The organism is Streptomyces spinosisporus, assembly GCF_022698145.1.
GTDB lineage: Bacteria > Actinomycetota > Actinomycetes > Streptomycetales > Streptomycetaceae > Streptomyces > Streptomyces spinosisporus.
The window spans coordinates 168669-226339 of record NZ_JALDAX010000014.1; the positions used below are offsets into that span (position 1 = coordinate 168669).

General features: G+C 70.1%; 49 protein-coding genes and 2 pseudogenes (2 of these 51 cut by a window edge). 20 read left to right on the plus strand and 31 right to left on the minus strand.

What is annotated here, in order from left to right:
• The 4 genes and pseudogenes from MQN93_RS31240 to MQN93_RS31255 form a co-directional block, all read left to right on the plus strand.
• Positions 1-450 carry the 3' portion of a type III effector protein gene (locus MQN93_RS31240; protein ID WP_242712202.1) on the plus strand. Its footprint begins 195 nt before the window's first position, so 450 of the gene's 645 nt are visible here — the last part of the coding sequence; the start codon falls outside the window, past its left edge; the stop codon is at positions 448-450.
• Positions 451-672: 222 nt separating this feature from the next.
• A complete protein-coding gene (locus tag MQN93_RS31245) occupies positions 673-1356 on the plus strand; it encodes a HemK2/MTQ2 family protein methyltransferase (RefSeq protein WP_242712203.1) in 684 nt (227 codons plus the stop codon).
• Positions 1357-1490: 134 nt separating this feature from the next.
• Positions 1491-2364, plus strand: a pseudogene (locus tag MQN93_RS31250) (SDR family oxidoreductase).
• Positions 2365-2447: 83 nt separating this feature from the next.
• Positions 2448-2906 (plus strand): SRPBCC family protein, encoded by a 459-nt coding sequence (locus MQN93_RS31255; RefSeq protein WP_242712204.1) that lies wholly within the window; start codon positions 2448-2450, stop codon positions 2904-2906.
• A 21-nt stretch (positions 2907-2927) separates the two neighbouring features.
• Here the strand turns inward: MQN93_RS31255 and MQN93_RS31260 are convergent, their stop codons facing one another.
• The 7 genes from MQN93_RS31260 to MQN93_RS31290 all read right to left on the minus strand — a co-directional run bounded on the left by MQN93_RS31260 (position 2928) and on the right by MQN93_RS31290 (position 10750).
• On the minus strand, positions 2928-4412 hold the full coding sequence (locus MQN93_RS31260; RefSeq protein WP_242712205.1) for a hydrogenase large subunit: 1485 nt from the start codon (positions 4410-4412) through the stop codon (positions 2928-2930).
• Between the two features lie 4 nt (positions 4413-4416).
• Entirely contained in the window at positions 4417-6021 is a 1605-nt protein-coding gene (locus tag MQN93_RS31265; protein ID WP_242712206.1) for a proton-conducting transporter transmembrane domain-containing protein, read from the minus strand.
• Positions 6021-6713: a hypothetical protein gene (locus MQN93_RS31270; protein ID WP_242712207.1), complete on the minus strand. Its 693-nt coding sequence runs from the start codon at positions 6711-6713 to the stop codon at positions 6021-6023. The genes MQN93_RS31265 and MQN93_RS31270 overlap by 1 nt, the downstream gene beginning before the upstream one ends.
• A complete protein-coding gene (locus MQN93_RS31275; protein ID WP_242712208.1) occupies positions 6710-7669 on the minus strand; it encodes a respiratory chain complex I subunit 1 family protein in 960 nt (319 codons plus the stop codon). Before MQN93_RS31275 ends, MQN93_RS31270 begins: the two co-directional genes overlap by 4 nt.
• Positions 7670-7679: 10 nt before the next feature.
• Positions 7680-9713, minus strand: coding sequence for a proton-conducting transporter transmembrane domain-containing protein (locus tag MQN93_RS31280; RefSeq protein ID WP_242712209.1), 2034 nt, complete (start codon positions 9711-9713; stop codon positions 7680-7682).
• Complete coding sequence (locus tag MQN93_RS31285; RefSeq protein ID WP_016432784.1) at positions 9710-10192, minus strand: NADH-quinone oxidoreductase subunit B family protein; 483 nt, start codon at positions 10190-10192, stop codon at positions 9710-9712. The genes MQN93_RS31280 and MQN93_RS31285 overlap by 4 nt, the downstream gene beginning before the upstream one ends.
• A gap of 207 nt (positions 10193-10399) precedes the next feature.
• Entirely contained in the window at positions 10400-10750 is a 351-nt protein-coding gene (locus MQN93_RS31290) for an ArsR/SmtB family transcription factor (protein ID WP_016432785.1), read from the minus strand.
• 347 nt (positions 10751-11097) lie between these two features.
• Here MQN93_RS31290 and MQN93_RS31295 point away from each other — a divergent pair, with 347 nt between their 5' ends.
• Complete coding sequence (locus tag MQN93_RS31295) at positions 11098-11931, plus strand: PIG-L family deacetylase (protein WP_242712210.1); 834 nt, start codon at positions 11098-11100, stop codon at positions 11929-11931.
• A gap of 109 nt (positions 11932-12040) precedes the next feature.
• Here MQN93_RS31295 and MQN93_RS31300 read toward each other — a convergent pair whose 3' ends face one another.
• The 3 genes from MQN93_RS31300 to MQN93_RS31310 all read right to left on the minus strand — a co-directional run bounded on the left by MQN93_RS31300 (position 12041) and on the right by MQN93_RS31310 (position 14182).
• Positions 12041-12361, minus strand: coding sequence for a GatB/YqeY domain-containing protein (locus tag MQN93_RS31300; protein WP_242712272.1), 321 nt, complete (start codon positions 12359-12361; stop codon positions 12041-12043).
• Positions 12362-12511: 150 nt separating this feature from the next.
• Entirely contained in the window at positions 12512-13771 is a 1260-nt protein-coding gene (locus MQN93_RS31305; RefSeq protein WP_242712211.1) for an alpha/beta hydrolase, read from the minus strand.
• Between the two features lie 180 nt (positions 13772-13951).
• Complete coding sequence (locus MQN93_RS31310; protein WP_016432789.1) at positions 13952-14182, minus strand: tautomerase family protein; 231 nt, start codon at positions 14180-14182, stop codon at positions 13952-13954.
• A gap of 98 nt (positions 14183-14280) precedes the next feature.
• Between MQN93_RS31310 and MQN93_RS31315 the strand changes: the two genes are divergently transcribed.
• Positions 14281-15138 (plus strand): helix-turn-helix transcriptional regulator, encoded by an 858-nt coding sequence (locus tag MQN93_RS31315; RefSeq protein WP_242712212.1) that lies wholly within the window; start codon positions 14281-14283, stop codon positions 15136-15138.
• A gap of 73 nt (positions 15139-15211) precedes the next feature.
• On the opposite strand, the gene MQN93_RS31320 is transcribed toward MQN93_RS31315, so the two are convergent.
• The 4 genes from MQN93_RS31320 to MQN93_RS31335 all read right to left on the minus strand — a co-directional run bounded on the left by MQN93_RS31320 (position 15212) and on the right by MQN93_RS31335 (position 17467).
• Positions 15212-15979: a class I SAM-dependent methyltransferase gene (locus MQN93_RS31320; protein ID WP_242712213.1), complete on the minus strand. Its 768-nt coding sequence runs from the start codon at positions 15977-15979 to the stop codon at positions 15212-15214.
• A 62-nt stretch (positions 15980-16041) separates the two neighbouring features.
• On the minus strand, positions 16042-16425 hold the full coding sequence (locus tag MQN93_RS31325; RefSeq protein WP_242712214.1) for a toxin Doc: 384 nt from the start codon (positions 16423-16425) through the stop codon (positions 16042-16044).
• A 3-nt stretch (positions 16426-16428) separates the two neighbouring features.
• The gene (locus MQN93_RS31330; RefSeq protein ID WP_016432793.1) at positions 16429-16677 is read right to left on the minus strand and encodes a hypothetical protein; all 249 of its coding nucleotides are present in this window, start codon (positions 16675-16677) and stop codon (positions 16429-16431) included.
• A gap of 115 nt (positions 16678-16792) precedes the next feature.
• Positions 16793-17467, minus strand: a complete 675-nt coding sequence (locus MQN93_RS31335; protein WP_242712215.1) for a TetR/AcrR family transcriptional regulator — start codon at positions 17465-17467, stop codon at positions 16793-16795.
• Positions 17468-17543: 76 nt separating this feature from the next.
• Here MQN93_RS31335 and MQN93_RS31340 point away from each other — a divergent pair, with 76 nt between their 5' ends.
• Positions 17544-18668 carry an FAD-dependent oxidoreductase gene (locus tag MQN93_RS31340; protein ID WP_372504494.1) on the plus strand — a complete coding sequence of 375 codons (1125 nt, stop codon included), beginning with the start codon at positions 17544-17546 and terminating at the stop codon, positions 18666-18668.
• 72 nt (positions 18669-18740) lie between these two features.
• Here MQN93_RS31340 and MQN93_RS31345 read toward each other — a convergent pair whose 3' ends face one another.
• Positions 18741-19079: a hypothetical protein gene (locus MQN93_RS31345; protein WP_016432796.1), complete on the minus strand. Its 339-nt coding sequence runs from the start codon at positions 19077-19079 to the stop codon at positions 18741-18743.
• A 364-nt stretch (positions 19080-19443) separates the two neighbouring features.
• Between MQN93_RS31345 and MQN93_RS31350 the strand changes: the two genes are divergently transcribed.
• The 4 genes from MQN93_RS31350 to infA all read left to right on the plus strand — a co-directional run bounded on the left by MQN93_RS31350 (position 19444) and on the right by infA (position 21641).
• Positions 19444-20028: a dihydrofolate reductase family protein gene (locus MQN93_RS31350; RefSeq protein WP_242712217.1), complete on the plus strand. Its 585-nt coding sequence runs from the start codon at positions 19444-19446 to the stop codon at positions 20026-20028.
• Positions 20025-20438, plus strand: a complete 414-nt coding sequence (locus MQN93_RS31355) for a VOC family protein (protein ID WP_242712218.1) — start codon at positions 20025-20027, stop codon at positions 20436-20438. The genes MQN93_RS31350 and MQN93_RS31355 overlap by 4 nt, the downstream gene beginning before the upstream one ends.
• A gap of 184 nt (positions 20439-20622) precedes the next feature.
• The gene (locus MQN93_RS31360; protein WP_242712219.1) at positions 20623-21420 is read left to right on the plus strand and encodes a GNAT family N-acetyltransferase; all 798 of its coding nucleotides are present in this window, start codon (positions 20623-20625) and stop codon (positions 21418-21420) included.
• Complete coding sequence (infA, locus tag MQN93_RS31365) at positions 21417-21641, plus strand: translation initiation factor IF-1 (protein WP_016432800.1); 225 nt, start codon at positions 21417-21419, stop codon at positions 21639-21641. Before MQN93_RS31360 ends, infA begins: the two co-directional genes overlap by 4 nt.
• 87 nt (positions 21642-21728) lie before the next feature.
• Here the strand turns inward: infA and MQN93_RS31370 are convergent, their stop codons facing one another.
• Positions 21729-22490, minus strand: coding sequence for a PIG-L deacetylase family protein (locus tag MQN93_RS31370; protein WP_242712220.1), 762 nt, complete (start codon positions 22488-22490; stop codon positions 21729-21731).
• Between the two features lie 131 nt (positions 22491-22621).
• Here MQN93_RS31370 and MQN93_RS31375 point away from each other — a divergent pair, with 131 nt between their 5' ends.
• Positions 22622-23518, plus strand: a complete 897-nt coding sequence (locus tag MQN93_RS31375) for an aminoglycoside phosphotransferase family protein (RefSeq protein WP_242712221.1) — start codon at positions 22622-22624, stop codon at positions 23516-23518.
• Positions 23519-23594: 76 nt separating this feature from the next.
• Here the strand turns inward: MQN93_RS31375 and MQN93_RS31380 are convergent, their stop codons facing one another.
• Positions 23595-27767 carry a beta-galactosidase gene (locus MQN93_RS31380; protein WP_242712222.1) on the minus strand — a complete coding sequence of 1391 codons (4173 nt, stop codon included), beginning with the start codon at positions 27765-27767 and terminating at the stop codon, positions 23595-23597.
• Between the two features lie 166 nt (positions 27768-27933).
• Complete coding sequence (locus MQN93_RS31385; RefSeq protein WP_242712223.1) at positions 27934-28830, minus strand: LysR family transcriptional regulator; 897 nt, start codon at positions 28828-28830, stop codon at positions 27934-27936.
• 89 nt (positions 28831-28919) lie between these two features.
• On the opposite strand from MQN93_RS31385, the gene MQN93_RS31390 reads away from it, so the two are divergent.
• Positions 28920-30272: an aspartate aminotransferase family protein gene (locus MQN93_RS31390; protein WP_242712224.1), complete on the plus strand. Its 1353-nt coding sequence runs from the start codon at positions 28920-28922 to the stop codon at positions 30270-30272.
• 131 nt (positions 30273-30403) lie between these two features.
• Positions 30404-30778 (plus strand): hypothetical protein, encoded by a 375-nt coding sequence (locus MQN93_RS31395; RefSeq protein ID WP_016432806.1) that lies wholly within the window; start codon positions 30404-30406, stop codon positions 30776-30778.
• A 76-nt stretch (positions 30779-30854) separates the two neighbouring features.
• On the opposite strand, the gene MQN93_RS31400 is transcribed toward MQN93_RS31395, so the two are convergent.
• From MQN93_RS31400 to MQN93_RS31430, 7 genes are all read right to left on the minus strand, one after another.
• A complete protein-coding gene (locus MQN93_RS31400) occupies positions 30855-31451 on the minus strand; it encodes a hypothetical protein (RefSeq protein WP_242712225.1) in 597 nt (198 codons plus the stop codon).
• The gene (locus tag MQN93_RS31405) at positions 31448-32758 is read right to left on the minus strand and encodes a hypothetical protein (RefSeq protein ID WP_242712226.1); all 1311 of its coding nucleotides are present in this window, start codon (positions 32756-32758) and stop codon (positions 31448-31450) included. The genes MQN93_RS31400 and MQN93_RS31405 overlap by 4 nt, the downstream gene beginning before the upstream one ends.
• Positions 32755-33549, minus strand: coding sequence for an ABC transporter ATP-binding protein (locus MQN93_RS31410; protein WP_242712227.1), 795 nt, complete (start codon positions 33547-33549; stop codon positions 32755-32757). Before MQN93_RS31410 ends, MQN93_RS31405 begins: the two co-directional genes overlap by 4 nt.
• 35 nt (positions 33550-33584) lie before the next feature.
• Entirely contained in the window at positions 33585-34385 is an 801-nt protein-coding gene (locus MQN93_RS31415) for a cupin domain-containing protein (RefSeq protein ID WP_242712228.1), read from the minus strand.
• Entirely contained in the window at positions 34382-34921 is a 540-nt protein-coding gene (locus MQN93_RS31420) for an RNA polymerase sigma factor (RefSeq protein WP_242712229.1), read from the minus strand. Before MQN93_RS31420 ends, MQN93_RS31415 begins: the two co-directional genes overlap by 4 nt.
• Positions 34922-34999: 78 nt before the next feature.
• Entirely contained in the window at positions 35000-36103 is a 1104-nt protein-coding gene (locus MQN93_RS31425) for a Gfo/Idh/MocA family protein (protein ID WP_242712230.1), read from the minus strand.
• A gap of 62 nt (positions 36104-36165) precedes the next feature.
• Entirely contained in the window at positions 36166-37488 is a 1323-nt protein-coding gene (locus MQN93_RS31430; RefSeq protein WP_308404453.1) for a phosphatase PAP2 family protein, read from the minus strand.
• 587 nt (positions 37489-38075) lie between these two features.
• Here MQN93_RS31430 and MQN93_RS31435 point away from each other — a divergent pair.
• Positions 38076-39140: a glycoside hydrolase family 3 N-terminal domain-containing protein gene (locus tag MQN93_RS31435; protein WP_242712231.1), complete on the plus strand. Its 1065-nt coding sequence runs from the start codon at positions 38076-38078 to the stop codon at positions 39138-39140.
• Between the two features lie 6 nt (positions 39141-39146).
• On the opposite strand, the gene MQN93_RS31440 is transcribed toward MQN93_RS31435, so the two are convergent.
• The 5 genes from MQN93_RS31440 to MQN93_RS31460 all read right to left on the minus strand — a co-directional run bounded on the left by MQN93_RS31440 (position 39147) and on the right by MQN93_RS31460 (position 44443).
• Complete coding sequence (locus MQN93_RS31440; RefSeq protein ID WP_242712232.1) at positions 39147-39926, minus strand: glycosyltransferase; 780 nt, start codon at positions 39924-39926, stop codon at positions 39147-39149.
• 75 nt (positions 39927-40001) lie between these two features.
• On the minus strand, positions 40002-40601 hold the full coding sequence (locus MQN93_RS31445) for a hypothetical protein (RefSeq protein ID WP_242712233.1): 600 nt from the start codon (positions 40599-40601) through the stop codon (positions 40002-40004).
• A complete protein-coding gene (locus MQN93_RS31450) occupies positions 40588-42129 on the minus strand; it encodes a substrate-binding and vWA domain-containing protein (protein ID WP_242712234.1) in 1542 nt (513 codons plus the stop codon). The genes MQN93_RS31445 and MQN93_RS31450 overlap by 14 nt, the downstream gene beginning before the upstream one ends.
• Complete coding sequence (locus MQN93_RS31455) at positions 42126-43334, minus strand: toxic anion resistance protein (RefSeq protein ID WP_242712235.1); 1209 nt, start codon at positions 43332-43334, stop codon at positions 42126-42128. The genes MQN93_RS31450 and MQN93_RS31455 overlap by 4 nt, the downstream gene beginning before the upstream one ends.
• Positions 43335-43348: 14 nt before the next feature.
• Positions 43349-44443, minus strand: a complete 1095-nt coding sequence (locus MQN93_RS31460; RefSeq protein ID WP_016432819.1) for a hypothetical protein — start codon at positions 44441-44443, stop codon at positions 43349-43351.
• A gap of 195 nt (positions 44444-44638) precedes the next feature.
• Here MQN93_RS31460 and MQN93_RS31465 point away from each other — a divergent pair.
• Positions 44639-45000: pseudogene (locus MQN93_RS31465) on the plus strand (cytochrome P450); the annotation flags it as partial.
• Between the two features lie 127 nt (positions 45001-45127).
• Here the strand turns inward: MQN93_RS31465 and MQN93_RS31470 are convergent.
• Positions 45128-46780 (minus strand): beta-1,3-glucanase family protein, encoded by a 1653-nt coding sequence (locus tag MQN93_RS31470; protein WP_242712236.1) that lies wholly within the window; start codon positions 46778-46780, stop codon positions 45128-45130.
• 350 nt (positions 46781-47130) lie between these two features.
• Between MQN93_RS31470 and MQN93_RS31475 the strand changes: the two genes are divergently transcribed.
• The 4 genes from MQN93_RS31475 to MQN93_RS31490 form a co-directional block, all read left to right on the plus strand.
• Entirely contained in the window at positions 47131-49746 is a 2616-nt protein-coding gene (locus tag MQN93_RS31475) for a glycoside hydrolase family 127 protein (RefSeq protein WP_242712237.1), read from the plus strand.
• A gap of 162 nt (positions 49747-49908) precedes the next feature.
• A complete protein-coding gene (locus MQN93_RS31480) occupies positions 49909-53331 on the plus strand; it encodes a glycosyl hydrolase (protein ID WP_242712238.1) in 3423 nt (1140 codons plus the stop codon).
• A gap of 76 nt (positions 53332-53407) precedes the next feature.
• Positions 53408-56683: a family 78 glycoside hydrolase catalytic domain gene (locus tag MQN93_RS31485; RefSeq protein WP_242712239.1), complete on the plus strand. Its 3276-nt coding sequence runs from the start codon at positions 53408-53410 to the stop codon at positions 56681-56683.
• An 85-nt stretch (positions 56684-56768) separates the two neighbouring features.
• Positions 56769-57671: the 5' portion of an MGH1-like glycoside hydrolase domain-containing protein gene (locus MQN93_RS31490; protein ID WP_242712240.1), read on the plus strand. It continues 1635 nt past the right edge of the window; only the first 903 of its 2538 coding nucleotides appear in the window; it begins with the start codon at positions 56769-56771; its stop codon lies beyond the right edge, outside the window.

Consider the following 57671-nt stretch of genomic DNA (forward strand, 5'->3'; position numbering starts at 1 on the left):
CTGCGGCAGGTCCGCGAACAGCTCGCCGGATGGGAAACCGGCCTGATCGAAACCGCACGCGAGGCGGGAGCCAGCTGGGCCGACCTCGCCCACCCCCTCGGTGTCGCCAGCCGCCAGGCCGCCGAACGCCGCTATCTGCGTGGCCGTCCCGGTCCGGCGGGAACCACCGGCGAACAACGCGTCCAGGCCACCCGCGAACGCCGCGCCGCCGAACGCTCGACCGCCACCTGGGCCCGCCACAAGGCAGCCGATCTGCGCCGCATCGCCGGCCAGATCACCGCCCTCACCGACCTGCCCGCCACGGCCCGCCTACCGGTCGACCGCCTCCACGCGGCCCTCGCCCAGAACGACCCGGCCGAACTCGTCGGCCCCCTCCACGACACCCGCCCGTACCTGACCAGCACCCACCCCGACCTCGCCGCACAACTCGACACCCTGACACCGCCCTGAACCGCACCGGACGGACCGCCGCGCCTCCGCATCCGCCCCGAACCCGCAACGTGTGTGGACCACCGGTGCCTGGGCACTCAATGTGGCGACACAGACTGGCACACATCCGTCCTGTTCTTCACAAATCGCCGCACGGCATTGCTGCGGCACGTGACGCAGGCCAAGAGCGGCGGAGTGTGGAATCGGCGCCCATTGCGGGTGCCCGCCGAACGGAGACGTGCGATGACAGCGGAGACCCTGGCGCCCACCCCACCGGTTCTGCCCTTGATCGTGCCGGGCGTCTACGCTCCGCAATGGGACACCGGCCTGCTGGCGCGTGCTCTGCACCGGGAGGGTGTCGGGCCGAGCACCGACGTCCTGGACCTCGGCACCGGCAGCGGCGCCTTGGCTGTGCAGGCCGCGCGACTGGGCGCGCGGGTGACGGCCGTCGACATCTCCCGGCGGGCGGTGCTCACGGCACGGATGAACGCGCTTCTGGCCGGCCGGCGAGTCCGTGTCCGCCGCGGCGATCTCACCGATGCGGTACCGGGAAGCTCGTACGACCTGGTCATCAGCAACCCGCCCTACGTGCCCTCTCCCTCCGAGAGTCTGCCGCGACGCGGCCGCGCCCGGGCCTGGGACGCGGGCCCCGACGGGCGCGCCTTCGTGGACCGGATCTGCGCGGCGGCGCCCACGGTCCTGCGCCCGGGCGGTGTCCTGCTGATCGTGCACTCCGGCCTGTGCGGCGGCCGCACCACGGTGCAGCGCCTGGCCGCCGCCGGACTGCGCGCCTCGATCACCGATCGGGTGCGGGTTCCGTACGGCCCGGTGCTGCGCGCCCGGCTGCCGTGGCTGGTCCGGGAAGGCCTGGCGGACGGTGCCGACAGGCGTGAGGAGCTGGTGGTCATCCGTGCCGAACGGGCCTGAACGTCCGCGCCGACGGGTTTCCCCGAGCACCGGTTGGCCACCCGCTTCCTCAAAGCCTGGTGGCAGCAACACAGCGCCCTGAACGTCCCGTTGGACAAGGACGAAGAGGCCAAGGAGGAAGGAGCCGAGCTCTCATGGCCGAGGACCCCACCCGCAAGCATCCCCGCTCCGACTTCCCCGCCCAGGACCAGCAACACCCGGGCTGGACCGGCCCCATGGACCCTCCGCCGGATCACGGCGAGGACTCCTACGAGGGCAGTGGTCTGCTCAGCGACCGCAAGACGGTGGTGACCGGCGGCGACTCCGGCATCGGCCGGGCCGTCGCGCTCGCCTACGCCCGCGAGGGCGCCGACGTGCTGTTCAGCCATCTGCCGGACGAGAAGAAGGACGCGGAGGAGACCGTCGCCCTCGTGGAGGCCGCGGGGCGCAGAGCGGTCGCCGTGCCCTGCGACATCCGCACGGAGGACGCGTGCCGGCAGCTGGTCGAGCGCGCCGTCGACGAGTTCGGACGCATCGACGTCCTCGCCAACAACGCCGCCTACCAGATGTCCCAGCCGGACGGCATCCAGGCCATCTCCACCGAGCAGTTCGACCGGGTCGTACGGACGAACCTCTACGGCATGTTCTGGCTGTGCAAGATGGCTCTGCCGCACATTCCCGCGGGGCGGCCCCATCATCAACTCCACGTCCGTACAGGCCTACAAGCCCAGTCCGCACCTGCTGGACTACGCGATGACCAAGGGCGCCATCGTGACCTTCACCCAGGGGCTCGCGCAGATGGTGGCCGACGACGGCATACGCGTCAACGCCGTGGCGCCCGGGCCGGTTTGGACGCCGCTGATCCCGGCGACGCTGCCCGACACGGTCGAGTTCGGCAAGCAGTCCCCGCTGGGCCGGCCCGCCCAACCCGCCGAGATGGCGCCCGCCTACGTCTTCCTCGCCTCATCCAGGGCGAGCTTCATCACGGCGGAGATCCTCAACGCCACCGGCGGCACTCCCCTGCCATGACGAGGAACGGACGGCACCGGTGGTACCGGGTCCGATCCCGGGGTACCCGGCCCATCTGTCCATGATCCGAAGGAGGCATTTCCATGAGCACAGTCAAGGAAGCAGTCGAGGTCGCCGTTCCCGTCCGTACCGCCTACAACCAGTGGACGCAGTTCGCGGAGTTCCCGAACTTCATGGAGGGCGTCGAAGAGGTCACTCAGATCGACGACACCCACAACCACTGGACCACCAAGATCAGCGGTGTGCGCCGGGAGTTCGACACCGAGATCGTGGACCAGCTCGCCGACGAGAGGATCGCCTGGCGCACGATCGGCGGCGACACCAACCAGAGGGGCATGGTCCATTTCCAGAGCCTGGACGAGGTGCACACCCGCGTGGAGCTCGTCATGGACGTCGAGTCGAGCGGACCGGCGGAAAAGGCCGCCGACATGCTCGGCATGCTCGATCGCCGGGTCAAGGGCGACATGCGGCGCTTCAAGGAGTTCATCGAATCGCGCGGCGACGAATCCGGCTCGTGGCGCGGCCGTGTCACTCCTGGATGAGCATTCCTCCCCTCCGCGGCGTCACAGGTCGTTGCCCGCGTAGGAGAGGTTGAAGCTCTTGTTGGTCAGCGGGAAGTCCGGGACGATCGTGTCCGCCAACGCCACGGGCAGCGCGGGCCAGTTGAAGAACGACGGGTCGACCGGCTTGACGCGGGTGAGGGTGTCGTCGGCAGCGAGTTCGACGCGCGTGGCGATCGTGCCGCGCCAGCCCTCCACCAGGCCCACCCCGGTGCGCGGGCCCGCGCCGGGTGCCGGGGTGGGCGCCAGCAGGGCCTTGGGGGCCGGCAGCCCGTCGGCGAAGTGCGCGACCAGGGCGAGCGAGGCGTCGATCTCCTCGGCGCGGACGAGGAAGCGGGCCAGCACATCACCGCCGTTCTGGACGGGCACCTCGAATGCGGGGTGGTCGTACGGGGTGAAGGGGTGGGCGATGCGGGTGTCGTCGGCGATGCCGCTGGCGCGGGCGACGTAGCCGAGGCAGCCGATCTCCTGTGCGGCGGCGGTGCTCAGGATCGCGGTGCCGGTGAGGCGGTCCTGGACGGTGGAGTGGCCCAGGGCCAGGTCGGTGATCTCGCGGACGTCCTTGCCGATCGCTTCGAGAACGGCAGGGTCGGGCAGGGCGTGCAGGGCTGCGCCGCCGGGCGTGACGCCGCCGCGCAGGAGCCGGTGGCCGGTGATCTGCCTGTTGAGACGCAGGAGTTGCTCGCGAACCCGTTGGGCCTGGGCGTTGAGGATGGAGTGGCCGACGTCGTTGCAGAGCATGCCCAGATCGGCGACGTGGTTGTGGATGCGTTCCAGTTCCAGGAGCATCGCGCGGGCCCGCTGCGCCTCGGCCGGAACCTGCATGCCGGTGGCCTCCTCGACGGCCAGACAGTAGGCGAGGGAGTGTCCGACGGCGGTGTCGCCGCTGATGCGTTCGGCGAGCGGCAGACCGGCGGCGATGGTGCGGCCCTGGAAGAGTTGCTCGACGCCCTTGTGGACGAACCACAGGCGGGCCTTGAGCTTGAGGATGGTCTCGCCGACGACGGAGAAGCGGAAGTGGCCCGGTTCGATCAGACCGGCGTGCACCGGGCCGACGGGGATCTCGTAGACACCGTCGCCTTCGACCTCCAGGAAGGGGTACGGGCCTTCCTGCTCGCCGAAGGCGGGTGGTGGTCCGGCGTCGGGCAGCATCGGGTACCAGCCGCGCGGCCAGTGGAAGTGCCGTACGAGGCGGCGGGGCAGCGGGTGTTCGAGGGGGACGATGCCGAACAGGTCGCGCATCTCGCGCTCGAAGCGGCCGGCGGCAAAGGAGAGATGGGCCAGCGTCGGCACTTCCGGCCGGTCGGGGTCGAGGCGGATGTGGAGTTCCACGCGCGTGTCGGGCGGGCCGGAGGTGAACAGGTAGACCACCCGCGGTCCGGTCTCGTCGATGTGCGCGGCGACCAGGGCGAGCCGGTGGCCCTCGTCGAGGAGTTGCTGAGCCTTCTCGGGCAGGGTGTCGCTGGTGGTCTGGTAGATCTCGCGCATGGTCTCAGCGGCCTCCGATCGCCTGGGCGGCTGCATCAAGCACGTCGGTGAGCGGGCCCGTGCCGACGCCCAGCGCGGCGCAGGCGGCCAGCCCCAGCAACAGCGGCCACACCGTGAATGAACTACTGCTGTCGGCCGGTGCTCCGGTTCCCGCTCCGAGCAGCATCCGGGCCGTGCGGGCGGCCAGTGCGGCGAAGGCGACCAGAACGAGCAGCAGCGTCGCCGCCGTGGCCCAGGCCGGTCCCGCGCCGGCCGCGAACCCGGCGCGGGCGATGCCCAGTTCGGAGGCGAAGAGGCTGAACGGCGGGAACGCCAGCAGCGCCGCCACCGCGAGCCCGAACGCTCCGGCCGGCGCGGGCGCCCGGGCCAGCAGCCCCCGCACTCGTCCGATCTTCGTCGTGCCGGTGATCTGCTGGATGCGGCCGGAGGCGCAGAAGGCGACCGACTTGGCCAGGCCGTGCCCCGCGATGTGCAACAGGGCGGCGGTCAGGGCGAGGGGGCTGCCGATCGCTGTGGCCAGCGCGATCAGGCTCATGTGCTCCATGGAGGAGTAGGCCAGCATCCGCTTGTAGTCGCGCTGGGCGAGCAGCAGGCCGGCCGCGAGCGCCAGGGTGAGCAGGGCGATGCCGGCCAGCAGGGCGCGGGTGAACCCGGCGCCGAGCGCGGCGTCCGCGATGACCCGGTAGCGCAGGATGGCGGCGAAGGCGACGGACAGCAGCACTCCGGACATCAGCGCGGAGACCGGCGCCGGTGCCTGGCCATGGGCGTCGGGGAGCCAGGCGTGCAGCGGCACGAGACCGGCCTTGGCGCCGAAGCCGAGGACGACGAGCGTGATGCCGAGCCGGGTGACGGCCGGGTCGAGCCGGTCGGCGCGGGCCACGAGCGTGGGCCAGTCCAGTGCCCAGGCCTCGGCGATGCCCGCCTGCCGGGCGGCGTAGTAGATCAGTACGGTGCCGAGGAAGGCGAGCGCGATGCCGGCCGAGCAGATCACCACGTACTTCCATGCGGCCTCCACCGAGTTGCGGGTGCGGCGGTGGCCGACGAGGAACGCGGTGACGATGGTGGTGGCTTCGACGGCCACCCACAGCACGCCGAGGTTGGCGGTCACCACGGCCAGGCACATCGCGGCGAGGAACGCCTGCACCAGGACGTGGTAGCGCCACACCGTCTGCTCGGTGGCCCGTCGCGCCGACCGCTCCACCGCGAGATAGGCGGGTGCGAACCCGCAGGCGATCAAGGCTACGGCGCCGACCACCAGGAGCATCCAGGCGGTGAGCGCGTCCGCGCGCAGGAGCCCGGAGTACGAGGCCGTCGGACCGTGGTCGACGACATCGGCCGCCAGCAGGCTCCCGCACACAAGGATCACCACGGGCGAGAGAAGGCCCGCCCAGTCCAGGGGATGCCGCTGAGGGGCTCGCTCGCGTGCGGGTGCCTCGGCGACCAGGACGTTGCCCTGGGCGGACTGCTGACGCCGGGCCTCGATGACGTCCGCGGCGAGCGGTGCGGCGCTCGGCCGGGGGCGCCGTCGGGGCAGCGCGTACGCACCGGCCACCACCAGAGGGACGGCGGCGGGTGCGGTGAGGAGCACGGCGGAAGCGGTGGTGTTCATCAGTCGTGCAACTCCCGCAGGTCGTCGATGTCGGTGGTGCCGAACGCCTCCCGCACCCGGGTGGTGAGGATCTGCAGCACGAGCACCGCGAGCAACACGTCGAAGGAGACGCCGAGTTCCACGATCAGCGGCACACCGGAGGTGGCGAGCAGGGCGGTGGCGGTGATGCCGTTGTCCAGCAGCAGGAAGCCGACGACCTGGGCCAGCGCCCGCCTGCGGGTGACCAGGACGAAGAAGCCGATCAGGACGACCGCGAGACCGACGGGCAGCGCACGGGTGGCCGGCGTCGCGTGGAGTTCGGTCAGGGGCCGGGCCGCCGCGTAGGCCAGGAGCGTCAGCAGTGCGGCGGTCAGCAGTGAGGCGGCGACGTTGACCAGCGGCTGGGTCTCCCGGGTCTCGGTCACCGCGACGCTGTAACGCCGTCTGTCGGCGTCGATCACGGTCAGTGCCCGGCGCATCAGATACGGCAGCAGACCGGCCCGCAGTATGCCGACCCCGAGGCCGACGCCGACCAGGTCCCCCCGGCCCTCATGTGCGCCGAGCAGCACGGCGATCGCGGCCAGCGCGACACCCTGGAGGGCGAACACGCGGATGATCGAGGCGAGTTCGCGCCGCCAGAGCACGATCACCGCGGCGAGCAGGAAGCCGCCGCAGGCCAGGTCGAGGAGTTGGGTGTACAGGCTGCCGCTCATGACGTACCGCTCAGGAAGTAGGAGGCGGTCACCGCGAGGAGCGCCAACAGGAAGGAACCGGCGAGCAGTTCCGGCACCCGGAAGAGCCGTACCTTGGCCCAGAACACCTCGGCCGCGGCCAGCACCGCGCCCAGCAGTGCCACTTTCACCGCGAACAGCACGAGTGCCAGCGCCAGTGCGGCCCACGAGGTGCCGGTGGCGATGCCCCACGGAACGAACAGCGAGGACAGCAGGCCGAGCAGCAGGGTGAGGCGCATCTGGGCGCCGAGTTCGACCAGCGCGAGGTCCGGTCCGGCGTACTCCAGCACCATCGCCTCGTGAATCATCGTCAGTTCCAGGTGGGTGGAGGGGTTGTCCACCGGGATCCGTCCGGTCTCGGCCAGCACCGCCACCGCGAGCGCGGCCACGGCCAGCAACCCGGCCGGGGAGGCCAGCCGCGCCGGTTCGTGGACGGCTCCGGAGACGATCGCCGGGAGGTTGGTCGTCCCGGCCGGTATCGACAGCGCGAACACCGACAGCAGGAGCGTCGGCTCCACCAGGGAGGCGACCGTCATCTCGCGGGAGGCGCCCATCCCGCCGAAGGCGGTACCGGTGTCCAGCCCGGCCAGCGCGAGGGCCAGGGTGCCCAGTGCGATCAGCGCCACCACCAGGATCAGGTCCGCGTGTCCGCTCACCGGTGTGTCGGTGGACAGCAGGGGCACCAGGGCGACGACGACCGCGGTCGAGGCGACCAGCAGCGCGGGTGCCGCGCGAAAGGCCGGCCCTGTCCCGATCGGCGTGACGGGTTCCTTTCGCAGCAACTTGCGGGCATCCCGCCAGGGTTGGAGGACTCCGGCCCCGGCCCGGCCCTCCAGGCGGGCCCGTACCTGGCGCATCCATCCGGTCAGCACGGGCGCTCCGGCACCCACCACGACCACTTGGCCCGCCACGGCCGCGTATCCGACAGCTGTACTCATGACGTCGCTCTCACCAGCCCACCGCGAGGACCAACAGCAGGACGACCAGGCCGACAAAGCCGTAGCCGAGGTACAGGTGCACACTGCCGCCCGCCAGTCGCCGCGCCGCCTGCCCGGCACGGTTCAGGGCCCCCAACACGGGCTCGTAGAGCCGGTGTTCGATGCGATCGGGCACGCGCCGCTGGAACCGCACCCGCTCCACCAGATACGCCGACTCGCGCACCGGTGTGACGTTCAGGTCCTGTTCGGGGGCGAGCACGTCGTCGAAGACCCGCTGCAGCGGCTCGGCGAACGAGGTTGCGGTGTACGCCATCCGCGGTGTCGGTGCTCCCCCGCCGCAGTCCCACAGCTTCGCATTCACCCGGCGCCGCCTGCGCCCGTAGAGCCGGGGCAGCCCGACCGCCAGCATCAGCGCCGCGGTGAGGGCAGCCACCACCCACACCGGGGACAGCCACGCGGAGATGTCCGCGAGCCGCACCCTGAGCCCGCCGCCGAACACCGCGCCGCTGCCCGGCAGTCCGGTGGCGGCCACGGCCCGGTCCAATCCGGTGCCGAGCACGCCGGGGACCAGCGCCAACGCCACGCAGGCGGCGGCCAGCAGACCCATCCCGACGAGCATGAGCGGTGGTGACTCCTCGGCCGCGGCCGCCGCATCGCTGCGTGGGCGGGCCGAGAAGCCCACACCGAACGCCTTGACGAAGGCCGCCGCGGCGATACCGGCCGACAGGGCGATCAGCGCCACCGACAGCGGCAGGACGACCGCCACCGCGACGCCCGGCACCTGCAGTCCGTGAATCAGGGACTGCAACAGCAGCCATTCGCTGATGAACCCGTTGCCCGGCGGCAGCGCCACCGCACCGAGGGCGGCCACCGCGAACAGCCCTGCGGTGAACGGCATGCGCGAGCGCAGCCCGCCGAGCCGGTCCAGGTCGCGCAGGCCCGTCGCCCGCAGCACGGACCCGGCCGCGCAGAACAACAGGGCCTTGAACGCCGCATGGTTGACCACGTGCAGCAGGGCCGCCGCCAGCGCCAGAGCGGCCAGCCGCCGGTCCCCGTAGGCGCCGAACAGCCCGGACGCTCCTACGCCGATGAGGATCAGGCCCATGTTCTCGCTGGTCGAGTAGGCCAGCAGCCGCTTGAGGTCGGAGGCCATCGCCGCCTGCAGAATGCCGTACACCGCGCTGGCGCCGCCCACCGCCATCAGGGCCAGCCACCACCAGGCCGGTCCGCCGCCCAGCAGGTCGAGGCCGGTCCGTACGAGTCCGTAGATGCCGAGATTGACCATCGCGGCACTCATCAGCGCCGACACGGGACTGGGCGCCTCCGGGTGCGCGCGGGGCAGCCAGGCGTGCAGCGGCACCGCACCCGCCTTCGACGTGAATGCCAGCCCGGCCAGCACGAACACCAGCCCACGCAGTGTCGGCGAGATGTCGTGCGCGCCCGCCCGCAGCGCGGTGAAGGTCTCCGCACCCGCGTGCGCGGCGAACACCGCGAACGCGGCGAGCAGCAGCACCAGTCCGAGGTGTGTCATCACCGCGTACCAGACACCCGCCCGCCACACGGAGGCCCGCTCGCGGTGTTCGGCCAGGACCAGCAGCAGCGAGGCGAGCGCCATCAGCTCCCACAGCACCAGGAACGTCGACACCGACGCGGCAACCGGTACGAGCACCAGGGTGAGCGCGAACAGCGGCAGCGCCGTCTGGGCGGTGCGCGAGCCGATGCCGTGCTCGCCGTGTCCGGCCGCGTAGCCGATGCCGTACACGGCGACCGCGGCCACGACGGCCCCGGCCACCGCCATGAACAGGCCTGCCAGCGCATCCACCGCCAGATGCGTGCCGGCCAGCGGCAGCAGACCTGGGAGGGAGGCCGTCCAGCGGCTGCCGCCCAGTGCGGCCGCACCGGCCACGGCGCCCGCCACCCCCACTGCGGCCGTCAGCACCCCGACGGCTGGGATGCGGATCTTGTACGGCAGTGCGGGAGCGGCCAGTGCGCCTGCGCCGCCCAGAACGGTGGCCGCCGTGAGGGCGGCCGGGATCGTGCTCAACGTCCGGTCACTCTCCGCAGGGCCGCCACGATCTCCTCGGGCTCCGGCGGGCATCCGGGCACGGCCAGATCCACCGGTACGACATCGGACACGGCGCCCTCGACGCCGTAACCGCCGGCGAACTCACCGCAGTTGACCGCGCAGTCCCCCACCGCGACCACCAGCTTCGGCTCGCTCATCGCGGCCACCGTGCGCCGCAGCGGCTCGGCCATGTTGCGGGTCACCGGCCCCGTCACCAGGGCCACGTCCGCGTGCCGGGGCGAGGCCACCAGCCGGGCGCCGTACCGCTCGGCGTCGTACACCGGGTTGAACGCCGCGGTGATCTCGATCTCGCAGCCGTTGCAGGAACCGGCATCGACGCACCGCACCTGCACCGAGCCGCCCAACTCGCGCGCCTTCTCGGGGACTTCACCTGCCGGGCGCGGCGGTGCGGGCTCGGCCACCCGCCCGGTGTCGCGGATCTTCCGCAGCAGGCCCATGAACTCCTCCGTACGACGGTGCGAACGTGTCTGTAGCCGACCCAACTCGCCATCACCGAGCCAGGGTTACGACGCTTTCCTGACGCTTTGCCACATATTGAGGTGATGGAGAAGATGGCGTGATGTCGAAATTCGGGGGCGGCCGTCTCGCCGGTGTCTTCGAGCGCTGTCCGACCCGGGAGACGGCCGCCGGTCATCAAGCCGCCGCTAGGACGGCGGTTTCGCCGGGCGCTGCGCGGCCTGGAGGTCGGCCAGCAGCTCGGCCTGCCCGGCGAGCACCCCGGACAGGATGGTCCGCGCCACCCGCAGCAGCTCGGCCACTTGCGGGCTGATCAGCGAGTAGTACACGGTCGAGCCCTCCTTGCGGGTCTTGACCAGGTTGGCCCGCCGCAACACGGCCAGCTGCTGGGACAGATGGGCGGGCTCGATACCCACCTCGGGCAGCATCTCCGCGACCGCGTGCTCGCGCTCGCTCAGCAGCTCCAGCACCCGGATCCGGGCCGGATGACCCAGCGTCTTGAAGAACTCGGCCTTCAGTTGGTACAGCGGCGTACTCATCGTGCCGTCCCCTCCTCGGCACCACAGCACGGCTCCACCGGCCGGAGCTCGACCCATCGCTTCCACCCATTCGTCAAGAACATGCGGCCCATCCTCGCCTGCGGCGCCCGCCACACCGAACCCACGGAACGGGAACCGGGCCGCCGCAACCCGCACGGACGACCTCAGCAATTGCCAATATTAGCAATTGCTGAGGTTACGAGGAAGGCCTTCCGGGTGACTGCCCGGCCCCGCGATCGGCGCAGCGGGAACAGGTGATCCGGGCGGCAGTGTTGGATCGGTCGAGGGGCCGGTGCCGCGTGCGCGGGCTCCCGGATGAAGACGTATGCCTTTCGGAGGACTGATTCATGGCTGACCGACCTTTGACGCTCATGGCCGTACACGCCCACCCCGACGACGAGGCCACCGGGACCGGAGGGGTCCTCGCGCGGTATGCGGCCGAGGGCATGCGGACGGTTCTTGTGACGTGTACCGACGGCAGTTGCGGTGACGGACCGGGAGGCGTCAAGCCGGGTGATCCCGGGCACGATCCCGCCGCTGTCGCCGCGATGCGCCGCGAGGAACTCCAGGCGAGCTGTGAGGCCCTGAAGATCAGCGATCTGGAGATGCTGGACTACGCCGACTCCGGAATGATGGGCTGGCCGAGCAACGACTCCCCCGGGTCCTTCTGGCAGACCCCCGTCGAGGAAGGCGCCGCGCGGCTGGCGGAACTCATGCGCCATTACCGACCCGACGTGGTGGTCACTTACGACGAGAACGGCTTCTACGGACACCCCGACCACATCCAGGCCCACCGCATCACGATGGCAGCGCTGGAGATGATCGATTGGACACCGAAGGTGTACTGGACGACGGTGCCCCGCTCGGGCATGCAGAAGTTCGGTGAGATCATGCGCGAGTTCCAGGGAGACATGCCGGAGCCGGACCCTGCCGAGACCGCCGCCCTGGCCGAGATCGGTCTCCCCGACGACGAGATCAGCACCTGGGTGGACACCACCGCGTTCAGCGGTCAGAAGTTCGACGCGCTGGCCGCGCACGCCAGCCAGAGCGAGAACATCTTCTTCCTCAGGATGGGCAAGGAGAGGTTCGGCGAGCTGATGGGCGTGGAGACCTTCGTACGAGTCCGGGACACCACCGGCGCGGCCGTACCCGAGAACGACCTCTTCGCCGGACTGCGCTGATCCGTCCGTCCGCCCGGACCTGGGCGGTGCACGAAGGAGCCGGCCCGCCCTCGCCGATGTCGTCGGCGAGGGCGGGCCGGCTCCTTCGTGCTCAGCTGAGGTGCCGATCCTACGGCGTGCCTCGGTCGTCGAGGAGGCGGAGCAGCACCGCAGCCTCCGCGCGAAGTCTGGCGGCCCGGTCGATGTGAGCGGGCGCGGTCAACTGCGCTGCGGCTTCCAGGCGTTCGGTGGCCTCGGCTCGGACGATGTCCGCGACGCCGGCCTCGCTCAGCTCACGCCGTACGGCCTCCGTGGCGCCTGCACCGACCGGTGACTGTTCGAGGGCCAGTCCACGGGTCGCGTCGTCGTCCACGGGCACCGCCTCCGCGTTGTCCAGCGCGGCAAGGGTGGCGCGCAGGGCGCTCACCGCGACCTTGTCGCGGGCACGCATCGCTTCCGGAAGGGCCTGACGCATCCGCACACGTAGGGGCATGCCGGGACTCTAGGGGTCAAGATCCTCCCCCACAACGGGATATCCCGGCAGCACCGGTCCTCCGTCACCACGCTCAAGCGCCGTCCACCAAGTGCTGCTCGGCTTCCGTCACTTGTCCTTGGTGGCGGCCTCCGAGGGCTCGGGGCCGGAGGCGCGCACCTTGGTGGGGCCCGGTGTGTGGTGCTGCCGGGGCACGACGTCCTGGGGGAAGGTCAGCTGCTGGTTCATCCACTTCAGGGTGGCCGGCATCTCCCGTGTCCAGGTGGGGAAGTTGTGACTGCCCTGGTCCGGCAGGATCGACACGACGCGCATGGGTGCCTTGACGGCCTTGATGAAGGCCAGCGTCTGGGGGTAGCCCCGCTCGCCGTGCTTGCTTTCGGCGACCAGTACGGAGACCTGCGGTGCGGGCAGGTGCTTGAGCCGCCACATCAGGTCGTGTCCGTTGACCCGGTTGACGCGACCCAGTCCGCTGCCGAAGAGGTTGCCGGTCGTGGGGTCGTCCTTGACCTTGTAGTCGGGTGAGAGGGCACCTGCTGTGGTGTAGACGCCGGGGTTGCGCATCGTCAGCTGCAGGGCGCAACTGCCTCCGGAAGAATAGCCCATGACGCCCCAGGAGCTCGCGTAATGGCCCACCCTGTAGGTGGACTTCAGGGCGTCGGGGAGGTCCTTCGCCAGGAAGGTCTCGGCCTGCGGCCCGCCCGGGACGTTCACGCACTCGGTGTCGCGCGGCGGAGCGATCGTCGGCCGGATCATCACCATGATGGTCGGCTGCATCTGGCCGCTCTTCTGCAGTGCTCCGGCGGTCTGTGGGACCCGAAGGTACTGCGCCAGATTGAAGACACTGCCGGGGTAGCCGCTGAGCGCGACGATCACGGGGAAGCGCTGCCGGTGGTACGCCTTCTGGAAGTACTGCGGCGGCAGATAGACGAGAGCCGGGTCGACCACGCCCGTCCGTCGGCCGATGACCTTCACCGACTCGACCCGGCCGTTGACCGCCGCAGGCCCGGTGGGCAGTCCGGTGACCCGGCTCAGCTGCTGATCACCGGCGGGCTGTACCAACGCCCCCTTGGCGGCGACCCCGGTCACCACCCCGTCGCCGCGCCCGGCCGCCTGCGTGATGCCGACGGGCGCGGTGTCCACGTGCCCGAAGAGCTCGCCCCACGATCCGAAGAACTGGTACGACGAGTTCAGCCAGCAGCCGCACGCGGCGATGATCGTCACCTGGGTCACTCCGACGGCCGCCAGCCGTCCGAGCACCGGCCGCAGACCCTGCCTGGCGAGCCGCGGCCAGAGCCAGACCAGCAGGGCCACACAAACGGCGGCGAGGGCCGCCATCACGTACACGGTCGTCTCGCTGGTCAAGCCCATGGCACTCAGCCCCGGTTTCCTCGCCCGTGGTCTTCCCCGACACCCAGAAGGAGGGGTGCGGGGGCCTCCACGTTCCCCAAGAAGCGCATAAGGGACAAAGACCTTGGCCCTTCGGTGTTTCCTCCGAAGGGCCCTCGTGGACCTGGGCGCCCGCTCGCCACGCGGGCGTGACCGGTGTGGTCAGGCGTCGCCGGGCTCGGACGGTGCCGCCTCTTCGAGCATGGCGAGGGTCAGCACATTGCCGCCGATGCCCCAGCCGCCGTCGGCGACCTCTTCGATCAGGACCATGGTGTTCTCGCGGGCGCGCTCGCCGTAGATCTCGACGTACAGCTCGGTGGTGCGGGTGACGATCTCCTCCTTCTGCTGAGCAGTGAGGGTTTTCTCGGGGACCTTGAAGTTCGCGAAAGGCATGCCTCCTACGATGTGGCGGTCGCAGGGCGCGTACCAGGGGATGTCATCCCCTGTGTCAGGGACGTGCCGGTGGGCCGGTGTCGCGCAGACTGGGATGCATGGGCTCCCTCAGATACGCCGAGCTCGGCGCTTTCCTTCGTTCGCGCCGTGAACGCATCCGCCCCGAGGACGTCGGTCTGATCGCGGGCCCGCGCCGTCGCGTGCCGGGGCTGCGCCGCGACGAGGTGGCGCAGCTCGCGGGTGCCTCGGTCGACTACTACAACGAGATCGAGCGGGGCGCGGGATCACAGCCCTCCGAGCAGATGCTCGCCGCCCTGGCACGCGCGCTGCGTCTGACGTCGGACGAGCGCGACTACCTCTACCGCCTGGCCGACCGCCCGCTACCGGCCCACGGTGGACCCGAGTCGCATGTGCACCCCGGAATGATGGACCTGCTCACCCGGCTGACCACGACCCCGGCGCAGGTCGTCACCGACCTGCACGTCACGCTCGTGCAGAACCCGCTCGCCGTCGCCCTGCTCGGCGACCAGTCGGTCTTCCGGGGCAAGAACGCGAGCTTCGTCCACCGCTGGTTCACGGACGCCGACGCGCGCCGCATCTACCCCGAGGCCGACCACGACACACAGTCCCGCCGGTTCGTCGCCGACCTGCGGGCCGCGGCGGCGCGTCGCGACGCGAAGGATCTCCAGGCCCGCACCCTGATCGACGACCTCACCGCCCGCTCCCCCGAGTTCGCGGCTCTGTGGGCCCAGCACGAGGTCGCCGTCCGCCGGGACGACCGCAAGCGCATCAACCACCCCACGCTCGGCACGCTGGAGGTCAACTGCCTCAACCTGTTCAGCGAGGACGGCCGCCAGCGCCTGCTCTGGTTCACCCCGGCCCTGGGCACGGACAGCGCCAGCAAACTGGATCTGCTCGCCGTGATAGGAACCCAGCTTTCGGACACCTCGTCCTGAACGCCGGCGAGGATGACGAGGACGGCCACACCGGTCACGTCGAGGGCTCGTCACTCGCAGACACCGCCGCCTCTCAGCGACCCAGCCGCGCCTTCCAGATCTCTTCGCTGGGCCAGCGGCGCGCCCAGGAGGCGGAGACTTCCGGGTAGTCGCGGTGCGCGGTCTCGGGCGCCTGGATCTCGATCAGGTCATCGACCATGAAGCCGCAGGAACGCAGCAGCCGAAGCATCTCACCGTGAGCGATGGTGAACTCGACGCTCGCGCCGTCCCCGTGCGGGCCCATCCCGAACTGCGCACGCAGCAGAACCAAACCGGCCTCTCCGTCGGCCGGAGCGCACAGCGCGAACAGCGGCGACCGCCGGACGAACACCAGACGCCCGCCCGGCCTCAGCACCCGCGCCGCCTCCGGAATCCAGCGGTACGGATCGCACCACAGCGACGCACCGAACTCACTGACAGCCAGGTCGAAGGAGGAACTACGCAACGGCAGGCGCTCGGCATCGGCAAGCACGAGCGGGAAGGCGATGCCGAACTCCTGCTGCATCGCCCGCGCGGTGGCCAACTGCTCTCGCGAGAGATCGACCCCGACGGGCCGGGCTCCGACACGGGCAAGCCGCGCGCACACGTACGCCGTCCCGCAGCCGAGTTCGACCGCGTCCATGCCGGCAACGTCATCGGGGAACAGTCCCACCTGCGCCTCCGGGACGTTCCACAAACCCCAGATCGGCTCGGTCCGGCGCCAGTGCTCGCGGGCCAGCGGCCCGTGCCATGCCGCCGCCCGCTCGTCCCAGTGCCGTCGGTTCAACGCCGTGTGGTCGATCGCGCCGTCTGCAGCAGCCATGCCGTCATTGGAGCGGAGTCGCTCTCCCCGGCCAACCGATTTTCGAGGCTCACCGGCCCGAGTCAGTCCTGGCGCCAGGACCGCAGTTTCTCGGCGATGCCGTACGAGTCCAGTCGCAGCGCGCGGATGTCGTAGATCAGTTCGCGCCAGAGCTCGAACTTCGTGTCCACGCGCTCCCCGGAGGCCTCGAGATAGGCGATGGCGACGCCGTATCCGTACAGCTCGTTGCGGGCCGGGAGGGGGCGCAGCAGCACGCACTCCTCCAGCATGACCGCAGCACACCAGAAGGCGTCGGGATGGTGCTGGTCATGGCGGGGCGGGTCGACCCGGTGGCGCTGGGCCAGGCCGACGAGGATCGAGAAGTCGTTGACGGTCAGGTCGTCCCGGAGCACGTCCTCCTGGCGCTCGAGGAACCACCGGTAGTCGACATGTACGACGGGAGGCACAGGTCAGGCCGCCCGCGAGGAGTCGTGCGCCGCAGGCGGCAGCCCGCCGAACTCGGCGTCGAAGGCGGCCATGACACCGGGCTCGCCGATCGCGCGACGGAAGACGGCGGTCGCCGTCTGCAGGGCCCGCTCCTGCTCCTTCTCCTCCGCCAACTTGGCGAGGTAGGCCTTCACGGACAGCCCTGCGGCGGCGGCCAGGCCCTGCAGTGTGTCCCTGGTGCTCGTGTCGACCTTGACGGTGGTTTCAGGCATACCCGAAGTATTCCGCAAGGTATACGCGCGGCGCTACCTGCCTGGCGGGGACGGTCGCCGCCGTACGGATCAGACGCTCGCCGTCGTACGGATCAGACGGTTGTCGTCGTACGGATCATCGGAGCTTCTCGCCGATGCCGGACAGGATGAGGTCGATGCCGGCCAGGAACTGTTCGCGGTCGTCGTGTCCGGGCAACTGGACCGCCACCTGGCGCATGAACGGGTACTGCCCCGGGTCGAGCTGCGCCCAGCGGGCGGCGGCCGCGGTGAGGAACGCCGTTCGATCGGTGTCGGGAGCGAGGAGACGGGCGGCCGCGGCGCGGTGCCCGGCGAGGCCGAGGACGTAGTTGACGAGGGCGGAGGCGCAGTCGAACTGCGCCGGTTCGGGGACGCCGAGTGCCTGGAGTTGGCGGCCGACGGCTTCGAAGATCCGGAGCACCGCGAACTGCCATGGTTCCCGGGAGAGTTGGGTGCCCACCCAGGGGTGTGCCTCGATCGCGTCGTACACCCCGAGGGCGATGCGTCTGACCGCCTCCCGCGGCTCCGTGCCGTCCGACACGTCGGTCACGACGCGGGCGATGACGTCACTCGCGGCCGCCGCGAGCAGGTCGTCCTTGTTGGCAACGTGCCAGTAGATCGCTCCGCTGCCGGTCGTCAGCCGGGCCGCGAGGGCGCGGAAGGTCAGCGCGCTCTCGCCTTCGGCATCGAGGATCTCGATCGCGGTCTCGATGATCCGCTCCTTCGAGAGCGCATCCGTGCGCCGCTGCGCCCGCTTCGCCTTGGTCACCACGAGCCCATTTTGACACGGCTGGAACATTGTTCCAAACTGCCGAATGGAACGCCGTTCCAGTCTAAGGAGCATGACGATGACACCCGTCACGATCATCGGCGCCGGTCTCGGCGGCCTCACCCTCGCCCGCGTCCTCCACGTCCACGGCATCCCCGCGACGGTCTACGAGGCCGAGCCCTCGGCGGATGCCCGCACACAGGGCGGCCGGCTCGACATCCACGAACACAACGGGCAGCGCGCCCTCGAAGCGGCCGGGCTCACCGCCGAGTTCCACGCGATCATCCACGAGGGCGGCCAGGCCACACGCGTCCTCGACCCGCAGGGGAAGGTGCTGTTCGACACCCCTGACGACGGCACGGGCGGGCGGCCCGAGGTCCTCCGGGGCGATCTGCGCCGCATCCTCTGCGCGTCCCTGCCCGCGGGGACCATCCAGTGGGGAAAGAAGCTCGCCGAAGTCTCTGCACTCGGCGATGGACGTCACGCCCTGACCTTCACGGACGGATCGACGGTCACCACCGGGCTCCTCGTCGGGGCCGACGGTGCCTGGTCGAAGGTGCGCCCGCTGCTGTCGGACGCCGAGCCCCAGTACGTGGGCATCACGTTCGTCGAGACCTACCTGCGCGACGTCGACCGGCGGCACCCCGCGGCGGCCGAGGCCGTAGGCACCGGCTCCATGACCGCGCTCACCCCGGGGAAGGGGATCGTCGCGCATCGCGAGGCCGGAGCCGTCCTGCACACGTATGTCCAGCTCAAGCGCCCCGCCGACTGGGTCGACGGGATCGACTTCACCGACGCGGCCGACGCGGCGGCCAGGGTCGCGGCCGAGTTCGACGGATGGGCTCCCGAACTCACCGCCCTGATCACCGACGGTGAGACCGCCCCGGTCCCGCGCATGATCCACGCCCTCCCCGACGGGCATCGCTGGGACCGCGTGCCCGGGGTGACGCTCGTCGGCGACGCCGCGCACCTGATGGCGCCGAACGGCGAGGGCGCGAACCTGGCCATGCTCGACGGCGCCGAGCTGGGCGAGGCGATCGCCGCGCACCCCGAGGACATCGAGGCCGCGCTCACCGCCTACGAGCAGAGGCTGTTCCCACGCAGCGAGTCGGAGGCCGCCGACACCCACGTGCTCCTGGATCTCTGCCTCGGCGACCGGGCGCCGTACGGGCTCATCGACTTCCTTTCCGGCGCGTTGGCCTAGTTGCATGTCTCACCCTCCGGAGGGGGGCGGGCCGACCACCCGCCCCCCTGCGGCATAGACAGCGCTACGGGATCAATCGAGCCCTCGCGGCCTCTCCGAGCCGGCTTCAAGTTCCCGTTCCCTGGCGGCCATTGCTCTCGTCAGCACCTTCGCCCGGTAGGGGTTCGCCGTGCTGAGTGCCTTCGCCACTTCCACGGCCTCGTCGAGCAGCGCCAGTCGTCGCTCAGGCAGCTCCCGCAGCAAGGGTGAGCCGCTCTCCTCCACCAGGACGTACGCCAGCTTCGATCCGTACACCTCCGGCTCGACCTGCGTCAGCAGACGGTAGATCCACAGTCCTTCGACTCCCCGCACGACCCGCCGGTTGGCACTGAGCAGCCTGACCCTCGCAAGCACCACCATGTCCTGATCCATCGATCCCCTTCGTCGCATCCCTCCCGACCGGCGCATGCCCCACCGCAGGACAGCGCGGCGAACGCGCCGGCAGCCGATGACGGATGCCGGCACGTCGGCCGGGAAGTGGATGACGACGAGTCTGCGGGCACGGCACCACTCGCCACAAGGTCGAACGGGCGTGCGCTACGTCCTACCTAAAACGCCTTCGACCAGGCATGATGGAGCTGACGCTCACTCAAGCCCCTCCCCCGGCAGCGCTACGACGACCGGGCCGCCGTCCACCCGCCCTGCCCCGTGGCGCGTCATGCCGATGAGTTTCCCGACTGTCCGAAGTCTCCCTCGTGACGCACGGTGTCATGGAGGAGAGATGGAGGCGGCCCGTATGTCCAATCCGATTCGGCTGTACATGTCGATGTCGCTCGACGGCTATATCGCCGGCCCCGAGGATCGCCCGGGCCAGGAGCTCGGGCGTGGGGGTGGGCGTCTTTTCAACTGGCTGGACGACCGGGAATCCGACGGTCACAGCGGACAGGTCTATCGCGAGGCGCTGGCCACCGGCGCGGTGATCTCGGGCCGCCGGACCTTCGAGCTCGCAGGGCGTTGGCAGGGCGACCATCACGACGGTGTGCCGATCTTCGTCCTCACCCATCAGGTGGACGACGGGGACGTGCCGCCCGGACACGCGCGGTTCGTCACCGACGTGGAGGACTGCGCCCGTCAGGCTCGCGCGGCCGCCGGGGACCGGCCGGTCATGGTCCACGGCGCGGGCGCGGCCCAGGCACTCCTGCGGGCCGGGCAGCTGGACGAGATGGAGATCCACCTGGTCCAGGTCCTCCTCGGGGACGGTCGGCGACTCTTCGACCACCTCGGCGGCAAACGCACCGAGCTCGAACTCGTCCGGCGCCTCGAGGACCGGGACGTCACACATCTGCGCTATCGCGTACGCCGCCCCGAGGAAACCGTATGAAGACGCTCTTCGTCTCCTACCGCGTCACCGACCTGGACCGCTCGCTCGGTTTCTACACCGCCGTGGGCTATGCCGAGTTGGGCAGGGTCAACGCCGATCACGGCAGTCACCTGGTGCTGCTCCATTTCCCCGGCGAACCGGCCGCCTCGCTCGAACTGGTCCACCGTCCGGCCGACGGACGCGTCGACGTGGGCAGCGGCTTCGACCATCTCGCGATCCAGGTGGAAACGCTCGACACCACCCTGGAGCGACTCACCGAAGCCGGTCTGGAGCCCGAGCCCGTCCAGTACCCGGGCGGCCCGCACGGCCCCAAGACCTCGTGGCTCACCGACCCCGACGGCTACCGGATCGAGTTGGTGGAGTGGCCGTCCGGACATGCCGACGGGATCACGGCGGCCGACTTCTCCTAAAACCATTTGAGGCCGCCGCCACCCCACCGCTACCGTCGTCGCGGACCGTCAAGTCGGCGTAGGGAGGTGAGACCCGTGAACACAGTGATCCATGGGTGCTCCCTCACCCCGCCACGGTCCTGCGGCTGACATTCGGTGTCGCCAGGAGCGCCTGAGTTCGAGGCACTCCTGGGAGGAGACTCCGATGAACACAACGCCTTTCACATCCGGCCTGAGCGAGAACGCGGTGACGATCACCCGTGTCGCGAAGAGCCAATGGCACGCCCTGGACGACGACCTCGTGGTCGGCCGCGGGCATGCGCATCACCGGCCCGACGGACGCCTGTTCGTCAGCATCGACGCCTGGCACGATGTGGCCTTCGACCGGCTCGCCGAGGCGATGACGAAGACACTGCCGGCGCCGCTGTACACGGTGGTCGACGAAGCCGACGCCGAGCTGACGGTCGGCTGGCGGCGAGCGGGTTTCACGATCCGGCGCCGCGAATGGGAGTACGCCGTACCGACCGATCCGCGGGTCACGGGGCTCGACGAGGCCCAGGTCCTGCCACCTGCGGGCGTGACGATCGTTCCCGCGGGTCGGGCGGACGAGCGTCTGCTGCGTGCGGTGGACCGCGCGATCCGTGACGAAGTCGAGGCGAGCGTCGGATGGCAGTCGATGCCCGCCGAGGTGATCCCCTTCCCCGAGGGAGACACCATCGTCGACCCGTCGAAGTACGCGGTGGCCGCGACGTCGGACCGATATCTCGGTCTGATCCGGGTGGTCACGGTGAAGGAGCCACGCATCGGGCTGGTCGCCGTTCGTGCCGGCGAACAACGCCGCGGCATCGGGCGGGCGCTCCTGGCTCAGGCACTGGGGACGCTGCACCGTTCGGGATTCGCCTCGGCCTGGGCCGAGGTCCAGGAGTCCAATCGGGCGGCCTCGGTGCTGTTCGAGGGCATCGGCGCCCAAGCGGCGGGCAGCAACCTGGAGTTGGTGCGATGACCAAGGGCAAGAACGTCATCGAGGTCGAGGGCAGGGTCGTCGAGTGTCTGCGCAGCGCCATGTTCACGGTGGAGCTGGAGAACGGCCACCAGGTGCTCGCACACATCAGCGGCAAGATCCGCAGGAACTACATCAAGATCATGCTGGAGGACCGGGTGCTGGTCGAGCTCCCGCCGTACGACCTGACGCGCGGCCGGATCGTGTTCCGGTACCGGAACTAGCTCCGAGCGGGGGCCTTCCCCTCATTCGCCCGTGACGAGGCGGACGTGACCGGCCGGGTACACCGGATCCGGTCACGTCCGCGAGCGTCAGTCCTGCGTCTCCTCGGTGGGGATCTCCGGCGGTGCCTGCAGGTCGTGGGCGCGGAACAGGACGGCGTGCTCGACGCCCATGGCCTTGCCGCTCATGGCGGTGAACTGCGGGATGAAGTCCTTGGGGGCGGGGTGGTCCGGGAGCGCGGCCAGATACGCGGCGTGCGATTCGAGCGAGGCGACGCCGCGGCGCAGCGGCTCGCCCGTGACGTCGACGCCGTGGGTCGCGCCCGAGCCGGGGATGGCGTTGGTCATGTACCAGCGCGCGGAGTGCGGTTCGAGGCCCTCGTCGTCGATCTGCTCCGGGAAGACCCAGCGGTTGCCCGCGTCGCGCACCGCGTCGAGCGTGGCGAGCCCGGCGGCGCGGTGGTCGGCCTGGTCGAAGCCCCAGGGCGCCTCGATCTCGTAGCCGCCTCCGAACACGACGTCGGGCTTGAACCGGCGGATCTCGCGGCAGATGTCACGGCGCAGATCGAGGCCGTAGACGAGGATGCCGTCCGGGTGTTCGAGGATGGTCAGGTGTTTGACGCCTACGACGGCGCAGGCGGCCTGTTGCTCGGCGACGCGCAGGCGTGCGGTCTCGTCGGGCAGGTTCGGCATGCCGGCCTCGCCGCGGGTGAGCAGGAGGTAGCCGACGTCGATGCCGCGTGCGGTCCAGCGGGCGACGGCCGCGGACGTGCCGTACTCCATGTCGTCGGGGTGTGCGACGACGCAGAGCACTCGCTGGAAGGACTCTTCGGGGAGGGCAGGCAATGTCATGCCGGTCATCCTTCCGCGTTCGGAGCTCGCCGTCCTGTTTTCAGGGGTTCCGTCGGGTCTCGTCCCGTCTGCTTCTCGTCGCTCAACGGAAACTCGGTTGATCCGCACACCCGCGCATGAATACTAGTTGGATGATCATGCACGACGACCAAGTGGACGTGACCGCCGAAACCGTCGCGACGCTGATCCGGGAGCAGTTCCCTCAGTGGAGCGGCAAGGCGATCCGACGTCTGCCGTCGACCGGCACGGTCAACGCCATCTTCCGCGTCGGAAATGATCTCTCGGCACGTTTCCCACTGCGTCTGGCCGATGCCGCGGAAACCCTGGCCTTCCTGGAGAAGGAAGCCCGGGCGAGCGCGGAGCTGGCACAGGTGTCTCCGTTTCCCGTCCCGGAGCCCGTGGCCCTGGGAAGGCCCGGGGCGGGTTACCCCATGCCGTGGTCGGTCCAGACCTGGCTGCCGGGAACGGTCGCCTCGGATGCCGGCGTGAGTGGGTCGGAGGCTCTTGCCGAGGACCTCGCGAAGTTCATCGCGGCCCTCCGAGAGGCCGACACACGGGGGCGGCTCTTCGGCTGCGAGGGTCGCGGCGGTGTTCTCGCTCACCACGACGAGTGGCTGGCGAAGTGCTTCGCGGAGAGTGAGGGGCTGCTCGACGTGCCCCGGATGCGGCAACTGTGGCGCCACTTCAGGGAGTTGCCCCGTACGCGTGCCGACGTGATGAGCCACGGTGATCTGATCCCTGGCAATGTACTGGTCTCGGGGGGCCGGCTCAGCGGCGTACTCGACACCGGTGGCTTCGGACCGGCCGACCCCGCGCTGGATCTGGTCAGCGCCTGGCACCTTTTGCGGGAGGGTCCGCGGCAAGTGCTCCGGCGAGCACTGAACTGTGACGACCTGGAGTGGGAGCGGGGCAAGGCCTGGGCGTTCGAGCAGGCGATGGGGGTTGTCTGGTACTACGTCGAGAGCAATCCGACGATGAGTGCCATGGGGCGCCGGACGCTCGACCGCATTCTGGAGTCGGCGGAGTGACGTCGCGGACGAGACCGCCGCCTCGTGGGAGGCGGCGGTCCGTCCGGACTGGTTGAAGCTCAGCTGGGGGCCGGTGCTATCCGCAGGTCAGCGTCGGAGTCCCCCAGTCTCCGTGGTCGTTGCCGTTGCCGTCGCCCGCGTCGCCGACCTTGAGGTCGATCACCTGGGCGCCGCTGATGTCGACGTCGAGGGGCACCGCGGTCTGTTTGCCGCGGATCGTCGGTGTGGTCACCAGGGTCTTGCCGTCGGCGATCACGGAGAACGTCACCGTTCCCGCACCGCCCGTCTCGTCGTCGACACCGACGTCCGCCGTGAACCGTGAGCAGTTGCCGGCGAGGTAGAGCACGACGTCGCTGACCGAGTTGGTGCCCAGGCCCTTGGCGTGTTCGGCTCCGGCGATGGTGATCTCATGGCCGTCTCCGGCGGCCTGTTCGCCGACGCTGCTGTCGCGCTCGACCGGCCCCCATCCGTTGCTGGACGACAGGAACGGCAGGTCGCTCACGGCGCTCTTCCCGGCCGGTGGAGCCGGCGGGATCCCTCCGACGATGCGCTCGTCACCGGCGGTGGCCTTCCGGCCGTTCTGCCGGTAGTGCACCGTCGTGGTCAGTGCCGAGGCGGACGGCAGCGTTCCGTCGGGCGGTGCGACCTTCCAGGTGAAGGTGGCGGACTGGCCGGGTTGCAGCCGCTCGACCGATGCCGGGCTCGGGGCACTCACGCTCCAGCCGTCGGGCGCGGAGAGCGAGGCCGTCAGCCGGGAGGCGGGCTGCCGGTCCTTCGGCACCCGGACCGTCGTCCGGGCGGTGAAGGACTGTCCTGACTGGGCGGTGTCCGGGACTTCCAGGGTGACCTCCGTCCCCGGACGCTCCGGCATCGCGTACTTGTGGGGGTCGTACCGAGGGCTGTCGTTCTGCGCGACGCGCAGGGACGAGGCATAGCTGCCGTAGTTGGTGAGGGAGACCTTGCCGAGGCCGCCGGTGCTCCCGTCCAGGTTCCACATGGCGATGGCGATGCTGTTGTGGCCGTTCGGGTTCAGGATCCCGTTGGGCACGGGGAAGGTGTGCTGCGGGCCGAGGTAGTTGACGTAGTTGCCGACCTGCCAGCCGTTCACGAAGATCGTGGCGCGGTACTTGCGTGACGGGTCGTCGGTGAACGTCAGCCCGAGCGAGGTGTCCTGGCCGTGGGGCAGGTCCAGGTGGGCGTCGGTGCGGTACCAGGACACGCCGGCACGGGAGTCGGTCGTCGGCAGGGACACCTGCTTCCAGTTGCTGTCCGGGTAGCCCGGCAGGGACCAGCCCGCCCGCTCCCCGTACAGACCGCCCGTCGAGAGCGGGCCGCGCACCGTGTCCTGGAGGTCCTCGCCGCCCCGTACGCCCTGCAGCCGCCATGTGACGGAGGTCAGCGGCGCACCGACGAGGGAGGCACTGGTCAGGCCGCGCGCGGTCTTGTTGCCGTTGGTCGAGTTGTAGTCCTCTTCGTGCCCCATGTTCACGGTGAGCACGGAAAGGACGTTGTCGCCCTTGGAGTTGAGCGAGCCGTCCGGGAACTTCAAGTCAGCGCTGCCGGTGGTGGAGCTGCCGAGGAAGGTGCCGTTGAGCCAGGCGGAGAAGGCCTGTGCGCCTCCGCCGGAGTCGGAGACCAGGTGGATGCCGGTCTCCTTGCCGGTGGCACGGAAGCGTCCGCGGTACCAGGTGTTGCCGGTGTGGAAGCCGTAGTCGTCGGCGTAGAGCACCGGCTGTGAGGTGATGCCGGAGACGCTGTTGGTCGTCGTCCTGTCGGCCACCTGCCAGCTGGTGTCGTCGAATCCGGGGGCGGCTTCGGGGGATTCGTCGGCGTGCTGCCAGTCGGCCAGTGCCGGCAGGTGCACCGGGGCGGCCACCGGGATCGTCGCGGTGCGGCTTCCGGTGGCGGAGGTCCGGGAGTTCAGCGTCCTGCCGTTCCAGGTGACGCGGGCTGCGGAGGTGAACACCTCGATGTTCTTGTCGTCGGCGTTGTCTCCGGTGAGGGCCATGGTCCGGCCGCCGTCCCGGCTGGTCGCCGTCCGCAGGAGGTGGGTGCCCCGGACGAGCACCGGGCCACTCGCCGTGTCCTGCCGCCAGAAGGTCTTCGCCGTGTCCTTGTCGCCGACCAGGAGCAGCAGCGGCCGGTGTCCGCCGCCGCTGATGCTGATGCGGGTCAGTCCCTTGTGGGTGTAGTTGAGCCGCAGGTCACCGGTGGCCGGGTCCCAAGTGGTCGCGGCCGTACCGTCGTTGACGGTCACGGTGGGCTTGGAGGGGTAGCGCAGGACGGTCTCGCCGTCGCTGCCCCGGTCGCCGTAGAGGACGGCGATGTCCCGGTTTCCGATCGTCGCGTCGGTCATGATCTCCGATGTCGAGTACCGCAACTGCGAGTCCCCGAGCGGGTAGTTGGCGACGATCACGTGCGAGTCGCGTCCGTCGAGGGTGATCGCGGTGTCCGGCTGCTGGGGCACGACCGGGTAGGTCGGCTCCGCTGTGTCGGCCGTGGGCACGTCGATCGCGTCGATGGCCACGTAGCTGTCCGTGGAAGACGAGCTGTGGGTCCCGGCGACGACGATCTTCAGCGTGTGCGCTCCGGGCTTCAGACCGGTCTTCTGGAAGATCACCGCCTGGTTCTCGCTGCCGGAGTCGTCGACGGTCGCCGCCTTCTCGCCGTCGAGGTAGACGTCGGCGTAGCCGTGGTTGTTCGTCTTCGACCCGATCCATCGGATCGCGGTGCCGTCGAAGGGGACGGTCACCGAGTCACCGGCCTTGTTGGAGAACGACTCGGTGTGCTTGTAGTCGCCGCCGGTGTAGCTCTGGTCGGCCACGTGCGACCACGAACCGGTGTACTGCAGCGCGGAGTCGGGGTCGTCCCAGGTGTAGGTGGTGTCCGCGGCCGGCTGAGCGTTGAAGTCGAGGGAGATGTGGGTCTTGTCGACCGCGTTGGACGTGGAGTCGCCGTGCCGCAGGACGTGGAACTGCGTCCTGGTGTCGGGATTCATCCGGGCGGTGTCGACCACCGCGGAGTTGTCCGGTGGCGTCGCCCTGATCGCCTCGGTCTTGGTCAGCGGGGCGACCGACTGGGTGAAGTAGCCGATCAGCTTGTCCTCGTCGTACTTCGGATCGAGCTGGCGGTTCTCGCGGATCGCGGCGCCGTAGTCGTACGACGTGTAGTTCTGCGGCATGCCCAGCCAGCCCCAGTTGGTGCCGCCGTAGGTCATGTAGAAGCTCTGTGCGGTGGCGCCGACGGCTATGTTCTGCTTGTAGAAGACGTTGGCGAACTTGTCGTTGATCAGCTGGGCGCACTTGTCGTAGCCCGGTCCGCCCCAGGGGTCGAAGGCGCCGCCCTGGAACTCCGGTGAGTACAGCGGCTTTCCGGCCGGGTGGTCGTAGCTGATGTCGGGGACGCCGTTCCACTTCTCGGGGGTCGAGCAGTTGAAGCCCTGCGGGTAGGAGTCGGGGCCGTCGACGTCCAGGGCGCCCGTGCCGGAGTTGAAGGTGCCGTTGTGGTTGCCGGTCAGCGGGACCGTGATGCCGTCGGCGCGGGCCTTGTCCTCCAGGTGCTTCATGTACGAGCGCCCTGCGTCCGAGCCGTTGTAGTACTCGTTCTCGACCTGATAGGCGATCACCGAGCCAGTGCCGTTGGTCAGTTGATGACGGGCGATGATCCGGTCGATCTGCGTCAGCCACTCGTCCGCGTACTTCAGGAACCGCGGGTCGTCACTGCGGTTGTTCTCGGCCTTGGTGGTCAGCCAGCCGGGCAGACCTCCGCTGTCGACCTCCGCGTTGATGTACGGCGCCGGGCGCGCGATCACGTAGAGCCCGGCCTCCTCGGCCATGTCGAGGAGCTTGTCGACGTCGCGGACGCCGGTGAAGTCGTAGACGCCGGGCTTGGGCGAGTGGTAGCCCCAATCGAAGTACAGGGAAGTGGAGTTGAACCCTGCGGCCTTCATCTTCTGGAAGATGTCGCGCCACAGGTCCGGGCTCGGGAGCCGGAAGTAGTGGAACTCGCCGGACCACAAGTAGGTGCGCCTGCCGTCGACGAGGAACGAGTAGCCGTCGAGAGTCACCGTGTGCGCCCGCGCACCGGCGGTGGGCGCGTCGGCGGAGATCTGTCCGCCGACGTCCCGCGCCGCGGCGGGCACTGTCAGGCCCGTGGCCAGGGCGATGGTCGCGGCTGTCGCGAGGACCGCCCTCCACCACCGACGACGACCGGGTCTCGCACTGTCAGGATCAATCCGATTACCCCGCACTGCGGCCTCCTCCATACCGCCTGAGCAATCAGAGTCAAACAGACTCAGGCAAAGCCGAACATTAAAGGTGGACAAGGCGCGACACAATGGGGCCGGAGGCAACAGCTGTGGCGGCTTTGCCTGTTGCGCGCATCAAGGCCCACGGCGGATCAGGGCCTACGGCGGATCACGCGTCCCCCGCGGCGGACGGCCGCAGTGCGTCGAGCACCAGATGCACCGCCGCGCGAGGCGGCGCGCCCCTGCGGATCGCCGCCGTGATCGTACGGGTCACCGGGTCGGCCAGCTCCCGTGTCGCGACGCGGTAGCGGCCCGCGTCGACGGCCAGTTCCGGCAGCAGCGCGACCGCGTGCCCGGCTTCGACGAGCTCCAGGGTCAGCATGTAGTTGCTGAACCGGCCCACCACCCGGGGTTCGAACCGCGCCTGCCGGCACAGCCGCAGGGCGAGGTTCGCCATGTACGACTGGGGGATGTCGAACGCCCACGGTTCATCGGCGAAGGCGGCCAGATTGGCCGGGCCGCGCCCGGCGGCCGGGTGCTCGGGCGGCAGCACCAGCAGGATCGGATCCGTCGACAGCGGCAGCAGGTCGAGGTCCGGGCCGAGCGGCAGCTCCCCGAAGTCCGTGGTCGTGATCACGAGGTCCGCGTCACCGACCCGCAGCGCCGGCACGCTCTCGTGCGGCTCCAACTCCAGGAGCTGGATGTCGAGTTGGGGGTACTCGCGGGTCAGGCGCGTCATCGCCGGTACGGCCATGGTGTGCACCGCGCTCTGGAACGCCCCGAGCCGCACCAGACCCGACGGCTCCTCGTCGAGCCCGCGCAGCTCCGCCTCCACGGTGTCCATGTGGTCGAGGATCGCCCGCGCGCGCCGGGCGAGGATCAGCCCGGCCGAGGTCAGCCGGACCCGGCGCCCCGTGCGTTCGAGCAGCTGTGTGCCGGTCTCGGACTCGAGCACGGCGAGCTGCTGGGACACGCTCGACGGGCTCAGGTGGGCGGCCTCGGCCACGGCCCTGACCGTGCCCAGCGTGTCCAGCTGGGACAGCAGCCGCAGCCTCCAGGGGTTCATCACCCTCTTATTGTTGTGCGGTTTTTCCGAACAGTACAGCCGGAATTGTGTGATGGACGCGCGCTCGCCGCCTCCCTACCGTCGAAGTCATGGCTGCTGCGACCCCCACCACCCTCCCGTTGAGCTCCGAGCCCGCGTCCGAGTCCTCGTTCTGGGCCGACGCCGATCGACACCTCGTCCGCTACTACGGCGGAGGATTCACCCGCGAGATCATCGAGCGCGCCGCCGGAAGTTTCGTGTTCACCGCCGAGGGCCGCAAGATCCTCGACTTCACCTCCGGCCAGATGAGCGCGATCCTCGGCCACTCGCACCCCGCGATCGTGGAGACCGTCCGGCGTCAGGTCGCCACCCTCGACCACCTCTACAGCGGCATGCTCAGCCGCCCGGTCGTCGAGCTGGCCCGGCGCCTGGCCGGGACCCTGCCCGCACCCCTGGAGAAGGCCCTGCTCCTGACCACCGGCGCCGAGTCGAACGAGGCCGCCATCCGGATGGCGAAGCTGGTCACGGGCAAGCACGAGATCGTCTCCTTCGCCAGGTCCTGGCACGGCATGACACAGGCCGCCGCCTCCGCCACCTACAGCGCGGGCCGCAAGGGCTACGGCCCCTCCGCACCCGGCAACTTCGCGATCCCCGTCCCCAACGCCTACCGCCCGGACTTCACCACGCCGGACGGAGGCCTCGACTGGCGCCGTCAGCTGGACTTCGCCTTCGACCTCATCGACGCGCAGTCCACGGGCAGCCTCGCCGCATGCCTGGTCGAGCCGATTCTCAGCTCCGGCGGCATCATCGAACCGCCGCCCGGCTACTTCGCCGCCCTCCAGCACAAGTGCCGCGAGCGCGGCATGCTCCTGATCCTCGACGAGGCGCAGACCGGTCTGTGCCGCACCGGCACCTGGTACGCCTTCGAACGCGACGGCGTCGTCCCCGACATCCTCACGCTCTCCAAGACCCTCGGCGCGGGCCTGCCGCTCGCGGCTGTCGTGACCAGTGTCGAGATCGAGCAGGAGGCGTACGACCGCGGCTTCCTCTTCTTCACCACGCATGTCTCGGACCCGCTGGTGGCCGCCGTCGGCAACACCGTTCTCGACGTGCTGGCCGACGACGGCCTCGACGCGCGCGCCCGCGAGCTCGGAGCCTTCCTGCGCACCGGCCTGGAAGAGATGGCCGGCCGTCACGAGGTCATCGGCGACATCCGCGGCCGTGGCCTGCTCGTCGGCCTGGAGCTCGTCGTCGACCGCGAGACCAAGCAGAGCTCGGACGAGCTGGGTGCCCGGGTCACCCGCCGCTGCCTGGAGCTCGGCCTGCACATGAACATCGTGCAACTCCCCGGGATGGGCGGGGTCTTCCGCATCGCACCCCCACTGACGGCGACCGAGGACGAACTGGCCCTCGGGCTCTCGATCCTGGACACCGCGATCGGCGAGGTGAGCGCTGCGCTCTGAGACGGGCACGACGGAAGCGCACCACTGCATTCGAAGGGAATCGAATTCATGGACGGTACGAGCCACTCGTAGCAGGGTTGACCAGCGCACTCGGACGCGCCGACCAGCAATGCAACGGGAGGGACATCACCATGCGCAGGATCACCCGGAGCGCCGCCGCGCTCGCCGTCGCCACGGCCGCCCTGGCAGCGGTCAACACCGGCTCGGCCCAGGCCAACGACAGGCCCGTGTACGGCTGTCCGGGCGGAGCGGCCTGCATCTACCCGCAGAACGCGGACATCCACACCAGCACGCCGACGAACATCTACTACAGCTACGGCGCCCACAACCTCAGCAACCAGCTCGGCAACCACTATGTGCTCAACAACCAGTACGGCGGCGCCAACGCCACCGTCCAGTTGTGCACCGGCTACAACGGCGTCAACTGCACGATCACCATCAAGCTGAACGAATTCGGCAACTACAACCTCACGCCCATCAACTCGATCGTCCTGAACCGGCCCTAGCAACCTGGACCCCCACCGATACCAACACACGGTCTGACGCTTGCCGTTCGGCAGCCCACGCCGCCCCTGGACAGGCTCAGTCGCTCTCCAGCGACGTCCGGCGGCGTGGCCCCCGGCTGACGTAGGCGATCGTTCCGGCGGTGGCGAGTGCGGCTGCGACCATGGCCGCAGGGCGGCTGTCGGGGGCCTGGGTCTGCCAGGTCAGCGCCTCCCCCGCGGTGCCCGCGCCCCGGAATGTCGCCGCGCCGAGCGTCCACCCGAGGGGCAGGAACCAGGATCGGGAAGTGCCGACGGTGGCTGCTCCCAGGGCGGTCAGGCCCAGCAGGCCGGCCGCGTCACGCACGACGCATCCGAACGGCCCGAACCGCGTGGCGGTGAGCAGCGTGGTGAGCAGGAGGACGAGTACGCCTGCGAGGGCCGTGGCCAGGTGGGACATCCGCAGCCATCCCCAGGGTCTCGCCGACGTGCGGTCTAGGGTGTCGTCGGGGCCTCCGAGCGTGGCGGTGGCGACAGACACCAGGAGCAGGACCGTCAGGACGAGGACGACGCCGCCCACCTCGCCCGTGCCGCCGAAGGCCCTCGCCGACAGCCAGGCGACCGTGGTGCCGGCGGTGGCCGCGCCGAACGCTGCCGGGACCTGGCGCGAGCGGACGTAGAGCGTGAGACCGTTCATCGGGCGCCTCGCGTCAGGAGGTTGGTGGTGTCCCGGCACTTCTGGGCGGCCTGTTGGACGGCGGTCACGCGGGCTTCGGCCTCGGCGTGCGGCAGTGCCCGCAGCTTCTTCCAGAGCTTGACGGCGTCCGGGTCGTCGAATTCGAGGCCCTCGGTACCGGCGGCCGGTTTCCGGTCGAGCAGCCAGTAGGCCGCAGCGGTGGCCACGGTGAAGTTCCGGTCGTCGCCGCAGCTCGCGGGACCGGTGAACACGCCGGTGAGCATGGCCGGTTCGAAGCGGCCCGGGTGGGCGAGGTGGCCCTGCTTGTCGACCGTGATCGTCATCAGTGCCGTGTCCGGCCGCGACGTGGGTGCGGTGGACGGGAAGAGTGTGGAGGTGTCCTCGTGCGCCTGGGTGAGTGATGTCCTCGACAGCAGTTGCAATGCGTGCCGGGCCTTGGGGGTCACTTCGGGGAGCAGTCCTTCGTGCGCCCGGCTGATGCACACGCGCGGAGTGTCATGGGTGCACACGAGCTCCTGAGCGACCGGGTCGAGCGTCCCCTGCTCGTAGGCGCGTCCGGTCGGCACGACCAGGGCCGTGGCCGTGGCACCGACGGCCAGCGGCACCAGCGCGCTGACCGCGAACTTCCGGTGGTGCACGGCGAGGAGCACCACGGCGGCCGCCGCGACCGCCGCCATCCAGAGCGCCTGGGCGATGCTGACTTTGGTGCCGACGGTGTCGTAGTCGCTGAACATGCTCATCCCCACGGCCGGGGAGAACGCCGCCGCGATTCCGCCGTCCGCGATGGCGTGTGGCGCGAGGATCAGCAGGACGAAGCCGATCACGGCCAGCGCGGGTGCGGTGGCGAGCGCAGGCACCAGGCGTCCGACGGCCAGTCCGAGCCAGACCGAGGCGATCATCGCGATCAGGCCGACGGCCACGACGACGAAGGCCGCGGGCGGCAGGTAGCGGGCGGTGTCCGCGATCCGTGGCGCCGCTGTGAGGAGCGTGACCAGGTACGCGACGAGCACCGCCAGCGCGGTCGCGAGCAGGATCGGCACGATGCGCTGCGGTCGTGGGCGGGGCGTGGTGGTGAACAACTCGGCGACGTTCGCGCGGTGTTCGCGATAGGACTGCCATGCCCCGGCGGCCATCGCGAGGGGTGAGAGCACCGCCAGATACTCGCGCTGCGTCATGACCAGCGCCATCCATCCGGCGGACCAGCGTCCCGGGGTGGTGTGGAGGACGATCGCGCCGCCGACGGTGATCAGGAGCGCCGCGCCGAGGGCCGCCGAACGCCGGAGTTCGATACGGAGGATGCGGTTCATACGGTGCTCCGGTGGCGGCGCAGGAGGGCGGAGTAGCCGCGTTCCGCCGGGCTGTCGCCCGCGTCGCTCTGCCCGCCGCGGGCGATCAGGTCGTCGGGGGTGCCCTGGAAGAGGAGCCGGCCCTCGTTCATGAGGAGGACGTCGGTGCAGGCGGCGACGACGTCCTCGACGAGGTGGGTGGAGACCAGCACACAGCTCTCGGCGGCGAGGTCCCGCAGCAAGTCGCGGAATTCGAGGCGCTGTTCGGGGTCGAGTCCGACGGTGGGCTCATCGAGCAGCAGCAGCCGGGGGTCGTTGACGACGGCCTGTGCGATGCCGGCCCGGCGCAGCATGCCGCCGGAGAGTGTCTTCATCCTGGCGTCGGCCTTGCCGGTGAGACCCACCCGATCGATCGCACGTTGCACGGCGTCGGGCACCGCGGCCTTCGGCATCTCCTTCAGCCAGGCCATGTAGGCGACGAACTCGCGGATGGTGAACCTCGGGTAGAATCCGAACTGCTGCGGCAGATAGCCCAGTTGGCGACGGACCTCGCGGAGGTCGGCACGGCCGTCGACGGGTGCGCCGAGCAGTGTCAGCGAGCCGCCGGCGGGTTTGACGACGGTGGACAGCGCACGCATCAGCGTGGTCTTTCCGGCGCCGTTCGGGCCGAGCACCCCGTGCACGCCCGCGGTCAGCGTCAGGTCGAGTCCGTCGACGGCCAGGTGCCGGCCTGCCCGGACGCGCAGTTTCTCCGCGTGCACGAGCCAGGGATGAAGGGTGGGAGCCGTTTCGGCAGCACGCACCGCTCGCATGGGTGTCTCCTGTGGTGGTGGGGGCGTGATGGGGGTCAGTTGCCGCTGGTCAGGCGGCGGAAGCGGGTGGCGGCCGGCGCAATGATCGCGGCCAGGGCCGCGGTGGCGACGGCCCAGACGGCGGTGCTGCCGGACTGCAGTACCGGAGACAGGGACCGGGTCACCACACTCGGCAGCAGGACCGCGGCGGACCAGGCGAGGGCGAGACCGATCGCAGCGCGCCATACGCCGACGAAGGCGCCGAGCGCGAGGGTGGCCGCCGTGAAGGCCAGGCAGGGCAACAGGGTGAGGGCCAGCGAGGTTCCGGTGCTCACGCCCGCCACGAGCAGTGCCGGAAGCACGACGACGAGCACGGCGAGCGTCCGCCTGAGCACCATGGCCAGTCCTGCCGCGGGGGTGGTGGCGATCAACTCCCAGGCGGGATCGATGCGTTGGCTCCAGGCCACCGCGACGCCGGGCAGCGGGGCCACCGGGGCCAGCAGCAGGACGAGCGAGGGCAGGCTCGGCTCGACGGAGTCGAGCAGCACGCCACAGCCCAGTACCGCGACGGTCACCGCGAGCCAGGGCAGCAGCGTCCAGGCGAGCCAGCGTCGGTGCACGGCCGCTGCCGGTGCGGGGTGCCGGGCGGGCGCAGGGCCGGCGTCGATGGCCCGGTCGAGCGAGGCGGCCACGCGGTCGAGTAGTTCGGCCGTGGCTGGGGTGGTGCGGGCGGCCAGTCGTGCGCGGCAGTCGGCGCATACGTCGAGGTGGACTTCGATCGACCAGAGCGCGGCGTCGTCGAGTCCGTGCCCTCCGTCCGCGTAGCGGGCCAGGATCGTGGTGGTGGGGTGGGTCATGACAGCGCCTCCCGCAGCGCGATCCGGGCCCGCCGCGCGCGGGTCTTCACCGTGCCCTCCGGCATGCCGAGCAGGACCGCCGTCTGACGTACGGACAGGTCGTCGAGGACCATGGCCTGCAGCACCTGGCGCAGTTCCGGTGGCAGCCGCAGCAGCGCCTGTTCGAAGTTCTGGTCGACGCGGTGCGCCATCACCTCGTCCTCGGCGGCGGGCGCGGTCGTCTCCAGCAGGGCGACGGCCGGCACCCGCTCCTGCCGGGCGCGGCGGCGGAACGCGTCGACGAGACGGTTCGCGGCGATCGTCCAGATCCAGCCGACCGCACTGCCGTCGGTCACGGAGCCCGCGTAGCTGCCGGCGGCACGCCAGACGGCCAGGTAGGTCTCCTGCAACACGTCGGCTATCACGTCGTCGTCGGCGCAGCGGCGGCGGAGCCGCACCGCCAGCCAGGGCGAGGTACGCCGGTACAACTCGTCGAACGCCGCCCGGTCACCACCGGCGACGCGACGCACGAGTTCTGCCTCGTCGAGTTCTGCCATGCCTTTCACGATCAGCAAGACGAACCGACCGTCGATTCAGGTTCTCGGACCTCTCGGCGCTGCTGCCGCGGTGGTCGGTCAGCGATCCGCCCAGGCGTGCACCCCGGTCGTCACCGGAGCGCCCGTACGCGCCGACTCCTCACAGGCCAGCGCCAGCAGATGGTCCTGGCACCCCTCGGCCAGCGGATACGGTTCGGGGCCCGCGTCCCGTACCCATGCGCCCGTACGGCACAGCAGATCCACGACGGCCAGGTCGTCCTCGGACAGGCTCGCCCCCAGATGGTCGTTGCGCCACACCACCCGTCCGTCGAAGGAGATGTGGTGCACCTCGGCACCTTCGAGATTGAGGTCCGTGCCGGTGCGGCGGCGCATCAGCGTGGACTCGACCGGGGTGCGCGGATCGGTCATCCGTACCACCGTGTCGTCCACCATCTCGCCGAGCGATCCGCGCACGACGATCCGGCGGGCTCGCAGCGGATTCCACCACTGGTTGTCCGTGAAGTCGTACAGGGCCGTGCGGGCGTCGCCGAAGTCCATCAGGGCGAGGGTGGTGACGGCGTCCTTGGGCGTCAGGTCGTCCGACCACCCGCTGGGAGACAGCGGATCGGCGAGGGGTGCGGTGAAGGCCCGGGCGGTCACTGTCGCGGGTCCGTGTCCGACGCCGAGCGTGTGCCGGATGAGCGACATGGCGTGGTACATGTGCGTCGACGACACCTGTACGGAGGTGACCTGCCCGATCACGCCTTCTTTCACGAGGGCGAGGCGAGCCGCGTGGCCGGGCATCAGGGTGTACTGCTCCGCCACCTGAACCAGTGCGCCTCCCCCGGCGCGGCTGGCCGCTCCCACGGCGTCCCACAGTTCATCGAGGCCTCGTACGTCCGGCGCCGGCGGTGTCTCGGCCAGGACCGGCACCTCACGCTCGACGAGCTCCTGGACGACCGACGGCGTCACGTCCCACGGCACCGAGGGGATCACGAACTCCGGCCCGGCGTCGCACAGTTCGTCGACCGTGCGGAACGCGGGCACCGCCCACTCCGCCTCGAGTCGGGCCGCCCGCTCGGCGGAGCGGGTCACCACACCGGCCACCGCCAGCCGTTCGGGCAACGCCTTGGCCAGCCGGACGAAGAACTCGGCCCGCCAGCCACTGCCCACGATGCCGAACCGTACGGGTGCTTCGCTCACTGTCCCCTCCTCGCGATCGGCGCCGCGAGTCTAACCTCCGACGTCTGCCGTGCACCTGGTCGTCAGATCAGTTCGGGTTGCGGGGCGGTCGGCCGCCGGGTGGGCAGCGTTCCCGCGTCCCAGGCGGTGGTGGTGCGCACGTAGGCGTAGATCACCGAGGCCAGGGCGAGGAGGAGCAGGGGGCCGGAAAGCCAGGGGTGCAGGGCCATCTCGACCGGTCGATAGCGGTACGACAGCAGCAGAGCGGTGAAGACGGTGGCGCCGTAGGTGACCAGATGAATCCCCGACCAGTCCCAGCCGTGGTCGTAGGCACGCAGGGCGGCCTCGATGGTGAGCGTGAACACCACACCGGCGATGAGGTCGGCGCCGTAGTGGTAGCCGAAGCCGAGCGTCGCGGTGAGCGTGGCGATCAGCCAGAACGTGCCTGCGTGGCGCAGTGCGCGTGGACCCTTGCGGGAGTGGATGAAGATCGCGGTGGCCCATGCGGTGTGCAGGCTCGGCATGCAGTTCCGTGGGGTGATGTGGTCGAAGGGCATGTGGTGCGGGACGCCGATCGGAGGCAGCGTCCGCGGCCACAGGTCGGCCGCGGCCCACTGTGCGCTGGGTGCCATGTGGGGCGCCCACAGGCTGACGCCCTCCCAGTGCTGCGCGCCGGTGCCGTAGGCGAAGAGCGGGCCGACCACCGGGAAGATCATGTAGAAGACCGGGCCGACGAGACCGATCACGAGGAAGGTGCGCACCAGATGGTGGCGCGGGAACCGGCGTTCGGCGGCGACATGGCGCAACTGGTACAGCGCGACGGCGACCGCGGCCACCGGGAGCTGGCCGTAGACGATGTCGAGGAAGTTGAAGCCGACGGGGCCGCAGGCGGTCACGAGGCGCCCCAGCAGCCAGGAGGGGTTGCCGAGCGCATGGTCGGTGGTCGCCACGTACTGGTCGAGCACCATGGGGCGGGTCTTGGCGGTGATGAACAGCCAGGCGTCGCCGGTCTTGCGGCCCGTCACCAGCAGCAGGGCCAGTCCGACGCCTTTGAGCAGCAGGACGCGGTCCGGGCCGGTGCGGTGGGTGACGGCGATGACCGCGCAGCCGAGGATCACCCACAGCGCGCCGTTGCCGAAGGGGTGGCCGTCGGTGACCCTGATGTCGGCCGTCCACCGGATCAGCGAGAAGACGACGTCGATGCCGATGGCGGCGCCGAGCGCGATGAAGCGCTGCCGCCAGGTGAGCACCACCATCATCAACGCCAGGCCGGCGTACAGCACCCCGCCCGATTTCGGCGGGAAGATCAGCTCGCGCGCCTGGGTGGTGATGGGCCCGGGCTGGCCGTAGTGGCGTGCGGCGAGTTCCAGCGCCATGAGGAAGCCGATGACCGCGATCGCCACCACGGCCCAGAGTCTCGCCCCGGGCCGAAACCGTCTGCGTATCAATTCCGAACCGCTTCACTAAGTGCCGGCTCTGCCGCCCGCCCCGCCTGCTCCACCCCGGCCACCGCACCCGCGGTCCGCATGAATCTCCCCATACCCTGCTTCACTTCGCCCCCTAGATCGAATGAGCGAAACACACCGAATCTGCGCAGGTCAATAGAGATGCGACAGTCATCACTCAGCGAACTCACAGCGATCGCCGAGCCAACTCTCAGTGATCAATCGGTTATCGCCCGGTGTTCGATCGGGGATCGCCGCGCCGGTCGGGGAGCGCCCTCGCCAGCGGAGGCGCATCCCACTGTATGGATGTACGTTTACTCGGACGGGACGAATGTCCATCGTCGGCGGCCGCCTGAGGGATACCCGGTCCGCCGGGCGTGCCGCGAGGGACCTTCATGACATCTCAGCAGGCGCCGAATCATCGCTCGAAGAGGATGCGGTCACTGTGGCCCGTCCCCGTGGTGACGCTCTCGCTGGCGGCAGCAGGCCTGGCGGGCGCGTGCACGTCTCACGCGGCCGACAGAGCGAACGCACCGGCCCCCTCCGCCATGAGCGCCGCCCCGACCTGCGTCGACAAGGTCTTCGGAGCGATGACGGGGCCGCAGCGCGTCGGCCAGCTCTTCATGGGCGCCGTCACCCCGTCCGCCCCCGACCGGCAGAGAATCCGGCTGATGCACCAGTCCCACGTCGGATCGGTGTTCCTCGCCGGGCGCAGCAGCGCGGGTACGCAGGCGACCAAGTCCCTCGTCGACAGCCTCCAGGCGCAGGCGGACACCGTGGCGGGAAGCCGCGTGCCCCTGCTGGTCTCCACCGATCAGGAGGGCGGCCACGTACAGGTGCTGTCCGGACCGGGGTTCTCGACGATTCCGAGCGCGCTGGTGCAGGGAAGCTGGTCGACCTCGTCCCTGCGCAGTCAGGCCGCCACATGGGCCGAGCAGCTCCGGGCGGCCGGTGTGAATCTGAACCTCGCGCCCGTCGCCGATGTCGTCCCGGCCTCTCTGGGCAAGAACAACGCCCCGATCGGCGGTTACGACCGCGAGTTCGGTCATACGGCCGCGACGGTGACGCCGTACAGCAACGCGTTCGCCGCCGGCATGGCGCAGTCGAAGGTGCTGGCCACGTTCAAGCACTTCCCGGGCCTCGGCCATGTCCGCGGCAACACGGACACCACGGCGAACGTGGTGGATTCGGTGACGACACGTACGAGTTCGAGCCTTGAACCGTTCCGTTCCGGGATCAAGGCCGGCGCTCCCTTCGTCATGATCTCCTCGGCCACGTACAGCAGGATCGACCCGAACCACCAGGCCGTGTTCTCCTCCGTGGTGATCAAGGACATGCTCCGCAAGGACCTCGGTTTCAAGGGCGTCGTCGTCTCCGACGACCTCGGCCAAGCGGTTGCCGTGAAGGCCGTGCCCCCGGCCGAACGGGCCCTGAACTTCCTGTCGGCAGGCGGGGATCTGGTGCTGACGATCGAGCCGAACCAGATCCCGGCCATGGCCAAGGCGGTGCAGACCCGGATGGCACAGAACCCGGCCTTCCGCGATCAGATGAACCAGAGCGTCCATCGCGTTCTGACGGCCAAGCGGCAGGCGGGACTGCTGACCTGCGAGTGAACCGGCTCAGTCGTCCTCGTAGCGCCACTGTGCGAGGTGGGCGAGGGCTTCGGCCCGTGCGCCGATGACGGCCATGCGTGCCGTGCGCTCCCCCTCGTCCATATGGGACTCGTGGCTGGTCACCTGGCCGGGCCACTTCCGGTAGAGGAGTCCGGTCTGCGCACTGAACCAGCCTCGGCTGACGGCGTTCAGCGCCAGCAGGAGGCCCGTGTCCTCCGATGCGGGCAGGGACATCCATCCGCCGAGGGCCAGGAGCAGATCCCGGCGCACGCACAGCGTGGCGGGGTGGACCTGGGGGCGGTGGTCGTGGGTTTTCCAGTGGTCCAGGACCACACCCCGCTCGATCGGCCCCTCCGGCGGGTCCTGGTCGAACCCGACGGTCGAGCCGTCCGGCAGCAGGTCGAGGGCCCGCGACGTCGTCCAGCCGATGCCCGGCCGGGAGACGGCGGCGATGTCGCGTGCGAGGGCACCGGGCGTCAGCATGTCGTCCGCGTCCAGCACCTTCACCAGGCTGCCCCGGGCGCGGGCGAGGCCCATCGTCCGGGCCATGGCCGCGCGTCCGGCCCGGCCTTGCCCGAAGCTCACGCGTGCGTCGTCGGGCACGAACGGGGCCACGGCCTCGCTCTCACCGTCCTCCTGGACGACCCACTGCCACTCCCAGCCAGCGGGCATCTCCTGCTCGACGAGCGACTCGTAGGCGTCCGGCAGGTATTTTGCCCCCGGTGCGTGCACGGCCGTGATGACGCTGATCGTCTCGTCCGCGATGCGCTCGTGCGCCTTGGCCACCTGAACTCCACCGGTCTCGATCGGCGTGCCTGATCAAGATAGCTGCTCAGGAGGAGGTGCTGACCTCTGCCCTGCTCAGTGCGCGCGGCCCCGGTCCTCCAGATACCGGGTGTGCGACTCCTGCCGCCGCGCCTCCGTCTCCCGCAGTGCCGTGGCCAGCCGCTCCGCCTCCTCCTGGAGCAGTGTCAGCTGTCGCTCCAGATGCCGTTCCGGGGGCTCGGAGCCCGGGGCCATCCGCGTCCACCAACGGGTGCGTACGAAGCTGTCGACGGCCTCGGGGATGTCCTGCCGTACGGCCCGCGAGAGCGTGTGCACGCCCTCCGGGTCCTGGGCGAGCACCTCGGCGACCCAGCCGGGGGCCAGCAACGCGGCCAGCAGGTCGGTCAGTTCGGTGAGGCGGCCCGCTGAGGCGGGCGGCAGGTCGACCTCGGCGAGGTAGTTCCCCAGCTTCTCGAAGTCGGCGCGCACCGCGTCGAGTTGGGCCGACGGGTCCGGGAAGTCGGGCAGCGGGGGCCGATCCGGTGGGGCGATCAGCGCGCCCGCGCCGTACAGTCCGGCGACGACGACGGGCCAGTACGGCCCGGCCGCCCCCGTGAACGTGAGCACGAGCCCGGCCAGCCCGCACGCGCTGCCCGCGATGTTCTTGCGGGAATCGAGATATCTACTGATAGCCACGGATCTCCTCGAAGGCGCCGTCCAGCGAGCCGTGTTGGGCGTCGAAGAGACGGCCGCCGGTCAGGTCGGCTATGTGCGCCAGTTCCGTGCGGTCGGAGTCACCGAAGAGGATCGGGAAGACGGGGATCTCCCGCTGGTAGCTGCCGAGCGAGCGGTAGAAGGCGTCGAACTCACCGGCCTTCGCGCCGGTCGTGTTCTCGCCGTCCGTCATCAGCACGATCGACGTGAACGTGTCGCGGTCGGTGCCGAGATGCTCGTACGCCTTCTCCAGCGAGGTGTAGATCGCGGTGTCGCCGTCGGCGGACAGGTGCCTGGTGTCGTTGCGGATGGCGGCCAGACCGGCCTTCGGGTCCGCCGGTTCGACCACATGCGTCCGCACGCTCTTCACGACCGAGCCGAAGGGCATCAGCGTGACCTCCTCGCGGTCGCGGAAGTCGCCGGTGAGGTCGGTGAGCGCCTTCTTCAACCGGTCGAGACGGTCGCCGCGCATCGAGCCGGAGGTGTCGAGGACGTAGACCGTCCGGGAGGGGCGGCGCAGGTCGTTCTCGTACGAGTCGAGCAGCCCGTCGGCGACCGAGAGGCTTCCCGGGAACGGCAGTTCGCGTCGGCGTGTGGTGTCGAGGCCGGTCGCGGGCGGCACCGACGGGACGACCGGGCGGCGGTGGGTGCGGGCGGTGATCTCCCGCTGGATCTTCGGTGTGCGCAGCGCCTCGGTCAGCCGGCGGACGTCCTCGCGGGTCGAGGCGGGTGTGCCGGCGAGGGAGGAGAGCGGGTAGTCGGCGGTGACCACGCCGTCCTTGGGGCGGATCACGGTCAGGTCCGGGATGCCCTTGAGGACGGATTCGTAGTTGAGGAGCGCGTCGACGTCGCCGCGCCGCCTGTACGCCGTCGCCAGCCAGCCCGACGAACCCGACGTCAGCTGCTGCCCCTTGAAGAACTCCTTCAGCCGGGGCGTGGCCTGGGTGACGTCCGCCTCCGTGAGCGCGGACTGGGCGCCGGAGAGGGCCGAGGCGACCGAAACCAGTGTGGAGAAGCCCGAGTTGGAGCGTGCGGGGTCGGTCATGCCGTAGGTCAGCTTTCCGTCCTGCACGGCCTGCTCGACCTGGGACCAGGTGACGTCGGCTGGCGTCCAGCCGAGCGCCTGCACGGTGGCCGACCTGACCCCGATGGCGACCGGGCTCGACATGATCGACGTCTCGGAGACCACCTTCTTCGCGGCGGTGGGGCGCAGCCGCAGATAGTCGTCGGAGGAGAGCCAGACGGCGTCGTAGGTCCCGGCGGCCTTTCCCGAGGCCAGCAGGTTCACGGCATCGAGGGTGCCCATGTAGGTGGGCCGGACCGTGATGCCGGTGTCCTTGCGGACCTGGTCGAGGACCGGTGCCATGTCGGCGAGTTCGCTGGAGGCGAGGACGCGGAGGGTGCCGGGTTCGGGTGAGGTGCCGGGGTCGGGCTTCCCGGTCGAGCTGCAGGCGGTCAGCAGGGCGGCAGCGGCGGCGACCAGGGCCAGATGGCGTCTCGTGCGGATCATGCGGTCCTGCCTTCCAGGGCACCGCGCGAGCGGCTGCGCTCCAAGTACGCGCTCGCGCTCTGCAGTTCCGCCGTCAGGTTCTCCACGGTCGTCGCCATCGCCTCGGTCGCCTGGACCTTGTACGTGTCGATCGCGTCGAGTGTGCGGTAGATCTGCTGGAACGCGGAGCGCAGGGTCTCGGCGCCCACGGCCGGGTCGGCGGCGATGCGCTGGATCTCGCCGCTCTGCGTGGCGAGCATCTCGGCGTTGCCCCGAATGAGGTCCTCGGTCGTGCCGCGCAGGGCGTTGACCTGCTCCACGACCTTCTTCTGGTTGTCGAGCGCGGAGGCCAGCATCACAGAGATCCGCAGCGCCGAGACGGTCGTGGTGGCCGCCCGGTCGACGCCCTTGATCAGCTCGTCGTTGTTGCGGCGTACGACGTCCATCGCGAGGTAACCCTGGGCGCACACGGCGAGTTGGGTGAGCAGGTCCTGGTGCTTCTGCCGGACCGGGAAGAGCACGTCGGCACGGAGCGAGTCCGCCGCCTGGGGGTCCGCGGTGCCGGCGATGTGCTGCTCGACGGCCGTGTCCAGGGCCTCGGTCAGCACGACGTACTCCTGCAGCTTGCCCATGGTCTCCCACAGCCGCACCCGCTCGGTCTGCAGCGCGGCGTTGTCGCGCCGCAGTTCGTCCTGACCGCCGCGCAGCGAGCCCACGATCTTGTTCAACGTCCCTTGCGCGGACGCGTACTTGGCGACGTGGTCGCGCAGTTTGTTGCCGCCGGGGAGGCGGGAGAGGAACTTCCGCCCCTTGCTCGCGGGAAGGTCCCGGGGGTCCAGGTCCTCGACCACGCGCCGCAGTTCGACGAGCGAGCCCGCGACCTGCGACTGGGCGTCCCCGCCCTTGCCCGGCAGGCTCCGCACGGTGCGCTCCAGCATCCGGTTGGACTGCGCGGCGGCGGTCCGCATCTCACCGGCGCCGAGCCCGGTGACCTCTCCGACCTTGCCGGCGAACTCGGGCGAGCGGGCATCGAGGGCGGCGAGACCGGCGACGTATGCGGAGGCCTTCTTCGCCATGTCCGTACGGACGCTGTCGTCGACGGGTACGAGCCCGCCCGCCCTGTCCCGCGGGACGGCGGCGACGGCCTCGGGCGGGGTGAGGGTGAAGACGTCGTCGCCGCTCAGGGTGTCCTGGTGGCTGTTCTGACTGGTGTTGAAACTGGTCATGTGCTCTCCCCCGTTCATCCGCGCGCCCGGCGCGCCATCTCGTGCAGCACCGCGGAGGTGGGCACGGGCGCCTGCCGGACGCCGGTCAGTTCCTGCTTGAGATAGGTGGTGGCCGAGGCGAACTCGGTGGCGGCGCCCTGCGGCCGGAAACCGTGCCGGACCGCGAGCTTCCTCAACTGCGCGTCCGTGGAAAGGAGTTCGGCGAGCGCCTTGCCGTTGTCCGTCATCGGTACGACGGTGTGGTCGCTGTTGACCGTGGTGTCCGGGTAGAGCACGACCAGGTCGCCCGGCTGCTGTCCGCCCGCGAGGAGCGAGGCGACCTGCGACTCGTAGACCCAGACCAGCGGGTTGCCGGCGCCGCTGACGAAGTCCCGGAACACCGCGTCCGAGCTCGACTGCTGGGCGCCCTGCACCGTGACGAGCTTCTGCAGCAACGGTTCGGTGCGGCCGAGACCGGCCTTGTCGGCGACGACCCTTCCGCCGTTCGCCACATAGGAGGCGGCGGCGAGATAGAGGGCACCGGAGTTGGAGGACTCCGGGTCGGTGCTGGAGATGAAGACGGTCCCGCTCAACTCCCCGTACTTGCCTGCCCCCTTGAGCTGCTGCCAGGTGCGGTCGTGACGGGCGGCGTCGAGGTAGGCGGCCATCTTCAGGGTGCCGCGGTGCTCGGTGTCGAGGGTCGCGAGGCCGTTCGCCGCGAGCACCTCGGCGGCGCTGCGGTGGGCCACGACCACGAGGGGCGAGTAGAACGGCCGAGGGAGCGTCCCGTGCACCTTGTACCGGTGCGCCAGCTCGACGGCGGGCGCCTGGCTGGAGGGGAACGCGAGGTCGTACCCCTTGAGGTCGAGCCCCTCCATGGCCCAGGACCCGGAGGTCTCGGCCTTCACGGTGTAGCCCTTGGCGGCCAGGGCCTTCACCACCTCCGGATCGGCGAAGTACTCGGCCTTCTCCGATCCGATCACCATCCGCACGGTCTTCGTTGCCGTGCCCTTGTCCTCGTCGTACCGGCCCGCGACGACGGCAGCCACCACGCCACCGATCAGCAGCACCGCAAGGACGATCCCTGCAATACGTTTCACGCCACGGAGCGTGCTCGCGGAACTCAACATTCCCCGCCGCCGGGTGTGAACGGGAGGTGTCGCACCGGTCCCGGTACAACACGGGACCGCAGTCAGGTGCCCGACATCCTGTCGCCCGAGTTCTTCCGCAGATCACTGCCCCGGAACGCCGGCGCCCACCGCACCCCGTGTTCCCGGCCGCTGAGCTGCAGGATCGTCTTGCCGTGGACGGGCTCCAGCTGCCAGTTGCAGGAGAAGTTCCGGCCGGTTATCGAGCGCAACTCGCGCGAACTGATCGACGCCTTCCGGCACACCGGCTCCGCCGACATCGTCGCCGACTACGCGACCCGCTCTGCGCCGCCGAGGTCGACGGCGTCCGGATGAGCGACGAGGACCTCAAGGCGTTCTGCAGCCTGCTGCTCGCGGCCGGCGGCGAGACCACCGACAAGGCCATCGCCAGCATCCTGACCAACCTGCTCCTGCACCCCGAGCAGTTGGCAGCGGTACGCGCGGACCGCAGCCTGATTGTCGCCGCCTTCGCCGAGACCCTGCGCCACACCCCGCCGGTGCACATGATCATGAGACAGGCGGCCACCGACGTACAGGTCCGGTCGAACAGGGCGTGTACACACGCGGCCCGCAACCCCTGCCGGTGCGCTTCACCCCGGTGTCCGGGTGATGCGCACCGGGTCGGGGGATGGAGCGCACCGGGTCAGAGGATGACGCGCACGGGCGTCAGCGGGTGAAGGTGAACCAGTTGACGTTGGTGAAGTCCGAACTGCTGCCCGAGAAGACCAGATAGACGTCGTGGACGCCGGTGACGGAGGCGACGACGTTCGCCGGAATGGTCTGCCAGTTCTGCCAGCCGCCGTTGTTGGCGAAGTCGATCTCGGCGATCTTCGTGCCGCCGGTGCTGTCGATCCGCACCTGGATGGCACCGCTGACACCGGCGGCCGCACCCGACGCGAGCCGGGCCTTGAACTGGCTCGGAGAGGTCGAACCGAAGTCGACGGAGGAGTACTTCAGCCAGTCACCGTTCGAGATGTACCCCACGTCGCTGCCGCCCCCGGTGTCGGAGCAGCTCTCGGTGGTTGTCCCGTTCTGCGCGGAGTAGGACTCCGCCTGGATGGTGTTGTACGCGCTCACCCCACCCCCGCCGCCGGGATTTCCGCCGGAGGCCCCGGCGCCCAGGGTGATGCTCCACGAGGTGGGCGCCCCGTCCTGGATGTGGCCGTCGACGGGGGCCGAGCCGGTGGGGCCGACGTCGTCGTAGGGGAAGGCGTAGCCGATGCTGGCGTACTTGTGGACGAGCCGGGCGTAGTGGTTGGTGATCGGGTCCTGGTAGTACTGCGAGGGTGTCACGCCGTCGGGCTGGTTGTTCCCGCCGGAGACCAGGAGTGAGCTGCGGTTGAGCGCGGCGGCGAGCCGGGCGGCGATCGCGCCGCGGGCGTCCCCGCCCGAGTTGTAGAGCGGACCGGACGCGCAGCCGAAGATGTCGACGGCGCTGGGCTTGGTGAACGGCACGCCGTTGGTGTTGAGGCCGGAGAAGACGATGGCGTTCCCGGAGACGGTGCCGGTGTAGGAGCCGATGCTGCCCTGGCCGTTGATGGTCAGCGGAGTCGAGGCGTAGTGGCTCCAGACCCGGTTCAGGTAGTCGTCCCAGTAGCCGCCGAAGTCCACCGGTGAGTGCGAGGGCGACATGACGCGCAGCACCCCGCCGGACGAGTCGGTGACCACCAGCCTGTCCCAGGGGGCTCCGTCGGTGGCGTGCTGCGCCTGCAGGCCGGAGGCGATGGAGGCGAGGGCGCCGGCGGGCAGCGGGGTGACCGACTGGTTGCCGCCGCTGCCGGTGCTGGCCATCGAGATCGGCAGCGCGACCATGTCGACGTAGGAGATGTTCGCGTACAGGTTGGCGCTGTTGAAGGTGAACTCGCAGAACGTCCAGTTGGTCGCCCAGTTGGGGTCGGAGCTGACGAGGGCGGGCTGTACGACACCGGGCGGGTTGCCCGGGTTGACGAAGAACTGGAGCTTCTTGCCGACCGAGAACCAGACGCGGCCGCCGATGACGTAGTCGGTCAGGTTGACGGTGACGCCGGCCGAGCCCGAGGCGCCCAGCGCGATCGAGTAGTCGGCGATGGGGGTCACCGGGGACGACGGATTGGGTAGCCGGTTCAGGGCGCCGTTCGCCGAGACGAAGACCGGCCAGCCGCTGCTGTCGGAGCCCGAGATATAGGCGTAGACGGTGTCCTGGCCGGAATTGTTCGCCAGTTTCACGGGGAGTGAGACGCCCGCTGCCGCCGCGGTCGAGGCGAACGGCGTGAACGGGCTGAGCGCAGTCGCGGCGGTGACGGAACCGGCCGCGGCCAGGAAGGAGCGTCGCGAAACCACAGGGGCCCTCCCGGAGGGATGAAGCCCGTCAACCATGTGACGGAAGGGGGGTGTTGTGCCTTGTGCGGTTCTGTGCGGAAGCACGTTATTGGACTGGACCAATACCGTCAAGAGCTGGGCAATGGCGTGCCTGAAGCAATTGAACGTTTCAAAAATGCGGCCCATTCAGCCGCTTCCCACCGCCTTTTCGATGCACGACATTTCGAACAAGATCCCTACTGATCAGTGTTCTTGTCAGACGTCTTGACGGCCCCTGTGCACGCACTTACCGTCTCCCGGCAGTGACTTTAACGATTCAAAAATTCCTTGGCCACCCAGGAAATCGCTGCCCACTCGAAGGGAGCCAGCGCGTGCCCGCACAGCGCGTCCTCGCCACTCCTTCCCGCCGTCAGATCGTGTTCGCGGCCTCGGCCGCGGCCGCTGTCACCGCACTGCCCTCCCCCATGGACCCGTCCGCACACGCCGCCTCGTCGGGCACGTCGACCACCGCATCGACGGCCGGAGCCGCGGACCGCGACGGTGGCAAAAGACCCGGGGCGGAGCCGCTCCTCTCCGCCTTCCCGCTTTCCCAAGTACGGCTGCTCGACAGCCCTTTCCTCGCCAACATGCGGCGCACCTGCGCCTATCTCCGCTTCGTCGACATCGACCGGCTCCTGCACACCTTCCGCGTCAACGTCGGCCTGCCGTCCACCGCCCAGCCCTGCGGCGGCTGGGAGGCGCCGGACGTCCAGTTGCGCGGGCACACCACCGGCCATCTGCTGAGCGCACTGGCGCAGGCCCATGCGAACACCGGTGACAGCGCGTACGCCGACAAGGGGCGCGCCCTGGTCTCCGGACTGGCGCGGTGCCAGCAGGCCGCGACCTCGGCGGGATTCCACCGGGGCTACCTCTCCGCCTTCCCCGAGTCGGTCTTCGACCAGCTGGAGGCGGGGGGCAAGCCGTGGGCCCCCTACTACACGCTGCACAAGATCATGGCCGGGCTGCTCGACCAGTACCAACTGAGCGGCAACCGCGAGGCGTTCGAGGTCCTGCTGGAGAAGGCGGCCTGGGTGGACGCACGAACGGCGCCGCTGTCCCACGAGCAGATGCAGACCGTGCTGAAGGTCGAGTTCGGCGGCATGAACGACGTACTCACCCGGCTCTACCAGGTCACCGGTGACCCCACCCATCTGCGGACCGCTCAGCGCTTCGACCACGAGGACCTGTACACGCCGCTGGCCGCCGGACGCGACGAGCTCGCCGGCCGGCACGCCAACACCGAGATCGCCAAGGTCGTCGGCGCCGTGCCGAGTTATGAGACGACCGGTGACTCCCGCTATTGGAACGTCGCGGACACCTTCTGGACGACGGTCGTCCACCACCACTCGTACGCCATCGGCGGCAACTCCAACCAGGAGCTCTTCGGCCCGCCGGACGAGATCGTCAGCCGGCTCTCCGAGGTGACCTGCGAGAACTGCAACAGCTACAACATGCTCAAACTCGGGCGGCAGCTCTTCCTGCACCGCCCGAACCGCGCCGAGTACATGGACCACTACGAGTGGACCCTCTACAACCAGATGCTCGGCGAGCAGGACCCGGACTCCGAGCACGGCTTCGTCACGTACTACACCGGTCTGTGGGCGGGCTCGCAGCGCGAGCCCAAGGGCGGCCTAGGCGCGGCACCCGGCAGCTACAGCAGCGACTACGACAACTTCTCCTGCGACCACGGCACGGGCCTGGAGACGCACACCAAGTTCGCCGACAGCATCTACTTCCACTCCAGCGCACCGCACGCACGGCCCACTGTGTACGTGAACCTGTTCATCCCGTCCGAACTCGACTGGTCAGCAGTGGGGGTGACGCTACGTCAGGAGACGGAGTACCCGACGGCCGACCGCACACGGCTGACCGTCACGGATGGCACCGCGCGTTTCACGATGAAGATGCGGATCCCGTCCTGGGCGGCCGGTACGGATCGTCCGCCCACCCTCAAGGTCAACGGGCGCCGCATCGCCGCGCCCCTGCGGCCCGGCAGCTACGCCACGGTGGAGCGCCGCTGGCGACCCGGTGACGTGGTCGAACTCGTGCTGCCGCGCACCCCCGTGTGGCGTCCCGCCCCGGACAATCCGCAGGTCTCCTCGCTGTCCTACGGCCCCCTCGTCCTGGCCGGGGAGTACGGCGACACCGCCCTGGCCACCCTGCCCACCATCCGGCCCGACAGCCTGCGGGCCGCCGCAGGCAGGCCCACCGAGTTCACCGCCGAGGCCGACGGTCGCACGGTCACGCTGCGTCCGTTCCACGAGGTCCAGCACGAGCGCTACAACGTGTACTGGGCCCACACCCCGCGACCCGGCCGCGAAAGGGACATCGCCCGCTATCCGTTGCGAGAGGGCAGCGGTACGACGGCGGCCGACACCACCGGCACCTTCGTCGCCGCGACGCTCGCCGGCGGCGCCACCTGGACGACCGACGGCGGCGAGACCGCCGTGGCGTTCGACGGGACGAGCGGTCATCTGGCGCTGCCGCCAGGGCTGTTGAGCGGTCTGGACGAACTGACCGTCAGTGTCCGGGTACGGGTCGACAGCCTCGCCGCGTCCGCCCGGGTCTTCGACCTCGGGTACCACAAGGACACCTACCTCTTCCTCGCCGCGACCACCGGGGCCGGGCGCGCCCGCGCCGCGCTGAAGATCGCCGGCATGGAGACGGAGGACGTGGTGGACGCCACCGGGCCGCTGCCGGTGGGCCGTTGGACGCACGTGGCCCTGACGCTGGGCGGCCGCACCGGCGTGCTCTACCTCGACGGCACGGAGGTCGGCCGCAACCCCGCGATGGTCAGCGGTCCCCTGCTGCTGGGTGCGACCAGCCGGAACTATCTGGGGCGCTCGCAGAACACCACGCATCCCTACCTGCACGGAGCGGTGCGCGACTTCCGATTGCACAACCGGGCGTTGAGCGCCGCGGAGATGGCACGGCTGGCGGCCGGCTGAGCCACGGTCACCGGTCTGCTCCACCGTCGGCGCGCGAGGCCCGGCGCAGGACCGCGACCGTTCCGCCCACTCCTGCACGGTCGTACCTGCATCCGCACGCCTCGCGTACCTGAACCCCTCTCCCATCGAGCCCGCACCCCCACCCGCACAAAAGGACCCTCCATGCCCGCACCACAGTCCGAAAACCCGCTTCCCAGACGCACCTTCGTCGTCGCGGCCGGCCTCGCCGGTGGCGTGCTCGCGACCGGCCTGCCCGCACCGGCCCGGGCCGCGGGCTCCGCCACCGCGGCAGCAACCACCGAGGCAGCAACCACCGAGGCCACCCGCCACAGTTACTCCGCACCCGGCTTCGCCGACCCCGCCAAGGACAGCCGCCCCACCGTCTACTGGTACTGGAACGGCCCGGTCACCCCCGACCTGGTGGACCGCCAGATGGCCGACCTGCGCGACAAGGGCATGTACGAGGTCGTCCTGTTCTCCTTCGACAACGCCGAGATGCAGCCCGCCTTCTTCACCGAGGGCTGGTTCGACATCGTGGGCCATGTCCTGCGCACCGCCGAGCGCACGGGCATGAGGGTGTGGCTGTTCAACGACGACCACTTCCCGAGCGGCCGGGCCGGGGAGTACATCGTCAAGGGCGGCACGGTCGGCTCCCGCACCTACACGCCCCGGCCGGAACTGCGGCTGAAGGCACTGTGGCGGTCGACCACCGTGGTGGAGGGACCGGCCACCGTCGACTTGCGCCACAGCACGGGCGTGGGCGTGGAGGCGGGCCATCTGGTCGCCGACGCCGGTGTGTCGAACGGCGCCGCCGTCCTGCGGGCCGGGGAGAGCTGGACCGACTGCACCGTCAGCGGCAGCGCGAAGGCCGACCACACCGCGGCCGGGCTTGTCGTCCGCGCCACGGCCGACGGTCTCGGCGGGTACGCGGTCGGCTTCGACCAGACCGGTGTCGTCACCGTGCTCCGCCTGGCGCAGGACACCGAGCCGGTGGAGCTGCTGCGCAGCACCCGCACCGACGGCTTCAACAAGACCAAGTACCACACGCTGACCGTCACCGTGCGCGGCAGCGGCCTGTCCGTCACGCTGGACGGCCGGGACAAGGGGTCCGTCACCGACGACCGGTACGCCTCGGGAAGCGTCGGCGTGCGCGCGGTCGGGGACGAGCGCGGCCTGTGGGACAGCCTGTCCGTCACGTCGGCCGACGGCAGCACCCTGTACTCGTCCTCCTTCGACACGGCGGACGCCGCCGGGGACTTCCCGGAGCGTGCCGCCCTGGCCTCCCGTGCCGTGGCCGCCGCGGCCCGCCCCGCGGACTCCGCCGACGCGTCCGACATCGTCGACCTGACGAGCCGGCTCGACGGGGACGCCAAGTGGCAGGTCCCTGCGGGGCGTTGGCAGATCGACCTGTTCGGCGGAGTGCCGCTCATCGACGACAGCCAGGGCTACAGCCGCAGTTATGTGGACCTCCTCGACGACGAGCCCGTCAAGCTGTTCCTCGACATCGTGCCCGGCGAGTACTACCGCCGCTTCGGCAAGTACTTCGGCAACGTCATACCAGGGTTCTGGGACGACGAGCCGTTCTTCGCCTCCGCCGAGGCCCACTTCAAGCGGCTGCCGTGGTCACCCACGCTGGAGCGGGCGCTGCGCGACGTCGGCGTGGAGCCGGGTGTGGCGTACGCGAGTGCCTTCGACGATCTCGGGCGGCCCGGCCGGATCGCCCGCGGCCGTTACTGGCAGGCCGTGTCCAACCGGTTCGCGCGCTACTTCGAGCGCCAGTCCCGCTGGTACGACGAGCGCGGGGTCGCGTTGATCACCAATCCCCTGTACGACGAGACGGCGCCCGCCAAGCGGATTCCGTCGACCGGGGACCTGCACAAGGTCAACCAGTGGGCGCAGGTGCCCGGCGGCGACATCATCACCGCCGAGTACGTGGCCGGGGAGCAGACCATGCTGCCCCGCAACCCGGTGTCCGTGGCCCATCAGATGGGCCGTGACCGGGCCCTGATGGAGATGTTCGGAAACATGGGCTGGCAGGTCACGCCGTCTTTCGTGCATGCGACGGTCGGCGCGCAGGCGGCTCGTGGCGTCAACCTGACGGTGCTGCACGCCCTGTGGACCGACGAGACGCGCGTCTACTTCCCGCCGCCGTTCGGCCCCCGGGCCCCCTGGTGGTGGGCGATGAAGCCGCTCGCCGAGTGGATCGGGCGGCTGATGGAGGTCGCCCGCGGCACCTCCAGCGCTCGCACCGCGCTGCTCCAGCCGCAGCGCGCCGCCGAGCAGTGGACCGGCACCGACCGGCAGGGTGAGGTGGACGGCGCCCTGTCCGACGCCGCCTACGCGCTGGAGCGGGCGCAGGTCGACTTCGACCTCGTCCACGAGGGCGCGCTCGCCGGGGACGACCAGCTGCTGTCCAGGGCCCGCGTGCGCGACGGCGCCCTCGCCGTGGGCGCCGCCCGCTACGACCTGGTGGTACTGCCGGACACGTACACGCTGGATGCCGCCTGCATCCGTACGCTGGCCGCGTTCGTCCGGGCGGGTGGCACCGTCATCGCGGTCGGCGACCTGCTGGCCGACGACGCCGACGGCAACGACCGCTCGCTGGCCCGTGGCCTTTCCGACCTGTTCGGTGACGCGGTGTCCGGCAGCCGCCGCTACGGCGCGGGGCGGGCCGTACGGGTGGCGGACGTCTCGGGTCTGCGGGATGCCGCTCACGAGGCCGGGGTCGCCGCCGCCCTACTGGAACCGGCGCGTGACGAGGTGCGGGTGCTCCGCGTCACCCGGGGCACGGACACGGCATTTTTGTTGAACAACGAGAGCGGCACCGCCGTCGAGACCACGGCGACCCTGCCGGTCGACGGCGTGCCCGAACTGTGGGACCCGCTGACCGGCGACGCCGGTCCCGCGCCCCTGTATCGCACCTCCAAGCGGGGCATCCACCTGCCGGTCTCGCTCGATCCGTACGAGACGCGGATCGTGGTGGTCCGGCACGGAGGTCCGGCCCCGGCGCATCTCACCTCCTCGCCGCTGCCCGTCCTCGCCGTGAAGGAGTCCGCTCGCTCCTTGCGCGTCACCGTCGAGGCCTCGGCGCCCGGCGAGCACCGGCTGACCGGCACGGCCGGCGGCCGCACCTATGAGGGCACGGTCCGCGTCGACGATCCGCTCGCCCCGCTCGCCGTCACCGGCGACTGGACGCTCACTCTGGAACGTGACGGCGCCACGCCCGTCACGGGCCCGCTGAGCAGCTGGACCGATCACGATCCGCTGTTCTCCGGCAGCGGCACCTACACCACCACCGTCTCCGTGGAGCGTTCGCTGCTCGACGGGCGGCGTGTCCTGCTCGATCTCGGCGATGTTCGGGACGTTGCGGCCGTGACCGTCAACGGCACCGCGTTGGAGCCCCGGTTGTGGGCGCCCTTCGTCGTCGACGTGACCGGTCACCTGGTCGCGGGCGACAACCGGCTGGAGGTCCGGGTCGCCAACACCCTGTCCAACGAACGCAACAAGCCGCTGCCCTCCGGACTGCTCGGTCCGGTGACACTCCGCTTTCGCCGTCGTGTCACGGCCGACCTCAAGCGCGTGTGAACCCCCGCCCCACATCGCAGCGTCTCGCACCGCCCTCCAACGGTCCCCGTACTCCTCAAGGATCACAAGGATCACCATGCCCAGACCTGAACTACCCGACAGGCCAGGTAAACGCGGTGGTGCTCGCCGCGCCCTCGTCCTGCCCGCCGCCCTGACCGCGTTCGTCACCGTGCTGGCCGTGGCCGTCACCGCCGACGCCACGGCCGACACCACCATTTCCCCGCACGATCTGCGAACTCAGCATCTGAGCACAGCACTTGGCATCGATGACACCACTCCTAACCTGAGCTGGCAGACCGCGGCACACGCCGCGAACGCGCTGCAGGGCGCCTACCGTGTGCAGGCCGCCAGCTCGCTGCAGCGCCTGCGCTCCGGCCATCCCGACCTGTGGGACTCCGGCAAGGTGGCGTCGGCCGTGCCGGAGACGACGTATCACGGTCGTACGCTCGGCTCCCGCGCCCATGTGTACTGGCGCGTCATGCTGTGGTCCGGGCACGGGCGGCAGGCCTCCCACTGGAGTGCCCCGGCCGAGTTCGAGACCGGCCTGACCCGCTCCTCGGACTGGGACGCGGACTGGATCACCCATCCCGAATGGCAGTTGAGTCACCGCAGCGTCGAGCCGGTGGTCGTCAAGGTGCCCCGCACCACGGCCCGTTACGTCCGACTGGACGTGACCCGCCTCGGTCTGCCCCTCGAGGAGAACTTCCCCGACCGCACCTGGCGGCTGCAACTGGGCGAGATCGACGTGCGCGACTCCGTCACCTCGGCCGCCGGTCTGGCCAAGGGCGCCGCCGTCATCGCGTCCGAGACCAACACGGTGCGCAAGACCTGGGAGCCCGCCCTCGCGGTCGACGGCCTGCCCAACAGCGCCCTGCAGACCGCGGCGGGTTACTCCAGCGCGGCCCATGACTCCGCCGACGTCTCCGACCGTCCCGTCACCCTCACCCTCGACCTCAAGTCGGCCAAGACGTTCGACGAGGTGGCCCTCTATCCACGGGCCGACGTCCTCACCGACGACGGCCGGGTTCCGAACTTCCCCACCGACTACGCCCTGTCCGCGAGCGACACGGCCGACGGGGCCTTCACCGGCCTGGCGCACGTGACCGGGCAGCAGGCGCCCAAGCCGTATCTGCCGTCCGGACTCCCCCTGCTCGCAAAGGACTTCGCGCTTCCGCGTGCCGTGCGCAGCGCCCGCCTCTACATCGCCGGGCTCGGCGTCTACGACGCCACGCTCAACGGCAAGCCGGTGGGTGACGCCGTCCTGGAGCCCGCCAACACGACGTACAACGAGCGCGTCCAGTACGTCACCTACGACGTCACGAAGCGGCTGCGCAAGGGCGCCAACACCATCGGCGTGGCGCTCGGCAACGGCATGGCCAACGTGGTCAGCACCGCCGACCGCTACCGCAAGCTCTACGGCAACATCAGCGACCCCAAGCTCATCGCCCGGCTGGAGGTGACCCTCGCCGACGGCAGCGTGCGCACGATCACCAGCGGCGACGACTGGCGTACCGCGCTCGGCCCGACGACGTCCTCCAACTGGTACGGCGGCGAGGACTACGACGCCGGGCATGAGATCGCGCACTGGGACGAACCGAGCGGTGACCGCTCCTCCTGGGAGCACGCGGTCACCGTCTCCTCCCCCGGCACCGAGCAGGCTCCGGCCGTCCTCAGCGCCCGCGAGACCGAGCCGATCCGGAACGTGGAGACCCTCACCGGCAAGGAGGTCGAAGGCGCCGCGGGCAGCCGCGTCTTCGACCTGGGCCGCAACATCGCCGGCTGGCCGGAGATCACGATCGGCGGCGCCCCCGCCGGCAGCGAGATACGCATCTACCCGGCCGAGAGCCTCAAGGACGGCCACGCCTTCCAGTCCATCAGCAACGTTGGATCGCCGGTGTGGGACAGCTACACCACGGCGTCCACCCGCACCGCGACCTGGCATCCGTCCTTCAGCTACCACGGGTTCCGGTACCTGGAGTTGAAGGGCGTGCCCGCCGGAGCGACGGTCACCGTACGCGGCCGGGTCCTGCGCACCGACAACGACTCCGCCGGTGAACTCACCACCTCCGACCCGCTGATCAACGGCATCCACTCGCTGATCCGGCGCGCCATCGAGGGCAACATGATGAGTGTCCTCACCGACTGCCCCAGCCGGGAGAAGCTGGGCTGGCTGGAGCAGGACCAACTGGTGTTCCCGGCGCTGGCCGCCAACTTCGACATGGAGGCCCAACTCCGCAAGATCGTGCGGGACATGGCGGACGCGCAGACTGAGGACGGGCTCATCCCCAGCACCGTCCCGGAGTACACCAGCCTGCCGGGCGCCTACCGCAACGACTCCAACTGGGGCGGCGCCTTCGTCCTCGTACCGTGGCAGCTCTACACGACGTACGGCGACCTCGACACCCTGCGCACCTACTACCCGCGCATGCGGCAGTACGCGGCGTTCCTGGAGAAGCAGGTCTCCGGCGGCATCCTCGACTACGGCCTGGGCGACTGGTTCACCCCGGACCGCACCTTCCCGCGGGCCGTTGCGGGCACTTACGGCTACTGGCGCGTCGTGGACACGATGGCGCGGATCGCCGCACTGCTCGGCGACCAGGCGGCGACCGACGACTACCGGGCGAAGGCCGACGCCAGCGTGCGTGCGCTGTCCGACGCGTACTACTCCACGGACACGGGCACGTTCGGCGGTGGCGGCCAGGGCGCCGAGGCCCTCGCCCTCGACATGGGCGCCTACCCGGCGGGCGAACGGGCCCGTCTCCTCGGCCACTTCACGTCCTCCATCGAGTCCGCCGGCCACCATCTGCTGCTCGGCGAGATCTCCCTTCCGGCCGCGTTCCGTGTGCTGTCCGCCGCCGGACGCGACGACATCGTGGAGAAGATCGCCACGCAGACGACCAGTCCCAGCTACGGCTACCAGGTCCTGGCCGGCAACACGACGCTGGGCGAGTCCTGGGACGGCGGCCCGGGGCAGTCGCAGAACCACTTCATGCTCGGCGCGATCGACTCCTGGTTCACCACGCGTGTCGCGGGCATCGACCAGACCGCCGACTCGGTCGGCTATCGCGAGCTGCTGATCGACCCTGCGGTGACGGGCGAGTTGACGTCGGCCTCCGGTTCCTACCGCACTCCGTACGGTGTGGCGCGCACCGCATGGAAGCGGACTGGTGAGCACTTCCAGCTGAGTGTCGACGTGCCGGCCGGCAGTACGGCCGAGATCCACGTCCCGGCGGCGAAGGGCCGGGTGGACGCTCCGCGCGGTGCACACCTGCTGCGGGCCGGTGACACCGAGTCGGTCTACCAAGTGGGTTCCGGACACTGGCAGTTCGAGTCGGTCATGCCGTCCTCCTGAGGTTCGTCGGGCATGCCTCCGCGGCGAGGTGTGCCCGACCTTCCGACCATCATCCGAGATATCGAACGAGAGAAGAGGACTGCACATGGCACGACATCAGATGCCACGACGGCACTTCCTCGGCACCGTCGGCGCGGCCGGTCTCGGCAGCGCGGCGATCGGCCTCGTGCCGGGCGCGGGCGAGGCCGCAGCGGCCTCGCCCGCTGCTCAAGGCCTCACGGACGCCGGGCACCGGTCCGAACTGCCGTATCCGACGCTGCGACGACCGTTCGCCATGCCCGGCGTCAAGGAACAGGACTGGACCGGCGCGCTGTTCGTCGGCACCGGCGAGTCACGGTTCGCCCTGCGCGTCGGGCTGCTCACCGCGCAGGGCAAGCTGCTCCGCGAGAAAATGACCAACTACCTGTGGCGGATCGGTCCGATGACTCCGGACGGCGCCTACAAGGAGGTGCGGGTCACCACCGACGACCGCACGATCATGCCCGCGCACCTGGACGCACTGCGCGAGGTGATCGCGCACCCCGACCAGTGGTCGCAAAGCGCGGTCGACGACGCCACGGCCAAACTCCCGCAGCTGCAGCAGAAATACGACCAGGTGCAGAGCGAGAAGCGCACCATACGCGTCCGTTACGCGCGCACGGGCGACGGCAGCGAACTGGTCGGAGCCGTCACCGCACTCGACGACGACACGACCGTCGTGCTCGAACTCTCCTCCCCCTGGGGCGAGGAGGCGTCGTACGCCGTGGACGGCACCTGTCTGACGGGCAGCGCCCCGGGCCTTGTGGATGCGACCCGCACCGGTCACATACGTCTGTCTCCCACCGAACCCGCCGACAGCACCGGCTGCTACGCCTCGGTCGCCGACATGACGGCGGCGGTGACTGGCGGCAGCGGCACATCGGGCACCGCGGTCGCCGCACAGGTCTACCGCCTCGGCAAGGGACGTACGATCACCTTCACCGCCCGCGTCGACGACCGTACGGTCAAG

Bases quoted from the DNA above. Each gene is read 5' to 3' on its own strand.
- MQN93_RS31410 (WP_242712227.1), bottom strand. From the start codon at position 33,549: ATGCGAGCGGTGCGTGCTGCCGAAACGGCTCCCACCCTTCATCCCTGG.
- MQN93_RS31345 (WP_016432796.1), bottom strand. From the start codon at position 19,079: ATGGATCAGGACATGGTGGTGCTTGCGAGGGTCAGGCTGCTCAGTGCC.
- MQN93_RS31305 (WP_242712211.1), bottom strand. From the start codon at position 13,771: ATGGGCTTGACCAGCGAGACGACCGTGTACGTGATGGCGGCCCTCGCC.
- MQN93_RS31290 (WP_016432785.1), bottom strand. From the start codon at position 10,750: ATGAGTACGCCGCTGTACCAACTGAAGGCCGAGTTCTTCAAGACGCTG.
- MQN93_RS31435 (WP_242712231.1), top strand. From the start codon at position 38,076: ATGAGCGCCGCCCCGACCTGCGTCGACAAGGTCTTCGGAGCGATGACG.
- MQN93_RS31355 (WP_242712218.1), top strand. From the start codon at position 20,025: ATGAAGACGCTCTTCGTCTCCTACCGCGTCACCGACCTGGACCGCTCG.
- MQN93_RS31255 (WP_242712204.1), top strand. From the start codon at position 2,448: ATGAGCACAGTCAAGGAAGCAGTCGAGGTCGCCGTTCCCGTCCGTACC.
- MQN93_RS31295 (WP_242712210.1), top strand. From the start codon at position 11,098: ATGGCTGACCGACCTTTGACGCTCATGGCCGTACACGCCCACCCCGAC.
- MQN93_RS31285 (WP_016432784.1), bottom strand. From the start codon at position 10,192: ATGGGCCTGCTGCGGAAGATCCGCGACACCGGGCGGGTGGCCGAGCCC.
- MQN93_RS31450 (WP_242712234.1), bottom strand. From the start codon at position 42,129: ATGATCCGCACGAGACGCCATCTGGCCCTGGTCGCCGCCGCTGCCGCC.
- MQN93_RS31415 (WP_242712228.1), bottom strand. From the start codon at position 34,385: ATGACCCACCCCACCACCACGATCCTGGCCCGCTACGCGGACGGAGGG.
- MQN93_RS31330 (WP_016432793.1), bottom strand. From the start codon at position 16,677: ATGCCTGAAACCACCGTCAAGGTCGACACGAGCACCAGGGACACACTG.
- MQN93_RS31260 (WP_242712205.1), bottom strand. From the start codon at position 4,412: ATGCGCGAGATCTACCAGACCACCAGCGACACCCTGCCCGAGAAGGCT.
- MQN93_RS31270 (WP_242712207.1), bottom strand. From the start codon at position 6,713: ATGAGCGGCAGCCTGTACACCCAACTCCTCGACCTGGCCTGCGGCGGC.
- MQN93_RS31310 (WP_016432789.1), bottom strand. From the start codon at position 14,182: ATGCCTTTCGCGAACTTCAAGGTCCCCGAGAAAACCCTCACTGCTCAG.
- MQN93_RS31485 (WP_242712239.1), top strand. From the start codon at position 53,408: ATGCCCAGACCTGAACTACCCGACAGGCCAGGTAAACGCGGTGGTGCT.
- MQN93_RS31390 (WP_242712224.1), top strand. From the start codon at position 28,920: ATGGCTGCTGCGACCCCCACCACCCTCCCGTTGAGCTCCGAGCCCGCG.
- MQN93_RS31275 (WP_242712208.1), bottom strand. From the start codon at position 7,669: ATGAGTACAGCTGTCGGATACGCGGCCGTGGCGGGCCAAGTGGTCGTG.
- MQN93_RS31315 (WP_242712212.1), top strand. From the start codon at position 14,281: ATGGGCTCCCTCAGATACGCCGAGCTCGGCGCTTTCCTTCGTTCGCGC.
- MQN93_RS31460 (WP_016432819.1), bottom strand. From the start codon at position 44,443: ATGTTGAGTTCCGCGAGCACGCTCCGTGGCGTGAAACGTATTGCAGGG.
- MQN93_RS31395 (WP_016432806.1), top strand. From the start codon at position 30,404: ATGCGCAGGATCACCCGGAGCGCCGCCGCGCTCGCCGTCGCCACGGCC.
- MQN93_RS31320 (WP_242712213.1), bottom strand. From the start codon at position 15,979: ATGGCTGCTGCAGACGGCGCGATCGACCACACGGCGTTGAACCGACGG.
- MQN93_RS31375 (WP_242712221.1), top strand. From the start codon at position 22,622: ATGATCATGCACGACGACCAAGTGGACGTGACCGCCGAAACCGTCGCG.
- MQN93_RS31385 (WP_242712223.1), bottom strand. From the start codon at position 28,830: ATGAACCCCTGGAGGCTGCGGCTGCTGTCCCAGCTGGACACGCTGGGC.
- MQN93_RS31400 (WP_242712225.1), bottom strand. From the start codon at position 31,451: ATGAACGGTCTCACGCTCTACGTCCGCTCGCGCCAGGTCCCGGCAGCG.
- MQN93_RS31370 (WP_242712220.1), bottom strand. From the start codon at position 22,490: ATGACATTGCCTGCCCTCCCCGAAGAGTCCTTCCAGCGAGTGCTCTGC.
- MQN93_RS31350 (WP_242712217.1), top strand. From the start codon at position 19,444: ATGTCCAATCCGATTCGGCTGTACATGTCGATGTCGCTCGACGGCTAT.
- MQN93_RS31340 (WP_372504494.1), top strand. From the start codon at position 17,544: ATGACACCCGTCACGATCATCGGCGCCGGTCTCGGCGGCCTCACCCTC.
- MQN93_RS31480 (WP_242712238.1), top strand. From the start codon at position 49,909: ATGCCCGCACCACAGTCCGAAAACCCGCTTCCCAGACGCACCTTCGTC.
- MQN93_RS31245 (WP_242712203.1), top strand. From the start codon at position 673: ATGACAGCGGAGACCCTGGCGCCCACCCCACCGGTTCTGCCCTTGATC.
- MQN93_RS31300 (WP_242712272.1), bottom strand. From the start codon at position 12,361: ATGCGTGCCCGCGACAAGGTCGCGGTGAGCGCCCTGCGCGCCACCCTT.
- MQN93_RS31265 (WP_242712206.1), bottom strand. From the start codon at position 6,021: ATGAACACCACCGCTTCCGCCGTGCTCCTCACCGCACCCGCCGCCGTC.
- MQN93_RS31420 (WP_242712229.1), bottom strand. From the start codon at position 34,921: ATGGCAGAACTCGACGAGGCAGAACTCGTGCGTCGCGTCGCCGGTGGT.
- infA (WP_016432800.1), top strand. From the start codon at position 21,417: ATGACCAAGGGCAAGAACGTCATCGAGGTCGAGGGCAGGGTCGTCGAG.
- MQN93_RS31405 (WP_242712226.1), bottom strand. From the start codon at position 32,758: ATGAACCGCATCCTCCGTATCGAACTCCGGCGTTCGGCGGCCCTCGGC.
- MQN93_RS31360 (WP_242712219.1), top strand. From the start codon at position 20,623: ATGAACACAACGCCTTTCACATCCGGCCTGAGCGAGAACGCGGTGACG.
- MQN93_RS31455 (WP_242712235.1), bottom strand. From the start codon at position 43,334: ATGACCAGTTTCAACACCAGTCAGAACAGCCACCAGGACACCCTGAGC.